Annotated in this window: 49 protein-coding genes and 1 tRNA gene; 14 read left to right on the forward strand and 36 right to left on the reverse strand. The window is 46.1% G+C overall.

The window, feature by feature from the left end; all coding sequences use genetic code 11:
• The 6 genes from IT392_07605 to IT392_07630 all read right to left on the reverse strand — a co-directional run.
• A partial coding sequence (locus tag IT392_07605) for a cbb3-type cytochrome c oxidase subunit II (GenBank protein MCC6544350.1) occupies nt 1-419 on the reverse strand: 419 nt, incomplete at its 3' end.
• Nucleotides 419-1,204, reverse strand: a complete 786-nt coding sequence (locus IT392_07610) for a CBS domain-containing protein (protein MCC6544351.1) — start codon at nt 1,202-1,204, stop codon at nt 419-421. The genes IT392_07610 and IT392_07605, both read right to left, overlap by 1 nt.
• A 52-nt stretch (nt 1,205-1,256) precedes the next feature.
• Nucleotides 1,257-2,513 carry an ATP-dependent Clp protease ATP-binding subunit ClpX gene (gene clpX, locus IT392_07615; protein ID MCC6544352.1) on the reverse strand — a complete coding sequence of 419 codons (1,257 nt, stop codon included), beginning with the start codon at nt 2,511-2,513 and terminating at the stop codon, nt 1,257-1,259.
• Nucleotides 2,514-3,113 carry an ATP-dependent Clp endopeptidase proteolytic subunit ClpP gene (gene clpP / locus IT392_07620; protein ID MCC6544353.1) on the reverse strand — a complete coding sequence of 200 codons (600 nt, stop codon included), beginning with the start codon at nt 3,111-3,113 and terminating at the stop codon, nt 2,514-2,516. It lies immediately after the preceding gene.
• A gap of 16 nt (nt 3,114-3,129) precedes the next feature.
• Nucleotides 3,130-4,362, reverse strand: coding sequence for a trigger factor (gene tig / locus IT392_07625; protein MCC6544354.1), 1,233 nt, complete (start codon nt 4,360-4,362; stop codon nt 3,130-3,132).
• 81 nt (nt 4,363-4,443) lie between these two features.
• Nucleotides 4,444-4,526, reverse strand: a tRNA-Leu gene (locus tag IT392_07630).
• A 434-nt stretch (nt 4,527-4,960) separates the two neighbouring features.
• On the opposite strand from IT392_07630, the gene IT392_07635 reads away from it, so the two are divergent.
• The 10 genes from IT392_07635 (at nt 4,961) to IT392_07680 (ending at nt 17,383) form a co-directional block, all read left to right on the forward strand.
• Nucleotides 4,961-6,760, forward strand: a complete 1,800-nt coding sequence (locus IT392_07635; protein MCC6544355.1) for an SLC13 family permease — start codon at nt 4,961-4,963, stop codon at nt 6,758-6,760.
• A 102-nt stretch (nt 6,761-6,862) separates the two neighbouring features.
• Nucleotides 6,863-7,960 (forward strand): LysM peptidoglycan-binding domain-containing protein, encoded by a 1,098-nt coding sequence (locus IT392_07640; GenBank protein ID MCC6544356.1) that lies wholly within the window; start codon nt 6,863-6,865, stop codon nt 7,958-7,960.
• 73 nt (nt 7,961-8,033) lie between these two features.
• A complete protein-coding gene (gene dprA / locus IT392_07645; GenBank protein MCC6544357.1) occupies nt 8,034-9,251 on the forward strand; it encodes a DNA-protecting protein DprA in 1,218 nt (405 codons plus the stop codon).
• A 181-nt stretch (nt 9,252-9,432) separates the two neighbouring features.
• Nucleotides 9,433-11,673: a type I DNA topoisomerase gene (gene topA, locus IT392_07650; protein MCC6544358.1), complete on the forward strand. Its 2,241-nt coding sequence runs from the start codon at nt 9,433-9,435 to the stop codon at nt 11,671-11,673.
• Between the two features lie 154 nt (nt 11,674-11,827).
• Nucleotides 11,828-13,141, forward strand: a complete 1,314-nt coding sequence (gene trmFO / locus IT392_07655; GenBank protein ID MCC6544359.1) for a methylenetetrahydrofolate--tRNA-(uracil(54)-C(5))-methyltransferase (FADH(2)-oxidizing) TrmFO — start codon at nt 11,828-11,830, stop codon at nt 13,139-13,141.
• Nucleotides 13,117-14,175, forward strand: a complete 1,059-nt coding sequence (locus IT392_07660; protein MCC6544360.1) for a tyrosine recombinase XerC — start codon at nt 13,117-13,119, stop codon at nt 14,173-14,175. The genes trmFO and IT392_07660 overlap by 25 nt, the downstream gene beginning before the upstream one ends.
• Nucleotides 14,176-14,209: 34 nt before the next feature.
• On the forward strand, nt 14,210-14,737 hold the full coding sequence (gene hslV, locus IT392_07665) for an ATP-dependent protease subunit HslV (protein ID MCC6544361.1): 528 nt from the start codon (nt 14,210-14,212) through the stop codon (nt 14,735-14,737).
• Between the two features lie 34 nt (nt 14,738-14,771).
• A complete protein-coding gene (hslU, locus tag IT392_07670; protein MCC6544362.1) occupies nt 14,772-16,109 on the forward strand; it encodes an ATP-dependent protease ATPase subunit HslU in 1,338 nt (445 codons plus the stop codon).
• 22 nt (nt 16,110-16,131) lie between these two features.
• A complete protein-coding gene (gene argB / locus IT392_07675) occupies nt 16,132-16,998 on the forward strand; it encodes an acetylglutamate kinase (GenBank protein ID MCC6544363.1) in 867 nt (288 codons plus the stop codon).
• 97 nt (nt 16,999-17,095) lie between these two features.
• The gene (locus tag IT392_07680) at nt 17,096-17,383 is read left to right on the forward strand and encodes a PilZ domain-containing protein (GenBank protein MCC6544364.1); all 288 of its coding nucleotides are present in this window, start codon (nt 17,096-17,098) and stop codon (nt 17,381-17,383) included.
• Between the two features lie 36 nt (nt 17,384-17,419).
• Here the strand turns inward: IT392_07680 and IT392_07685 are convergent, their stop codons facing one another.
• Nucleotides 17,420-18,217, reverse strand: coding sequence for an undecaprenyl-diphosphate phosphatase (locus tag IT392_07685; protein ID MCC6544365.1), 798 nt, complete (start codon nt 18,215-18,217; stop codon nt 17,420-17,422).
• A gap of 164 nt (nt 18,218-18,381) precedes the next feature.
• On the opposite strand from IT392_07685, the gene IT392_07690 reads away from it, so the two are divergent.
• The gene (locus IT392_07690) at nt 18,382-18,966 is read left to right on the forward strand and encodes a MarC family protein (protein MCC6544366.1); all 585 of its coding nucleotides are present in this window, start codon (nt 18,382-18,384) and stop codon (nt 18,964-18,966) included.
• 23 nt (nt 18,967-18,989) lie between these two features.
• Here IT392_07690 and IT392_07695 read toward each other — a convergent pair whose 3' ends face one another.
• Both IT392_07695 and IT392_07700 read right to left on the reverse strand, forming a co-directional pair.
• Complete coding sequence (locus tag IT392_07695; protein ID MCC6544367.1) at nt 18,990-20,465, reverse strand: B12-binding domain-containing radical SAM protein; 1,476 nt, start codon at nt 20,463-20,465, stop codon at nt 18,990-18,992.
• A gap of 121 nt (nt 20,466-20,586) precedes the next feature.
• Nucleotides 20,587-21,135, reverse strand: coding sequence for a hypothetical protein (locus tag IT392_07700; GenBank protein MCC6544368.1), 549 nt, complete (start codon nt 21,133-21,135; stop codon nt 20,587-20,589).
• 241 nt (nt 21,136-21,376) lie between these two features.
• On the opposite strand from IT392_07700, the gene IT392_07705 reads away from it, so the two are divergent.
• Nucleotides 21,377-22,783 (forward strand): radical SAM protein, encoded by a 1,407-nt coding sequence (locus IT392_07705; GenBank protein MCC6544369.1) that lies wholly within the window; start codon nt 21,377-21,379, stop codon nt 22,781-22,783.
• Here IT392_07705 and IT392_07710 read toward each other — a convergent pair.
• On the reverse strand, nt 22,759-24,465 hold the full coding sequence (locus IT392_07710; GenBank protein ID MCC6544370.1) for a glycosyltransferase family 39 protein: 1,707 nt from the start codon (nt 24,463-24,465) through the stop codon (nt 22,759-22,761). The two genes, IT392_07705 and IT392_07710, sit on opposite strands and share 25 nt — an antisense overlap.
• Before the next feature lie 255 nt (nt 24,466-24,720).
• Here IT392_07710 and IT392_07715 point away from each other — a divergent pair, with 255 nt between their 5' ends.
• Both IT392_07715 and IT392_07720 read left to right on the forward strand, forming a co-directional pair.
• On the forward strand, nt 24,721-26,145 hold the full coding sequence (locus IT392_07715) for a cobalamin-dependent protein (protein MCC6544371.1): 1,425 nt from the start codon (nt 24,721-24,723) through the stop codon (nt 26,143-26,145).
• A gap of 109 nt (nt 26,146-26,254) precedes the next feature.
• On the forward strand, nt 26,255-26,827 hold the full coding sequence (locus tag IT392_07720) for a hypothetical protein (protein ID MCC6544372.1): 573 nt from the start codon (nt 26,255-26,257) through the stop codon (nt 26,825-26,827).
• A gap of 30 nt (nt 26,828-26,857) precedes the next feature.
• Here the strand turns inward: IT392_07720 and IT392_07725 are convergent, their stop codons facing one another.
• From IT392_07725 to IT392_07850, 26 genes are all read right to left on the reverse strand, one after another.
• Entirely contained in the window at nt 26,858-28,327 is a 1,470-nt protein-coding gene (locus tag IT392_07725; GenBank protein MCC6544373.1) for a radical SAM protein, read from the reverse strand.
• Nucleotides 28,328-28,330: 3 nt separating this feature from the next.
• Nucleotides 28,331-29,794 (reverse strand): AMP-binding protein, encoded by a 1,464-nt coding sequence (locus tag IT392_07730; protein MCC6544374.1) that lies wholly within the window; start codon nt 29,792-29,794, stop codon nt 28,331-28,333.
• Complete coding sequence (locus tag IT392_07735; GenBank protein MCC6544375.1) at nt 29,791-31,041, reverse strand: FAD-dependent oxidoreductase; 1,251 nt, start codon at nt 31,039-31,041, stop codon at nt 29,791-29,793. Before IT392_07735 ends, IT392_07730 begins: the two co-directional genes overlap by 4 nt.
• Complete coding sequence (locus tag IT392_07740) at nt 31,041-32,387, reverse strand: hypothetical protein (GenBank protein MCC6544376.1); 1,347 nt, start codon at nt 32,385-32,387, stop codon at nt 31,041-31,043. Before IT392_07740 ends, IT392_07735 begins: the two co-directional genes overlap by 1 nt.
• 22 nt (nt 32,388-32,409) lie before the next feature.
• Nucleotides 32,410-32,664, reverse strand: a complete 255-nt coding sequence (locus IT392_07745) for an acyl carrier protein (GenBank protein MCC6544377.1) — start codon at nt 32,662-32,664, stop codon at nt 32,410-32,412.
• Between the two features lie 58 nt (nt 32,665-32,722).
• Complete coding sequence (locus tag IT392_07750; protein MCC6544378.1) at nt 32,723-35,218, reverse strand: MMPL family transporter; 2,496 nt, start codon at nt 35,216-35,218, stop codon at nt 32,723-32,725.
• A gap of 25 nt (nt 35,219-35,243) precedes the next feature.
• On the reverse strand, nt 35,244-35,957 hold the full coding sequence (locus IT392_07755; protein ID MCC6544379.1) for a hypothetical protein: 714 nt from the start codon (nt 35,955-35,957) through the stop codon (nt 35,244-35,246).
• Nucleotides 35,954-36,733 (reverse strand): outer membrane lipoprotein carrier protein LolA, encoded by a 780-nt coding sequence (locus tag IT392_07760; GenBank protein ID MCC6544380.1) that lies wholly within the window; start codon nt 36,731-36,733, stop codon nt 35,954-35,956. Before IT392_07760 ends, IT392_07755 begins: the two co-directional genes overlap by 4 nt.
• The gene (locus IT392_07765) at nt 36,718-37,065 is read right to left on the reverse strand and encodes a DUF559 domain-containing protein (protein MCC6544381.1); all 348 of its coding nucleotides are present in this window, start codon (nt 37,063-37,065) and stop codon (nt 36,718-36,720) included. Before IT392_07765 ends, IT392_07760 begins: the two co-directional genes overlap by 16 nt.
• A 57-nt stretch (nt 37,066-37,122) precedes the next feature.
• Nucleotides 37,123-38,187, reverse strand: coding sequence for a beta-ketoacyl synthase chain length factor (locus tag IT392_07770; GenBank protein MCC6544382.1), 1,065 nt, complete (start codon nt 38,185-38,187; stop codon nt 37,123-37,125).
• Nucleotides 38,184-39,404, reverse strand: a complete 1,221-nt coding sequence (locus IT392_07775) for a beta-ketoacyl-[acyl-carrier-protein] synthase family protein (GenBank protein ID MCC6544383.1) — start codon at nt 39,402-39,404, stop codon at nt 38,184-38,186. The genes IT392_07770 and IT392_07775 overlap by 4 nt, the downstream gene beginning before the upstream one ends.
• A complete protein-coding gene (locus IT392_07780) occupies nt 39,401-39,658 on the reverse strand; it encodes an acyl carrier protein (GenBank protein MCC6544384.1) in 258 nt (85 codons plus the stop codon). The genes IT392_07775 and IT392_07780 overlap by 4 nt, the downstream gene beginning before the upstream one ends.
• 22 nt (nt 39,659-39,680) lie before the next feature.
• Nucleotides 39,681-40,607 carry a hypothetical protein gene (locus IT392_07785; GenBank protein MCC6544385.1) on the reverse strand — a complete coding sequence of 309 codons (927 nt, stop codon included), beginning with the start codon at nt 40,605-40,607 and terminating at the stop codon, nt 39,681-39,683.
• On the reverse strand, nt 40,591-41,760 hold the full coding sequence (locus tag IT392_07790; GenBank protein MCC6544386.1) for a DUF2062 domain-containing protein: 1,170 nt from the start codon (nt 41,758-41,760) through the stop codon (nt 40,591-40,593). The genes IT392_07785 and IT392_07790 overlap by 17 nt, the downstream gene beginning before the upstream one ends.
• Nucleotides 41,757-43,130, reverse strand: coding sequence for a cobalamin-dependent protein (locus IT392_07795; protein MCC6544387.1), 1,374 nt, complete (start codon nt 43,128-43,130; stop codon nt 41,757-41,759). The genes IT392_07790 and IT392_07795 overlap by 4 nt, the downstream gene beginning before the upstream one ends.
• A 27-nt stretch (nt 43,131-43,157) precedes the next feature.
• Nucleotides 43,158-44,417, reverse strand: coding sequence for a radical SAM protein (locus IT392_07800; GenBank protein MCC6544388.1), 1,260 nt, complete (start codon nt 44,415-44,417; stop codon nt 43,158-43,160).
• A gap of 7 nt (nt 44,418-44,424) precedes the next feature.
• A complete protein-coding gene (locus IT392_07805) occupies nt 44,425-45,126 on the reverse strand; it encodes a hypothetical protein (GenBank protein MCC6544389.1) in 702 nt (233 codons plus the stop codon).
• A 320-nt stretch (nt 45,127-45,446) separates the two neighbouring features.
• On the reverse strand, nt 45,447-46,568 hold the full coding sequence (locus IT392_07810) for a beta-ketoacyl-[acyl-carrier-protein] synthase family protein (GenBank protein ID MCC6544390.1): 1,122 nt from the start codon (nt 46,566-46,568) through the stop codon (nt 45,447-45,449).
• Entirely contained in the window at nt 46,561-47,037 is a 477-nt protein-coding gene (locus tag IT392_07815; GenBank protein MCC6544391.1) for an acyl-CoA thioesterase, read from the reverse strand. Before IT392_07815 ends, IT392_07810 begins: the two co-directional genes overlap by 8 nt.
• A gap of 2 nt (nt 47,038-47,039) precedes the next feature.
• Nucleotides 47,040-47,951 carry a hypothetical protein gene (locus IT392_07820; GenBank protein MCC6544392.1) on the reverse strand — a complete coding sequence of 304 codons (912 nt, stop codon included), beginning with the start codon at nt 47,949-47,951 and terminating at the stop codon, nt 47,040-47,042.
• Nucleotides 47,952-47,970: 19 nt separating this feature from the next.
• On the reverse strand, nt 47,971-48,558 hold the full coding sequence (locus IT392_07825; GenBank protein ID MCC6544393.1) for an acyloxyacyl hydrolase: 588 nt from the start codon (nt 48,556-48,558) through the stop codon (nt 47,971-47,973).
• Nucleotides 48,559-48,570: 12 nt separating this feature from the next.
• Entirely contained in the window at nt 48,571-49,911 is a 1,341-nt protein-coding gene (locus IT392_07830; GenBank protein MCC6544394.1) for an AMP-binding protein, read from the reverse strand.
• A 131-nt stretch (nt 49,912-50,042) separates the two neighbouring features.
• Entirely contained in the window at nt 50,043-50,648 is a 606-nt protein-coding gene (locus IT392_07835; protein ID MCC6544395.1) for a 1-acyl-sn-glycerol-3-phosphate acyltransferase, read from the reverse strand.
• 167 nt (nt 50,649-50,815) lie between these two features.
• Nucleotides 50,816-51,091, reverse strand: a complete 276-nt coding sequence (locus IT392_07840) for an acyl carrier protein (protein MCC6544396.1) — start codon at nt 51,089-51,091, stop codon at nt 50,816-50,818.
• Entirely contained in the window at nt 51,084-52,340 is a 1,257-nt protein-coding gene (locus IT392_07845; GenBank protein MCC6544397.1) for a beta-ketoacyl-[acyl-carrier-protein] synthase family protein, read from the reverse strand. The genes IT392_07840 and IT392_07845 overlap by 8 nt, the downstream gene beginning before the upstream one ends.
• Nucleotides 52,331-52,897 (reverse strand): hypothetical protein, encoded by a 567-nt coding sequence (locus IT392_07850; GenBank protein MCC6544398.1) that lies wholly within the window; start codon nt 52,895-52,897, stop codon nt 52,331-52,333. Before IT392_07850 ends, IT392_07845 begins: the two co-directional genes overlap by 10 nt.
• Nucleotides 52,898-52,912: the final 15 nt, after the last annotated feature.

Here is a 52,912-nt window from a genome sequence, read left to right on the forward strand (position 1 = left end):
GCCTCATCAAGCCTTTCATGAGCAGTCTTAATTGAAAGCTCGATATCCTTTGGTAAATCTGTACTCTTCAGGCTCATCATGTATGCTGCCAATGCCCCTGACTCCGGCTCAAGGAGGTCAATCTTAGGCATTATAGAGCCTGGTACAACCGATGATGGGTCATTAAAATGACTTAGATGCCATTTAACATCATGAGAGATTACATTTCCTTCGTTTGTCAGATCAGGGCCAAGTTCTCCACCAGCGCCATCTATCTTGTGACAATTGGCACAACCTTTTCTTTCATATACCTCTTTTCCGATTGATATCAGCTCATCCAAATTCAAGGTTTTTGTATATGCTGTATCACTGAATATGATAAACAGAGAAATGAAGACAAATAGAAAGCGGAGAATACCTGTAAATTTACAGGCATCCATTATGAAATATGTCCCCATACAGTAAACAGGATGAATATCAATGTGCAGCATATCCCAAGCGCTATTGCCACAGGCCTTTTCCTGTAAGCCCTCTCAGGATTCCTGTCTATAAAAGGGATAGCATAAAGAAGGAACACAAAGGCTATCTCAAGAACCACTCCTATTGCCTTTGGCGCCCAGTCGCCTAAGAACCTCAGTATATCCGCAACCTTCAGGAGCTGGTAAGCGGCAAGAAAGAACCATTCCGGTTTAATATGTTCCGGGGTAGCAAGCGGATCAGCCTTTGGAAACATTGGTGCGGGTGACAACAGTGTAAGAAAAGCGAGCAGGCCAATCATAAGAAACGCCCCTGCTATTTCCTTAAGGGCATGATTAGGCCAGAAGGGTATACTTCCCCCCTCTTCTTCATACACCGGCTCTAAAATATCCCGCGCAGAAATGACTCCTGCAGGCAAACCATCTTCAATGACTACCAAATGCCTGATGTTGTATTGTGTCATCATCTCATTTGCTGTAGCTACCGAGGAATCTGAACTGATGGTGTAGAATGGCGCACTCATCACACTTTCTGCAGGTGTTGTATACGGGTCAAGATCACCTGCCAGAACCTTCCTGGTCATATCCACATCGGTAACTATACCTACGAGATCATTATTTTTTCTGACGAGGACGCTCCCGGTCTTTAACTCCCGCATGATTTTCGTGGCGGCAATTATAGGCTCGTGAGCCTCTACCGCAACTATCTCCCTGCTCATGATCTTTTTTACCGGGATAAGAGGAATCATGGAATTATATCCTTCTGCAAGGCATCACCAACTGCATATTGGAAAAGAACGTCTATGCAGATTTTATATTCTGCTCAGTTGAATATATAAGGATTGGTTTCGCGCGTCCGGTAATGACATCCTCATTTACTATGCATTCCTGGATGTCTGTCTGCGATGGTATATCATACATCAGCTCAAGCATGACTTCTTCCAGAATTGCCCGTAATCCGCGCGCCCCGGTCTTTCGTGCAACGGCCTTTTTGGCAATAGCATTCACTGCGCTGTCTGTGAACCGCAAAGTTACCCTTTCTATGGCAAACAATTTCTGATACTGCCGTATAATCGCATTGCGCGGTTCTGTCAGGACTCTGACTAATGCATTCAGATCTAAATCTTCCAGTGTTGCTATAATAGGAAGACGGCCTATGAACTCCGGGATCAGGCCAATCTTGAGCAAGTCCTCTGTCTGTACATGTGGAAGTATTTCTCCTGCCCTCATTTCCAGTTTGCTTTTTACATCAGCGCCAAATCCCAATGCAGACTTTCCAAGCCTGTTCTGTATCGTGCTCTCAAGTCCTACGAATGTGCCGCCGCATATAAATAGAATATTTGTAGTATCAACCTGAACAAACTCCTGCTGAGGGTGTTTACGTCCTCCCTGCGGCGGAACACTTGCAACAGTACCCTCAATTATCTTGAGCAATGCCTGCTGAACGCCTTCGCCTGATACATCCCTTGTGATAGAAGGATTTTCACTCTTTCTGCTGATCTTGTCTATCTCATCTATGTAGACGATACCCCTTTCTGCCCTTTCGACATCATAGTCCGATGCCTGAAGCAGCCGAAGGATTATGTTCTCTACATCTTCTCCCACATACCCGGCCTCTGTAAGTGTAGTTGCATCAGCGATTGTGAAAGGAACATCAAGTATCCTTGCAAGAGTCTGAGCCAGCAGTGTCTTGCCTGTACCGGAAGGCCCGATAAGAAGGATGTTCCCCTTGTGAAGCTCGACATCGCTCATGATACGCACATCAGCGAAAAGCCTCTTATAATGATTATGAACTGCAACTGAAAGGATTTTCTTTGCCCGGTCCTGGCCTACAACATAATTATCAAGTATGTCTTTAATCTCTGATGGCTTGGGTAACTTTACCGGTTTCTGTCCCTTATCCTCTTCCCACTCCTCCGAGATAATATCATTGCACAGATCAACACACTCATTACAGATAAATACTGTCGGGCCTGCTATAATCTTTTTTACCTCATTCCTGCTCTTTCCGCAGAAAGAACAACGCGCCTCACCTTCTTTTGTCTTGGACTGACTCATTTATTTATTTGCTCCTTTTGGTGCTCTCTCTTTTAAGACCTCATTGATTATACCATAGCTCTTTGCCTCTTCACCAGACATGAAAAAATCCCTTTCCGTATCCTGTCTTATGCGGTCTATAGGCTGACCTGTGTGAAACGAAAGTATATCATTAAGTGATGCCTTCATCCTCAATATCTCTTTTGCATGGATTTCAATATCTGTAGCCTGCCCCTGAAATCCACCCATAGGCTGATGTATCATAATACGTGCATTCGGCAATGCATATTTTTTGCCGTTTGCCCCGGCCGCCAGCAGGAGGGCCCCCATGCTTGATGCCTGCCCTATGCATATCGTTGACACATCAGGTTTTATATATTGCATTGTATCATAGATTGCCAAACCGGCTGTAACAACACCGCCCGGGCTGTTTATATACAGATGAATATCCTTATCAGGATCATCTGCCTCCAGGAATAAAAGCTGGGCAATAATTACATTGGAAACATGATCGTCTATGGCTGATCCGACAAATATGATCCTGTCCTTGAGAAGTCTTGAATAGATATCATAAGACCGCTCTCCCCTGCTCGTCTGCTCTACAACAATTGGAACTAACATATAGATTTACCCTCCATTAAACCCATTTGACTTTACTAAGAATTAAGGCAATTACCTTGTCCTCCCGAATCTTGTCCTTTATATTGTCAATACCGCCTTCTACGGATGTAATATAACGCTTGATTAATGCCTCATCCTGCTGACTTCTTGCGGCCATCCTCTTTATCTCTGCCTCTACATCCTCTTCAGCGGCATTAATACCCTCAATATCTGCTATCGCAGTAATCAATATATCACTCTTTACAAGCTCTTCTGCATGCGAGGTATATTTCTCTCTGAGGGCCTTTTCCTCATCAGCTTCAAAAGCATCCTTCTTTCCCATGAATTTCTTAGTCCGAGCGAGAAAATTCTTCATCTCCTTCTCAATTAGAGATGGTGGTATTTCCACAGGATTTAACTCAATAAGCTTTTTAATAATGCTCCCCTTGTAACTGGCCTTAAGTTCATCTTCCTTCCGCTCCTTCACCCTTTCTTTCACCTTTTCCATCAGTCCGGCAAGAGTCTCCCCCTCACCGGTATCCCTGGCAAGGTCATCATTTATCTCAGGCAGTATCTTCTTCTTTACCTCTGTAATCTTAACCTTAAAAATTACATCCCCTTCCGGTATTCTAATCTCTTGTTCTTCGCCCAGGTGTGCCCCCAAAAGACCGCTGTCTATCTCAGGCGCCACCATTTCTGCCCCTGTTTGAAACTCAACACCTTCTTTCTTGAGTTCTTTAACCTGCTTTCCTCCGGCAAACCCTTCATAATCTACCCGGAGATAATCCCCTTTAACAATGGCATGCGTCTCATCGCAGACCTCTAACTGGGCATTCTTCTCCCTTATTTCCTCAATCCCCGCCGCAATTTCTTCATCAGATACTGTTACGTCTTCTTTTTTCAGTTCTACACCAGCGTAATCAACGCTCTCTATCTTCGGACTGATCTCGACCGTTGCAGTAAAACTAAGCGGACTTCCTTTACTTACTTCAACATTCTCTATTTGCGGCATATCAACCGGTGTAAGCCCGCTGTCTTTAATCGCCTTATAATAGTATTCAGGGACAAGCTTTTTTATTATATCTGACTCTATGTCATCTTTATATCTGCGCTCTATAACATTCAGCGGCAACTTACCCTTTCTGAACCCGGGCACCTTTGCATTCTTACGCACATTCTCATATGCCTCTGAATACTCTTTTGACACTATATCTGACGGCACTTCAATCTTAATTATCCGTTTAACTTTTGAGACTTCTTCTATATCCATCTTCATCTCCGATTCTTTCCTCTCTATTTTAATGTTTTTTGCCTATTAAGCCTGTTTAATAAATCAGTCCATTCTTTCTTATGGTGCGAGAGGGGGGAGTTGAACCCCCATGGTTGCCCGCTGGATCCTAAGTCCAGTGCGTCTGCCAGTTCCGCCACTCTCGCGCGATTGTGTTGAAAAACGCCGGGTACCCATTGCTGCTAAGCAAATGCAATGGGTGGTGCGGCGTCAGGAGTAATAATTTGAGCTTCAACGTACAACCCAGTACGCCCTCAGCTCAAATTATTACTCCTTCCTTGCACCTGGTCATTTTTGAACACAATCGCGATGCAGGTCAATTTTGAGTTTCAACGTACAACACAGTACGCCTCGGCTCAAATTTACTTCCCTTCCTTGCATCTGGTCATTTTTGAGCACAATAGCAATTCCTGACTCTCTTTGAGCAAAATCGCGGTACATAAGTTGCGTCTGAACCTCTTTAACACAATCGCGGTGATAGAGAATTTTTTGCAACATTCTAATTCTTGCTTGAGAAAATCGTTATACAGGGACTGCGTCTGAGTAACAGTTTCCAAGCTAATTTACTTGATAATAGCTGATGTTGTCAAGTATAATGCCTTCCATGCCTGATGTGAATATTATAATCACCCTCTTGATAATACTCTTTGCCATAGTTCTGTTTGCAATCGAAATTGTGCCTGTAGATGTCATTTCTGTAATTGTGGTACTTGCACTCATTTATTTCAAATTACTGTCGCCTGATCAGGCATTTACTGGATTCAGCAATTCAGCCCTCGTTATGATAGGAAGCGTCCTCATCATGACGACCGCTCTGGTTAAAAGTGGTGTTGCGGACAAGATAGCTCATTTCATTTTAAAGTGGTCGGGACAGAGTTCAATACGTCTTTTCTGCACATTTCTCATAACTGTCGGGATTATATCATCATTTATTAATAATGTGGCAGCAGTCGCCATACTGTTGCCTTCTACGGTCAGTATAGCAAAGGCAGCCAAGATCAATTCATCAAAGCTTCTCATGCCATTGGCCTTCGGGTCAATGATGGGAGGGATGTGCACACTTATAGGTACATCTACAAATATTGCAGTTTCCGGGGCATTGCCTAACTACGATATGTCCTCTTTTTCAATGTTTGAGATAACCCCTATCGGTCTGATTGTATTCTTTGGTGGATTACTCTTTTTTATGACTCTTGGATACTTTCTTTTGCCTGCCAAAGACAAAGATGAAGTAATTGAAGACTATGGAATTCGTGAATACCTTTCAGAACTCAAGATATTGCCATCTTCTCCTCTTGTAGGTGAAAAGGTATCTGAACGTGTCTTTGGAAACATGCAGGACCTGTCAATAGTAGGCATCTACCGTAAGGGGAATAATATCTATATCCCGGGAGATCATTTTACTATAGAATCCGGCGATTCATTTCTCGTAGTAGGTGGTATTGAAAACCTGGCGAGGGCGGGCCAGACAGATGGGATAGAAATAAAGTCAGGGTATAAACACATTGACAAAGACCTGGAACCAGGTGATGTGCGTATGGCTGAAGCAGTAATTGCCCCTGATTCAATCCTTGAGGGTAAGACATTGAAAGATGTTAATTTCAGGCACACCTATGGCCTGTCTGCGATAGCACTTTACCGGCACAGTATATGCCTTCGAGAAAAAGTCGGCCGTATCCCCCTTCGTGTGGGGGATGTCCTCTTACTTCAGGGGGAAATAGACCGTATAGATGCACTGGGTGAGATATTAAAGCTGATCATAATGGGGGACGTAACACCTGAACGGTTCAGGACAAAGAAGGCAGGAATAGCAACCATCATCTTTCTTGCGAGCATTATTGCAGGCGTAACCGGTTTAGTTCCAATAGCGGTTTCCTTTCTGACCGGTGCAGCGCTGATGGTCCTGAGCAAGTGCCTTTATGCAGAGGAGGTATACAAATCAGTAAACTGGCACATCCTCATTTTAATAGGAGGGATGATATCCCTTGGACTTGCAGTTGAACAGACCGGCACAGCACAATTTCTTGCAAACCTTATAACAGATGCAACAGCAAGTTATGGTATTCATGCATTGCTTGGCAGTTTCTTTATCCTCACAGTATTACTGACACAGCCAATGTCTAACGTAGCTGCGGCACTCCTTATCCTGCCTATCGCCATTCATACTGCGCAGGGTCTCGGGGTTAATCCAAGGACTTTTGTGATGACGATCACAATTGCTGCATCTTGCTCTTTTATGACCCCCTTTGAACCGGCGGCTGTCCTTGTCTATGGCACTGGCAGGTACCGTTTTATTGATTTTATCCGGGTTGGTCTTCCCCTGACAATAGTGGTATTTATTATATCAATGCTCATAATACCAGTCTTATGGCCGCTGTAGCAGAAACAAAAATGACGAATGTATTAAGGTGTTTAATTTAAAATGTTATTGACAAACGTGGTTCTCTTTGATACACCCTTTACTTAAAGGTAAAGGAGATATATGCAAATAAAAAAATCGCTAAGCATTATCATGCTGACAGGTATTCTGATTTTAAACGCATCACCCTACAGCTTCAGCCAGTATTCAGATGCAGCCGGTAAAAAACAATTACAAGATGGAAATACGACCGATTATACGATAAAAAAAGGCGATACACTCTGGGACATATCAGAGGAATTTCTTAAGGACCCGTTCCTTTGGCCTGATATTTGGGAGAACAATAAATATATCAGGAACCCTGATCTTATTTTCCCCGGCGATAAGTTGTCCATACCATCTGATATCCTTTCCAAACCAGAAAGAGGACCAGAAGCTGCTCCTGTTCCGGCATCTGAAGCTACCACCCCCGAACAGGAGGCAATTCCGGCCGCTGAAGAGCCTTCTCATGTCTCAACACCTTCGGTGGAATCACAACCCAAAAGGTCTCCTGCCCCTGCATCACCACCTGTTGTAAAGCCGGCAATATCAACCGATACAATTGAGTCCGGCGGGTATATCATAAACAAGATTGACAGCTATGGAGTATTGACAGGATCAAGAGAAGGCAGGACTATCTTTGCCGATGGCGACAGCGTTAACATCTCACTGGCAAAAGGTTTTGCTAACAAGGTATCTGTTGGAGAAAAACTTACGATCTTCAGGACATCCGGACCTGTTATCCATCCAGCTACGAAGAAAAAGGCAGGTTTTCTTTTTATTCCCATAGGAGTGATTGAGATTAACAGGGTGCAGGGCAACGATGCCTCAGGAGAGATTATCAGAACGTACAACTATGCCTCGACTGGTGACCAGATACAACCGTACATTCCCGCTCATCCGGTTCAGGAAATAAGAAGGTCTGCAACACAGATTCAAGGATATATCATAGAAACACGGGAAGGATTAACATTAAATGCCAAGTACAGTATCGTATACATAGACAAAGGCGCTGCAGATGGTATTACTCCGGGAACGATTATATATGTAATCAAAGAAAGAAATGATGTTATTGGTGAACTGCAGGTAGTTTCTGTACAGGATAAAACATCCACCGCCATGGTCACAAGAAGCTCTGAAACTTTTGGAACCGGAAGCAAGGTTACTACAATCATAAAATAAATGCCTCTGTATATTTGATTCACATGATTGCCTGATCATGTGAATCCCTGGTCCCTTGAACCCTCTATAATTTATGAACAAAACACGCATGCGCGATAAGCTTACAAAGGATAATGAAAGACCGGATTGTCATCCTGAATATATTTCGGGATTTCAATCTAAGTCAGGTTCGGTAATTTCGAGCAGACATTATCCCTGGTTGGCGCTTGCACATATATTAAAAAACAGATACGCACTCTCGAAAAATCTTATAGAGAGATTTTCTTCTCCGGAACAGGTATTCTCATCTTCATTCGAAGAGCTGTGCAGAGCGGAAGGTATAACTCCTGCGATAGCATGGGAAATAAAATCGTTCAGACATCCATCAGCAGATATTGAGAATGAGTTAAAAAAGATAGATGATGCCGGCATCAAGTTGATTCATTTTAATCACCCGGATTATCCTGCAGGGTTAAGAAACATCTATGACCCACCGCTCTATTTCTATATGAATGGAACCATTACTCCTGAAGATACCAATGCACTGGCTGTAGTCGGATCGAGGAGTCCCTCACCCTATGGTATAAAGGTCACAGAGATGCTTACCGAAAGATTGTCGTCTGCCGGGTTCACTGTAGTCAGCGGAATGGCCAGGGGGATAGACAGCGCCGCTCACAGGACTGCACTAAAAACAGGAGGAAGAAGTATCGCAGTACTTGGCTGCGGAGCAGACATAGCCTATCCTCGTGAAAACGCAGGCCTCATGCGTGAGATCATCGGAAATGGGGCAATAATCTCAGAGTTTCCGCTGGGAACCAGGCCTGACAAGAAACACTTCCCTCAGAGAAACAGGATCATAAGCGGTCTTTCACGTGGAGTTATTGTCGTAGAGGCGGCAGAGAAAAGCGGTTCACTTATAACTGCAAGGTTTGCAATGGAACAGGGACGGGAAATATTTGCTGTACCCGGGAACATTAATTCACCTCTAAGTAAAGGGGCAAATAATCTTATTAAGCAGGGGGCAAAGGCCGTCACAAGTGTTAATGATGTACTGGAGGAATTTGAACAGTTGTTGACGCTCCGGCAAAAACATGGTATCAACATATTGCCTGACGAACCTGATTCTATGTCAGATGAAGAAAAGAATATATACAGGACATTAACACTTGAACCTAAACATATTAATCAGGTTATTACAGAGAGCGGGATTGAGACACGCAGGGTTATTCAACTATTACTTAACCTTGAGCTAAACGGCCGGATAGAACAGTTGCCAGGCAGCTGTTATGTGAGGTCGGCCCTGAACAGCTGAAATTAATCCAGGCGTATTAACCAGGGTGACACTATACGAACGTCAGAAATGGCTTTCCGCAAGGCAGGCGACGAAGGAAACCGGAGGCGTACTTAAGTACGTACGTTGAGGATTTCCTGAGGAGTCTAACGCCGCAGAAAGACATTTATGGCGTTCGTATTCCATAAAAGGAGAAGACAGAATGGCAAAACCGCTAATCATCGTGGAGTCCCCGGCAAAGGCAAAGACAATTACGAAGTATCTTGGCAAATCGTATAATGTTATGGCCTCAGTCGGTCACGTCAGGGACCTCCCGACCAGTAAACTGGGGGTTGACATAGAAAATGATTTTACTCCCCAGTATACAACCATAAAAGGAAAGGGCAAGATCCTCACAGAGATCAAAAAGGCAGCAGGTGCAGCTTCAAAGGTATTCCTCGGTCCTGACCCGGACAGAGAGGGTGAGGCCATAGCATGGCACATTGCAGAAGAGCTGACTGATAAAGACGGTAACATCTACCGTGTACTATTTCATGAAATAACAGAAAAGGCGATTAAGGAAGCGCTGCATAATCCAGGCAGGATTGACACAAATAAGGTAAATGCCCAGCAGGCACGCCGTATCCTTGATCGAATCGTCGGTTACAAGCTAAGCCCCCTGTTATGGGAAAAGGTACGCCGCGGACTCAGCGCCGGTAGGGTCCAGTCAGTAGCTGTACGGCTCATATGCGACCTTGAGAAAGAGATAAGCCAATTTGTATCTGAAGAATACTGGTCTCTTACAGCAACAGTTGAGGGGAAAATCCCTCCGCCATTTAAAATAAAGCTTATAAAGTACCGCGGCGAAGATATTAAAATAGCTGACCAGCAGGAGGCTGAACGAATAAAGGGAGTCCTGTCAGGCAGCGAATATATAGTAAAGACGATTGAAAAAAAGGAACGGAAGAAGAATCCTCAGCCGCCATTCACGACAAGCAAGCTCCAGCAGGAGGCTGCCAGAAAGTTGAGATTTACAGCTAAAAAGACAATGATGATTGCCCAGAAATTATATGAGGGGATAGAGATAGGTTCAGAAGGCCCTGTCGGGCTTATAACATACATGAGAACGGACTCTGTACGTGTATCAGATGATGCCCGGAGCGAGGCAAGAAATTATATAAAAACAAACTTTGGCAGTGAGTATATCCCTTCTAAGGGTATAGAATTTAAGAATAAGAAGGGGATCCAGGATGCCCACGAGGCAGTCAGGCCGACATCAGTGCTTCGTTCACCGGAAGAGATAAAGGAATATGTTGATAAAGACAGTTATAACCTCTACAAGCTCATATGGAACAGATTCGTGGCATGCCAGATGAGCCCGGCGCTACTTGACACGACGACCATAGACATTACGGCAGGCGAATATCTCCTTCGTGCAACAGGGGCCATCATCAAATTCCCGGGATTCATGAAACTCTACGAAGAAGGGCTTGACGATGCTGCTAAGGCCGTAGAAGGAGAGGAGGAGGACGTCCTTCCCTCAGTTACGAAGGGGGAGCTGTTGCACTTTCTTGGCATTGAACCAAAACAGCATTTTACTCAGCCTCCTTCACGCTATACAGAGGCAACCCTTATAAAAGAGCTTGAAGAAAAAGGGATAGGCAGGCCAAGCACATATGCGGCTATCCTCTCTACAATACAGGACCGCAAATATGTAGAGAAAAAAGAAGGCAAATTTCACCCTACTGAACTCGGGGTCCTGGTCAATGACATGCTGGTGGAACATTTCCCTGAGCTAATAGACGTTATGTTCACGGCTAAGATGGAGGACGAACTTGATGAGATAGAAGAAGGCCGGTATGAATGGCGTCAGGCAGTTGGAGACTTTTATCGTCCCTTTGACCAGCATCTTGAAAAGGCAAGAAAAGAGATGCGCAATGTAAAGGGAGAAGAGACTCCTACTGATATGAAGTGCGAAAAGTGCGGAAAAGAGATGGTTATTAAATGGGGCAAACTGGGATACTTCCTCGCCTGCTCCGGTTATCCGGAGTGCAAAAACACAATGAATTTTAAACGGAGCGAAGATGGCACTATTGAGGCCATGAAGGAAGAGACAACAGGTGAAAATTGTCCGCAATGCGGATCCCCTATGGTTATTAAGAGCGGACGATTCGGAAGATTTTTTGCCTGCTCAAAATATCCTGAATGTAAAACAACCAAACCTATAACAACCGGTATTGCATGTCCTCAGGAAGGATGCGGGGGTGAGTTAACGGAAAAGCGCAGCAAGCGTGGGAAGGTCTTCTACTCATGCACAAAATACCCGACCTGCACATTTGCCATGTGGGACAAACCTGTTACTAAGCCATGCCCGCAGTGCGGAGCGCCATTTATGGCCGAGAAGTTTGCCCGCGGCAGCAGCAGCATAAGTTGTATAAAAAAAGAGTGCGGATACAAGGAATAATGAACAATCATGAGTCCTGGCTTACAAAGGACAATAAAAATCCCCCTTAATCCCCCTTTTTCAAAGGGGGAAATCAGGTACCCCCCTTTAGAAAAGGGGGGTAAAGCTTGTCCTGAGCTTGTCGAAGGAGGGGGATTTGAACGGGGATTTTCAGATGAAACCAGAACTCGTTATAATCGGCGGCGGACTCGCCGGCTCTGAAGCAGCCTGGCAGGCTGCAGAACGAGGTATTAAGGTCCTTCTTTACGAGATGCGTCCGGGTAAAATGACCGAAGCCCACAAAACCGGAGACCTTGCAGAACTTGTCTGCAGCAACTCGCTTAAATCCAGTGATGTATCCAACTCCCATGGCCTGCTCAAGGAAGAGCTTCGGATGCTCAACTCCATTATCCTGGTCATTGCAGAAAAAAACAGGGTGCCTGCCGGCTCTGCACTTGCCGTAGACCGCTCAGCCTTTTCAAAGATGGTGACTGAACACATAGCAACTCATCCCAACATAAAGATTATCAGGGAAGAGGTCTCAATGCCATCATTTGAAATCCCTGCAATAATTGCAACCGGGCCGCTTACTTCCGAGAAAATGACAAGTGCGCTGGCAGGGATCATTGAAGAGGCTTTCATATATTTTCATGACGCCATCTCACCGATTATAAGCAGTGACAGCATAAACAACGAGATTGCATTCAGGGCTTCAAGATATAACAGGAGCGGCAATGATTACATCAATTGCCCTTTGAACATAGAAGAGTATGAACAGTTTTATCAGGCCCTTATTTCAGCAGATAAGACCACAGCAAGGCCATTTGAAAAGACGCCTTATTTTGAGGCATGCATGCCTGTAGAGGCAATCGCAGAACGTGGAAGGGAGACCCTTCTGTTCGGCCCTATGAAACCTGTCGGTCTTAAAGACCCAAGGAACGATAAAGAGCCTTATGCAGTAGTCCAGCTTCGTCAGGAGGACAAATACGGACAGGCATATAACATGGTTGGTTTTCAGACAAGACTCAAGTGGCCTGAGCAGAAAAAGGTTATCAGGATGATACCTGGCCTTGAAAACGCCGAGTTCCTTCGTTATGGCAGTCTGCACAGAAATACCTATATTAATTCTCCCCGCCTTCTCGATACATCACTAAGACTTAAGAAGAGAGAAAATATTTATCTAACGGGACAATTAATCGGTGTGGAGGGTTATACTGAGGCAACGGCCATGGGTCTACTTGCAGGGTTATCTTCCGTCATGCATCTCAGGGGAGAGGAGTTCATCCCTCCTCCGGCAACTACAGGAATTGGAGCCCTGCTTCAACATGTAACAGTAGAAGGTCCATCAGCATTTCAACCAATGAATATAAACTGGGGACTAATTCCACCATTGCAAAAGAAGTTTAGAGACAAGGTGCAAAACAGGATTAAAATGGGCGAGAGGTCACTCAAAGACATTGAGAAATGGAAAAAGCAGTTAAAATTTTGAGATCCGACATTCTGATAATAGATGGATTTATCCGCCACATTTCCTTAGAGAGGAATCTGTCATCACATACAATCAGAAACTACTACTCAGACCTGTCTCAGTTTTTTGAATATTTAACAACTAAATTAAAAAAAGATTCACTGATAATTGAGGACCTCCGTAAGATTGATCATATAACAATCAGGGGATTTCTCTCCTCTCTTTATGATAAGGGACTATCTAAATCGTCTGTTGCAAGAAAGATCTCAGCCATAAGGACCTTTCTTAATTACATGTGCAGGGAAGGGAATCTGGTTAATAATCCCGGGAAGATAGTATCAACTCCCAAGCGAGGCACAACACTGCCAAGGTTTTTATCAGTAGATGAGGCAGTGAGATTGCTCGGTTCACCTTCCGGAAACGACCGCATGTCAGTAAGAGACAGGGCTATACTCGAGACATTTTACTCAGCAGGGCTCAGGATCGGAGAGATTGTGGCCATAAACCTCGATGACCTGAATTTATCTGATGGACTGATAAAGGTCCGAGGTAAGGGGAGGAAGGAGCGGATTGTGCCTGTCGGGAATAAGGCGGTTGAGTCAATTAAGGAATACCTCGCAGACTCTCGGTTGACAATTAAGGCAACTTCAAATGAAACGTCCATGAGCCACTGCTTCACAAAGGACAATGTTAATAGTCGGGACAGGAATGTCCCGCCTATCGGCGATAGACGGGGTTTTCTAACCCCGTCGGAGAGTTTTTCCAGTGAAAAAGGCTACCCCCTGTTTCTGAATAAATATGGCCACAGAATAACAACAAGAAGTGTCCACAGGATCGTGGAGAAATACAAGAAACTCAGCGGGCTTTGGGATATAACGCCTCATTCCCTGCGGCATTCATTTGCAACTCACCTGCTTGAAGGCGGCGCAGACCTCCGCTCTGTTCAGGAGATGCTGGGTCATGCTAATCTATCAACGACTCAAAGATATACTCATATAAGCATGGATAAGCTGATGGAGGTATATGATAATGCCCACCCACGGGGGAAGAAATAAGAGGCATTGAGCAATGAGTTAAAAGGAGGTTTTGATGTTCAAGAGCACTACGATTTTATGCGTACGACGTAATAATCAGGTTGCAATTGCAGGTGATGGGCAGGTAACCTTAGGCAACACAGTCATGAAACATAATGCAAAAAAAATAAGAAGGATGTATAATGGCACAATTTTATCAGGCTTTGCCGGAGGGGCAGCAGATGCCCTTACCCTGTTTGAAAAATTTGAAGCAAAACTTGAACAGTATCATGGTAATCTTACGCGGGCAGCAGTTGAACTTGCCAAGGACTGGAGGACTGACCGGATATTGAGAAAACTTGAAGCCCTTATAGCAGTGGCTGACAGAAGCGCCTCTTTAATTATCTCCGGTACCGGTGATATAATCGAACCGGAAGACGGCCTTGTGGCCATAGGTTCCGGCGGGCCCTATGCAATATCAGCTGCAAGGGCATTGATCAAACACACAGATATGAGTGCCAGAGAAATTGCCGAAGAGGCAATGAAGATAACTGCAGGTATATGTATCTATACAAATAGTGAGATATTAATAGAAGAACTTTGAAAATATAAAAGAGAAAATAAGCAGGGGATTCTGAATGAACAATTTTACTCCAAAAGAAGTAGTAGCAGAACTTGATAAATATGTAATAGGTCAGACAGCGGCCAAACATGCGGTTGCCATTGCCCTAAGGACACGGTGGAGAAGGCAGCAGCTCTCCGAAGACCTTCGCGATGAGGTCTCGCCAAAGAATATAATAATGATCGGTCCTACAGGGGTAGGCAAGACCGAGATATCGCGGCGGCTTGCAAAGTTGTCACAGGCGCCATTCATAAAGGTTGAGGCATCCAAATTTACAGAAGTTGGCTATATTGGACGGGACGTCGAGTCTATAGTACGTGACCTGACCCAGTTATCCATCAACATGTTAAAAGAAGAACGTACGCATATAGTCAGGGAAAAGGGGATGCACCAGGCAGAAGAGCGCCTCCTTGATCTGCTCCTGCCAGCCCCTCCTCCACGGCCTTCGCATGATACGGCGGCCACAGAGCCAAGACCTACTGAAACAAGGGAAAAGCTTCGAGCTCAATTAAAAGAGGGGAAGCTTGATGACCGGCAGGTCGAGCTTGATGTCAAGGAGAAGGTAATGCCTGTAGGCGTCATATCCAATATAGGAATGGAAGACCTTGAGATGAACCTGAAGGATATGCTTAGCGGAATCTTTCCCGGGAAAAATAAAAAAAGGAAGGTCAAGGTTAAGGATGCAATTAATATACTTGCGGATGAAGAGGTCCAGAAGCTCATTGATATGGACGATGTCTATAAAGAGTCTATTACAAGGGTTGAACAATCAGGCATTGTATTCCTGGACGAGATTGACAAGATTGCGAGCAGGGAGAAGAGCCATGGGCCTGATGTGTCCCGTGAAGGAGTTCAGAGAGACCTCCTGCCAATAGTTGAGGGTACTACTGTTACTACAAAGTACGGGCCTGTAAGGACTGACCATATCCTGTTTATCGCAGCCGGCGCATTTCATGTTTCAAAACCTTCTGATCTCATCCCTGAACTACAGGGACGCTTCCCTATCAGGGTTGAACTCGATTCACTTAAAGAAGGAGATTTTATCAGGATACTGACAGAACCCAGGAATGCATTGTTAAAGCAATACACTGCGATGCTTGAGACCGAGGGAATTGATATAAAATTCACAGAAGATGCAATCATGGAAATAGCCTCTACAGCTGTGTCCGTAAATGAACGGATGGAGAACATAGGGGCAAGGAGACTGTTTACAATTATGGAAAAACTGCTTGACGACATATCATTTAATGCACCGGAACTAAGCGGGAAAAGTTATAACATTGATTCAGCATATGTTAAGGAACGACTGACAGAAATTATAAAGGACCAGGATTTAAGCAAATACATATTGTAATCAACATTGAGGTCACACTGAATTGCAGCGAAATATAGAAAAAGCCCAATTACTCGTAGAAGCACTTCCATATATCCGTAATCTGTCAGGCAAGACAATAGTCTTTAAATTTGGCGGTAATGCCATGATTGACGAAAAACTCAAGGAGATGTTCGCCGAAGACGTGGTGCTTACAAAATACATCGGGATGAGTCCCGTGGTTGTCCATGGCGGAGGGCCTCAAATAAGTGAGGTCATGGATAAGATGGGGAAAAAACCGGTATTCATTGAGGGAATCAGGATAACAGACGGTGAAACCATGGACATTGTCGAAATGGTCCTTGGCGGAAAGATCAATAAGGAACTGGTTAACAGGATAAATCAGCATGGAGGAAATGCCGTCGGACTTACCGGAATAGACGCAGGATTGATACGTGCAAGAAAACTGAGAAGACCAAGAAAAGGTGCCGGTATTGATCGTGGACTTGTCGGGGAGGTTGAATCAATCTCTCCCAATATTATACGCTCTCTCGAACAGAACAGGTTCATACCGGTTATTGCCCCGATAGGTGTGGACCATAAAGGCAAGACCTATAATATTAATGCAGACACAGCGGCAGGCGCTATAGCGGCGACCTTGAAGGCTGAAAAACTCATCTTCTTGACCGATGTTAAAGGGATACTTGGCAAGGACGGCAGGCTTATCTCAACACTTACCCGAAAACAGGTCCTCAGCCTGATAAAAAGCGGCGTAATTACATCCGGTATGCTTCCAAAGGTGAGGGCCTGTTTAGAGGCGCTTGATGGCGGAGTCAAAAAGACACACATAATAGACGGGAGGATAAATCATTCGATCCTCCTTGAGATATTCACTAAAAAAGGGATAGGAACAGAGATTGTATCCGGGTAAATAAAAATCCCCCTATATCCCCCTTTGATAAAGGGGGACTCAGAATTCCCCACTTTAGTAAAGGGGGGATGGGGGGGATTTGAAAGGGGAGCTTCGGATGAAAAGCAGAAGAAAAAACAGACGGCTGACAATCATGGGTATGGGCTGCCTCAAGGTTGAGGGTGACAGAAAGTCACATGAGGTCTATATTGCCAATATCAGTAAAGGCGGAGTTGGTATATATATACACAAACCGCTCAAGGTTGGGATAGGTGCGTATATCACTTTTACTCAGAGAGATATTGAGGGTGATACAACTTTTGATGAACAACCAGCTACGGTTGCCTGGTGCTCCAGGTGCGGCTCAGTTTACGCGGCCGGTCTCAGATTTCCCGGCACCAGGTAACGCCCTGCCTTAATGACCGGTTTTTCAAACAAGAACTTACAGGATTAATAATATCAGTATGCCCAGGACAATCCTGTAATAAACGAATATATTCACCTTCTGCCTGCTCAGAAACACAAGCATATATTTTATAGCCAGAAAACCAGATATGGCAGAGGCAGCAAATCCTGCTGCGAACGTCATGTACATCTCCTGCGGTAACCCTTCCTTATATACATCCATAGAACTCAGCAAGCCGCCTGCCATAATAATGGGTGTACTCAGCAAAAAGGCAAACCTCGCTGCAGCTGCCCTTTCCAGGTTTCTGAAAAGTCCTGCTGTTATAGTTATGCCTGAACGGGATACTCCCGGAATCAGCGCTATGGCCTGAGCGCAACCTATAACAATGGCATCAACGATATTCAGATGATCCATCCTCCGCTTCTTCCTTCCGACCACCTCTGCCCACAAGAGTATTAAACCGAACAGGATAAGAGAGATGCCGATAACACGGGGATTTCTTAAAACCGTCTCTATCTTGTCCTTGTATAAAAGGCCTGCCACTCCTGCCGGGATGGTGCCTATGATAATATACCACCCTAACCTGCCATCTGTTCCGGAATACGACTTCCTAAATACAATACCGGACATCATCCCCAGTAATATATTGTAGAAATCCTTCCAGAAGAATGCAATTATGCCCGTCAGGGTCCCAAGGTGCAGCACAACATCAAATGCAAGTCCGGGATCATCCCAACCAAGAATCCAGGGTGCTAATATAAGGTGGGCAGTACTGCTGACAGGAAGGAACTCCGTAAGCCCCTGAATTAATCCAAGTATAATGGCTTGAAACATTTCAGGTCGGTATCATAGCAATAACTTACTTCATTGTCCAATTGATTTTCTCAATAAGAATATCCCTTTTTTTTTATTCCTGTTTTTTTAGCTTGAATAGCTTAGTGCACTGTTGTAACATTGGACAGGAGTTTATTTCACATTTACCGGGGTTGTTATATTCCATGTTTTCCAATTTCGTTATGACCTTCATCCCATTGTTTGTAGCCTTTGATGCAATAGGTGTACTGCCCATATATATGTCCCTGACCGAAGAAATGGAGGCTTCAGCAAGGAGCAGAATATTGCGTGAATCCATAATTACGGCATCGGTATTAACAATATTATTTTTACTAATTGGTAAGGGTGTCTTCATAATACTTGGAATAACTATCTCAGACTTTCAAATAGCCGGAGGTCTCATACTGTTGATTATTGCCATAACAGACATCGTCTTTTCCGAACAAAGGAGCCGGCGGCCGCAGCTATCTGTCGGCACAGTCCCTATAGGGACACCGCTTATCGCCGGGCCGGCCTCACTCACAACAATTATAATGTTGAGCGACATATTCGGCATACCGATGACGTTGTTTTCACTAATCGTAAATATAGTAATTATATGGCTTATTTTCTCTTTCTCCGGAAGGATCATATCATTTCTCGGCGAGGGAGGCGCAAGGGCGGCATCAAAGGTGGTATCTCTCTTCCTGGCTGCAATTGCCGTAATGATCATACGCAAAGGATTAGAGGGGACACTGAAAGTATATTAAATCACTCTGTATATACAACGCCGCTAAACCGAATAAGCGAAATCGTTGTACGCCATTAAGGTAAGTACGGTTGATATTCGCACATGCTGGTCAAACAATCTGGGTAATATCTTTATTATGAATTTAGTTCTATCACGATTTTTATAGCCAAGCAGGGTAAATAATCTTAACGCAAAAAGCATACGGAATTTGAGTCTGATAGGATCCACCTCATTGGAATGCCTCCAGAAATCTATCCCCCAGTAATATTGAAGGTTGCGGTAAATACTTTCAAATGAGTAGACCTCCCTGATGACTCTCTTATAACCTTCTTCCAGCTCTTCCGGGCTCATCAGGGCAGGTTTAAAAACAACATGTCTGGCGTCGTATTTGCTCCAGTCTTTGTGTAATATTCGTCCTTCTTCATCCATTCGCTTGTGGAGCTCTGTCCCGGGGAATGGAGTGAGGATATTGATAAGGGGCATTAGAAGCTTTGCCTCTTTGATAAAATAGATGAGTTCATCAAATGCTGATAGATCATCAAAGTCGCTACCCAATATAAAAGAAGCATGAACGAGTATGCCATAGGATTGTATCTTCTGAATCGCCTCAAGGTAGTTGTAGCGCAGGTTCAGCCTCTTGTTCATACGTGTAAGATTTTGTTCTGATACCGACTCCAGACCAACCAGGATTGAACCGCACCCGCTGTCTTTCATTAATCTCAGGATATCGTCTTCTTTAGATATATTGATTGATGCCTGGCATGACCAGTTTAGCCTGTATGGTTTAAGCGCCTTGAATAATTCAACTGCATATTTCTTATTGGCAATGATATTGTCGTCAGCAAAGAAGATTGATCTTTTCTTTGATTGTGACTCCGGACACTGAATATCCCGAATCTCCTTTATAACTACGTCAATTGGTCTGTTTCTGATAGTCTGGCCGTCAAAGGCATAGACTGAACAGAATTCACAGGTGAATGGGCACCCCTTTGTGGTTTGCACGATATCCGCCAGATAACGTGTTTGAGACATCGGAGATCTTACAGCGCCTGAAGAAGATTTCATACTGGCATATCCTTCTGCCTTATATATCTTCCTGAGTCTACGGTTCCGGACATCTTCCAGGAGTACCGTCCAGATATCCTCAGCCTCCCCAACCACAACTGAGTCAGAATGTTCCAATGCCTCATCAGGACAAAAGGATGGATGGATCCCGCCAAGCACTGTCTTCACACCCCTTTTCCTGAAATTATCAGCTATGTCATACGCCCTCATCGCGAACATAGTCCGAACACTAATCCCTACCAGATCCGCATCCCAGTTAAAGTCAATATCTTCGATATTCTCATCAAATACTCGGATCTCATGTCCGCGCGGGGTAAGAGATACAAGTGTTGGTATTGCCAACAGATAGGAAAAATATTTCCTCGAAAACAGAAAAGAAGATACAAACTTCAAGTCGTAAAAACTTGGTTCATTTTCCAATCCGTTCCTCGGAATAATAAGTGCAATCTTCATTATAGTAACTTCAATATTATTTCATATTTAAGGCGGAGTCTTTGCTGAGTCATGTCATTTCCATGTCCAGACTTCAAGGGCAATCGTAAACAGATAATCGCTTACTATCGTCTGCAGCGCCTTAATTGCCGGTAGTGTGACCACTTTTATCAAAATTGACGGCTGTCTTTTTAAACCTGTTGCTCCAGTATGTCCATAAATTCATATCTAATGAACCGGTAACATGTTCCGGTGGATATCCATATGCAACTAAAACGGCTTTCTTGCTCATTCCAGGCACGATTTGACCACTCCTGATACCCTCGATTTCTTTTTTTGAAAAACCGCGAACAAGCTGATCAAATGTCTTGTTTGTAAAGAGCCTGTCCCTGAACTGTTCAAGGGTAATACCGGGATGGTATTTTGGAGTAAAGTTAATAACATATTCAGTAGAATTATCAGATGTCGTAAAGACAACTTTGTTTCTCTTCAAGTTCACTGAGTTAATCTTCGTGCCTGCAGGGATTATTTCACCCTTTTGGTAATTAATGCTCCACAATGAATCAGGTTTTTCAAACCACAGGTTATATGAGGTAAATAATTCCTGTGATGGAGACTCTGCAAATGAATCAGTTGATAAGACTATGCAAAACAATGATAATAAAAAGAGAACTATTAAATTTTTTTTCATTTTTTAAACTCCCTTTTTGAAGACTACATTGAGTTGTAAAGACAGCCATCATAGCCCGGATGCTCAGATGATCCCAATAGAACAACTATATATCATCTCTCACCTCCTTTACTTGACGCTATTATAGATGTTAGCAAATCATGCAGCTGCATTGCAACTTATTTTAATAATTCAACAAAGAACTGATTGACTTTATGTCTTCTTTTTGTTTATATAACCTGAATTATCTACTTGAAATTATTTGAAGATCCTTATTGTATCAACAAACCGTGAAAAGTCCCCCTTCCCTGTAGCGCCTGTAGGCGCACTCTGCGTCTGCTCTGCAGCAGAACGGGCAGGCCATCAAGTTGACTTTCTCGACATGATGTTTGTCAAAGATCCTGTCAGCTCGCTTAAAGATCTAATAAAGTCCTGTGATTACAAAGCCATTGGTTTCAGCATCCGCAACCTGGACGATTGCATTTCCTCAACCCGGAAGAGTTATTTTACGATTGCAAGAGAGATGGTGGAGTGTGCACTGAAACAGACGGATGCACCTGTAATACTTGGCGGTAGCGGTTTCTCTATCATGCCTGACGGCTGGTTAAAAAGACTAAAGGTTCACTACGGAGTTGTGGGTGATGGAGAGATTGCCTTTGTCAGTCTTTTAAATGCCATTGAATCTAATGAATCAACATCGGGGATTGCCGGCGTCCTGACCAACAATGACAATCATAATGACGCAATGAGGAAGATGATGCCCTCTTCCGTTTCTGACCTGGACGGTATATATTCCGCCAGCCACGACAAATGCTCCTACATGCAATATCTCCGAAGGGGTGGATTTGTCAGCGTACAGACTAAACGGGGCTGTGCATTTAAATGTATTTATTGTGTATATCCAGTTCTTGAAGGGACAGCGTACCGGCTTCGGTCGCCTGAAAATATAGCTAACGAAATTGCGGCCATGTCGCGTGTAAAAACTGCAACAAACTTCTACTTTACAGACAGTGTATTCAACACGCCGAGGGAACATGCCCTTTCTATTTGTAAAGAACTGGCGAAACGGAAGCTATCAATAAAATGGATGGCTTACTGCAATCCGGTCGGCTTTGACTCTGAATTGGCACGTGCAATGACAGAGGCCGGATGCGTGGGTATCGAGTTTGGTCTTGATGTCGCAACCGGTAAGATGCTGAAGAAAATGGGCAAACCCTTTACCCAGCCGGACATCAGAAATAGCCTTAAGTCAGCCTCGGATGCCGGTCTCCCCTTTGCCCTGCACCTCCTCTTCGGCGGCCCGGGGGAGTGTATTGATGATATCCGGGAGACGCAAAGTTTTATAGATTCCTGTGCAGCGCCAAATGCTGTGTTCGCCCTGATGGGTATCAGAATTTATGAAAATACCCCGATAGAAAAAACTGCGTTGGCTGAAGGGGTCATAACTGAACAAACCGACCTCTTCGATCCTGCCTTCTATATATCCCGGGAGCTTGGGAAGAACCCGATGACGGTGCTTGATGAGATTGCAAGAGAGCGCCACACATGGTCAACCCCGACGGACTGGTCCAAAATAAGCCTGCGGATTATACAAAAATTCATTAACCGTGCAGGAGATCATCCGCAGTGGCGGAACATTGAAAACTATGGCAAATTTCTCAGACGGTAATCATTAACCGGATTTATTCCAGCCCTTTTCCTTGCCTCCTGTGCCTTCTCATCATTGCCAAGATAGTTATACATAAAAGCAAGCCTGTGCCATAAAAGCGGCTGGGAAGGGTTCAGTGAAAGTGACTGTTGTGCTATTTCAATTGCTGATTCAAACTCTGCTTGCCTGTACTTGACCTCGGCCAAATCTGCCAGCATGCGACTCTTCTCTTCTTCGGATGCGTCATGTCTTGACGATATCTCATCAAGGATCGCTTTTTCCCTCTCTACAATCTTCACTCGCTCCTCAGTCTTTTTTATATCTTCGTTTAGATATTTTTTCTTAACAGATGGTTCCTGTGCGATAAAAATAAATAATATAAACAGAACTATTCCTGAGATTAAATATGACAGCCTTCTGTTTCTTATCCACGCTGCCATTTTGATGACAAAAAATCCTGCAAAGGGGAATAGGACAATAGTCAGGGGCAGCCGGTAACGCCCGTTGATAAATGCAAGGACAATCGCTACAGCATTTGTGATGAAGAAAAGATACAGGGGAAATAATCTCCGATAATCCATGAAGGCTAAAAACATTCCGCATAATCCAAGAGGAAGGAGTAATCCATAGCCCGGGAAAAAAGAAAGGAATGACGATCGCTTCACCAGGTACTGGTAGTTAAGATTATTTGGACTTTCATAAGTGTTCAGAAGAAAAACGGTCTTCTTCCAGAGGAGCCCGATGAACGCCCCCGGATTTTTCTTTATGAAATCGAGGGCCTTTGACTTCCAGTAGGATGATACCTGCGAAGCAGAAAGAGATTTACCGGTTTCGCGCTCTGCAACAGTCCTGGCGTCATAGAAGTGCCCAACCGGGGTGCTTCTCACGCCCCTGACCCCGCTGTACCTTCCGCTTGCTCCTTCATGATTACCGATATATAAATGTATCCCGCTTACGCTTGACGTCAGAACGAAATCATTTGCCACAAAATAATTTCTGGCTGCAAAAGGTGCGATTGAAATTACAAAACCCGATACAAGAAAAATGACCCTGCTGAAACGACTCAACGGGTACCATTTAGCCTGAGATGAATCAATCAACAGCAACCACGCGCATATGCCGGCAAAAAACAGAAAGATCTGTCCCCTGATGCTGAATACAAGACCAAGTATGACGCCCGGCAGAAGGAAATAGACATTACGTTTTACGCGCTCAAGGTCTGCCAGTAAAAGTAGTAACAGGGCGCTCAAAAAAAGATTAAGTGAGGTCTTGAGCCCGCTTGTATTATATACTAGGAAAGGTCCATAGATGGCAACGCCCAGTGCGGCCGTTAAAGCTATAGCATTGGAGAGAAAGAACCGGTATGTCGAGATGTAGATAAGAGCGATGGTAGCCGTACCCAAAATGACATTGGCTATTCTCGCAACCCAGAAGCTGTCCCCGAACAGGAAATAAAGCCCGCCGAGAAAATACGCATAGAGGGGAGAAAAGAAATATACGTCTTTTCCCAGCAGCAGGTTTCCAGCCGCAACCTGTTTGGCAAGATTGTGATACATGCCTGCATCGAGTCCGGCAGCTGGCAACTGAAAGTCGGAATATCCGGATACCTCCCACAAATAATAAATGCGAAATAACAGCCCGAGAAGTGTTACGGCGGCAAGTAACAGGTAAATTTTTTTCCTGTCCCGATTATCCTGGGGCACAAACAAAGCCTCTTGTGTTTGAGAGTTTAATGTCATTGAAGACCAATGAGAATATATAAATAATAATAACCCTGATTTAGTTTAACAGGTAAACCGAAAAACTGAGACTAACAGTACTCTCCAAAATATTTGGTGTCAATTCTATTTGTTGGCAACAGGGAAATTATATAATTGACATGTTGTTGACATTGACAGTAGAAAGCGGCAATAATATCGTGACCCGCATAAATATAATGTGGATCGAGGGTATTCTATATGAGAATATTACTGGTCAAACCTAAAGCCGCATTAAATACGATTAACAGACTGAGGTCATTCATATTTCTTGAGCCGTTAGAACTTGGATACCTCGCGGCGGCAGTGCCTGAAGGACACACTACACGCGTTCTGGATCTGCGGCTGACTGAAAAACCGGATCAAGTCTTCAGGAAAGAGTTGACGGATTTCAAGCCGGATATCTTAGGGATATCCGGCTATACCCATGAGGTGTCAAAGGTATTAGACCTTGCAAAGGTTGTGCGCAATGTATTAAACAAGGCGCTGGTCGTTGTGGGGGGACATCATGCAACGGTATTACCCGATGATTATAACAAAGATTATATTGATGCCATCGTCCGAGGAGAGGGGTGCGCACCATTTCGTACCATAGTTGAACATGCCGCTGCAGGCAAAGATTTTCATGGCATTCAGAACGTGATGGTGCCGGGAGAGAAATTAGAGTATGCAGGGGCTTCAAAGATGCCGGCATTTCCTGACCCTTCAGACATACCCCTCCCTCGCCGGGATCTCTGGGACATGGACAAATACAGGTCTATATGGGTAAAGGAAGGCCACACTAACTGGGAAACGATATTTCCTCCTGTTGCACTTGTCCGAACGTCCTATGGATGTGTCATGACCTGCACCTTCTGTGTGGTCCCAACCCTGTACGGAAAACGCCACATGACAAGGCCTCCTGAAAAGGTGGCTGAAGAGATAGAAAATATCAACGCAGACCATATTTATTTCTGTGATGATGAGACCTTCATGAATACAACTCACATCCGTAAGGTGGCAGAGGCTATTGAGGCGCGCGGCATAAAAAAGCGTTATTTCGCCTGGGCCCGTTCAACGACTGTTAATAATAAACCGGAACTGTTCCGGCTGTGGCGGCGAATCGGCCTGGACGGGGTATTCCTCGGTTTCGAGGCTACGTCGGATCAGGAGCTCAAAGACCTGTCAAAGCGCGCCACTGTGTCTGATAATGAACGAGCGCATAAGTTGCTGAGGGAAATGGGTATTGCTGTCCATGCCGGATTCATGGTGAATCCTGCATTTTCAGAACAGGATTTTGATCGCCTTCAAAACTATGTCAGGGGTATGCCGCCGGCCCAGGTTACCTTTACCGTGTTTACTCCTTCACCTGGAAGCCCTGCATGGTTTGAAGAAAAAGACAAGTTCGTGGGAAATCCCTTCTCATTACACGATTGCATGCATCCGTTAAGCCAGACAACGATGCCCCTGCGCCAGTTCTACAAACACTTTTCCAGTCTGGTTTCAGAAGGGGGAAATAAAAATCCACTTCGTTCGACTGGAAATAGAATACCTCTTCTGGACATAGTCCGCGTACTTTATGCCTCATATGCATATTCGAGATGCTTACGTAAGGCATATCGCGATTATCCGAGGGAACTCTGGTAGGATAAGATGAAGAAGGAAATGGAGGATATAAATGAAAAGCTTCTTTGTCATTGTTTTTTTATCTCTGGTTTTGGTTTTTACGGGCACAACACAAGTATACGCAGTCGGTTTGGGTCCATACATCGAGTTAGGAGGAGGGAGCGGAGATTGGGAGTACGAGGGTTCGCAGTACAATAATTGGAACGATTCAACATTTAATGTCGACACGCGAAACGCCGGTATTGGTTTCGTTTTAGACACTTCTCCCATGGATTCAAGTGTCTTTAATTACCGGCTAAACGTAGGTTTAGAAAGGCACGATATCGAATTTCCTTCAGGAGGTACCATTGAATTTAACGGTATCTCCGTGGACAACACCTTCGGAATAAGTGTTGTCCGGAATCCAAATATCCGCTTCTGGCTCGGTCCTCAGGTCAGACTGGCGTATTATGAAGGAGATCGTAATGACGTGGACTTAAAACTTGTCGCATTCGGGATAGGACCGGCTGCGGGTGTCAATTTTGCCATGGGTCCGAAGACGACTATTTCCCTTTCTGGAGGTATTAGAATATCAGGGTATGCAGGACAGGAAGAGTTCCTTCATTACAATGCATATTACAAGTCAAACGAAGTTACTACTTCTGATATCAATTTCTCAGGTGGCATGGTTTTTTTCAACATGTCAGTTCTCTTTGGCAGATAAGGTCCCTCCGTTGACAGGGAATCGGGTTCATCACTCAACCTTGCCGGCATGTCTTTTTTCTCCCTTATAAGAATTCTTTATCTTCAGAAAGTCTTTCAAGTTCCACATGAAACGCATCCAGCTTTCCGGGGAACGCCATAGCATCGTCACATAATCTAAGAGGATGTGAGTACGTTCAAAGTGCCTCCTGTAAAACTCCCTGTATCTTTCTTCGAGCCGGTCTTCTGTAAAACCTGTCGGGATAAAAACAAAATTGGCACAATTCATCATCTCCCAGTTTTCTTCAAAACTGCCATAGCTTCGGATGTCTTTATAAAGGGGTGAGCCTGGGAAAGGGGTGAATTTAGCGAGGTTCATATCGTTTAGCGGAAGACTGAGGGCATAATGGATGCTCTTATTGATGCTCTCTTCGGTCTCACCCGGGAGTCCCATCATAAAGAGCCCTTTTGTGCGGATGCCGGCCTTTCTGATCAGCGCCACCTTCTCCCGAATCATGTCGAGATTAGAGTTTGATCTGTGCTGCTTCAGCAGTTCGGGGTCGCCTGTTTCGATGCCAAGACTGATCATCCAGCAACCGGCCTTTTTCATCAATTGCAGAAGGTCAAGATCAACATGCTCGGCCCTCGCTGCGCAATTAAATGTGACTCCCAGCCCTCCCCTGGTCATGAGATTGCAGAATTCTTCAACCCTCTTGCGGTGGAATGTAAACAGGTCATCGTAAAAGTTTATGTGCCTCACACCATAATCCTTGTTAAGATATTTGACCAGGCTGAACATATAATCTGCAGAGTTATATCTGAAAGACTGTTGAAATACAGTCCTGTCGCAGTAGCTGCACTTATAAGGACAGCCGCGGCTGGACACTATCGTAGTGTTGGGGGCCTTCGGATAATTAAAGATCGGCAGCTTATACGCCCCGGGAAAGCCTTTTAACTTTCCATACGCCGGGAACGGCAGGTTGTCCATCTCCATCAGTTGTTTCCTCTTCCCATAACCCGTAAATACGACCTCCGGGCCTTTCCTGTACATAAGTGCGGGTATTTCGTCCAGTGAACTGTACTCCTCTTCCATGAGGGACAACAGGGGCATCTCACCTTCACCGACCACTCCGTAGTCTATGACCGGATAGTCCTTCATGAGGGTCTCACGGAGGGCAGTAATATGAACCCCGCCGAAGATGATGGTGATGCGAGGGTTCAGATTCTTTATCTTCTCAGCAATCCGTACCGCGTCCAGGAAGCTGGAAGTAGTTGCTGTAAACCCGACGAATTCAGGGGGCTCCCGCCTGATGCTGTCCATGATCATGTCATCCTGTGCCGGGAATGCGTAGCAGTCGTGAATGGACGCCTCGTGGCCATGCTTTTCAACCCATGCAGCAAGACTGCAAAGTCCTATGGGGGGCATGATGTTGGCAATCCTGGCCATGTCCGACTCACCAGGCCTCCAGTTTACGCCCAGAGGATGGATGAAGAGGATTTTCTTTCTTTCTTTATTTCCCATTTGTTATACCCCTGCCCGACTTATCTTTCCGCTTAATGTCTCGTTTATCTCCCTTACGACTGTAATAGATTGCGGCACTTTGTAACTTGTCAAATGTTCTCTGCAGAATCTCACAAGCCCTTCTGTGTCAATCTCCGCGGAGGGGTCTTTTACAACGATGTCGACATGCACCACCTCACCCAGATAAAGATGCGGACTACTATAGGCCCTGGATACTTGAACATCAGGGTGGCGGTTTACAACCGCCTCCACCTCCTCCGGGAAAACCTTGTTCCCTGCCACATTGATCATGGATTTGGTTCGGCCTGCAATGGTTACGTCCCCGTCATCGTCCTTTAATGCCTGGTCCCCGCTCAAAAACCACCCTTCTCTGAGGATGTTCCTTGCGTGTCCAGGAGGTTTGAGGTAACCTGAAAACAACCCCGGTCCCCTGAAGGCAAGTTGACCCACCGCCCCATTCTGCACTTCCTGAAGTCTATCGTCCAGTATGGAAACCTCGTAACCCGGTAGTGGACGACCAACGGAAGCGGGTTTCTCTAAAGGATTTTTAAGGTTCATCAGAGGGATGCCGCACTCAATGATTCCATATGCCTGGTTGACTGGAACACCATACTTGTCATAGAAATTCAGGGAGATATCAGAAGGCAGGGAGGAAGATGTAGATACTGCCTGCCTGATGGTCCTGAATCCGAGGTCTGATGCGTCAGAAGTGAGAAGTCTGTAATGCATTGGCGAGCCATAAAGGAAGGTAGCTGAATGCTGGTTTGCCTGGTTGATTATAGAATGCGCCAGGAGGTCTGGACAGATGATTATGGTCGCCCCTGCCTCGAGATACAGTACCGTTGAGACCAGGAAGTGGAAGGCCATAGGAAGCACACACAGGACAACGTCCTCATGAGACAACGCAAACCCCCTGTTGGCTGCTGCAGTCCTCTCTATAATACCTCGATGAGAGACTACAACTCCCTTGGACCTCCCGGTTGTACCCGAGGTGAAACGGACAAAGGCCGCATCTTCAAAAGTTTCAGTTATAGGTTTCCTTTCACAAGGGCCTGCTGAACAGCCTGTATCTGTTCGGGTAAATCTGAGGGGATCGGCTCCCTCGATTTGCAGGTCTGAAGAGGGACCGTCAACAGGTTTTATCCCGCTCATATCGTCTATGACCGCGTGGATACTGCATGTCTCAAGGAGTTCGTTTAGTTCACTACGCCTTATCTGATAATGTATGGGGAGGATGACGGCCCCGGTTTGGAGGCTGGCGAATGCTGTAATAATGAATTCACGACCGTTCCTTGCCATAATTCCAATCCCATGCCCCGGTTCCACACCCAACTCTCTTAGCTTTCTACTCATGGACTCCATTTCTCTGTACATGGAGCTATAGGTAACAGCGCCATACCTGTCAATCACCGCTGTCTTTTCAGGCCACATCTCTGCTGACTTCGCGAGTATCTCACATACATTCATGGATCATGCCCCCGCCCCCTTACCTGTTCATCCCTTAACTCTTTCACAGCTACCGAGAGGGGTTTGTTCATTGCCTGGAAGGCCGCTGCCTTGCCTGCTGCCCATCCGGTGCAGAGAGTAACACCTATTACTCGTGCAGATGCAATGGCCTTAGCCGACGTCGAGATACACCTGCCTGCAACAAAAACATTATCAAGGGACTCCGGAATAAGACATCCTATAGGAATCTCGTAATATCCTTTTTCTGGCGGATAAGTCATTCGAGGCCGGATATCCAGCCCCCATTCTTCCATAGGCCATGCCCCGCAGGCAACCCCATCCGGGAATTTACGACACTCCAGGATGTCCTCTTCTGTTAATGTCTCCCTGCCGCGGGCCCTCCTGCCGTTTCGGACACCGACCTCTACAGGCAGGCGTGATAGTCCGGCTTTAAAGAAAAAGCTTAATTCTTCCATGACATCCCTCGACCTTAATTCCAACTCAGTTAACTTATTCCAGTCATTTGAAGAATCATAAGGGAGATTCACCTTAAGCCTGAGATTGTTCAAACTGTCTGACGGGATTAATGATACCGCCTCGCAGGCTGTTGAAAGCTGTTTATCCCTGACAGCCCTCTGGATGTCACGAAGCACGTCTAACCTGGATTCCCTGTCTTTAGCCCGCTTAAAGGTATCCAGCGAAAAGACTACTGCAGCCGCCTGCACCCCTGTCTCTTCATCTACCGGTGCCCCCGCCATGTACAAAACCGACGCATCACCAGTGCAGTCCACCACACAGGATGGCCTGAATGAAACATACCTGTTCCGTATCAGGGCCCTTACCTCCCTAACATTGCACCCTTCGATATCTACTGAGATCACGGTGCTGTGAAGGGCCATTGTGACCCCCGCTGCCCTGCGAATAAGCCTGTCTGCCGTCCTCTGAAAATCCCAGGGGTCATATGGCAACACATAAAGCCCTTCAGCCATATGCACAGGTTTAATGTCTGAGCGTTTAGATATCTCATCCGCCCATTCCCTTGCAAACCCGCCGCAGACTTGCTCAACATTATGGTTTGTGTCACGAAGATAAAGTCCGCACATAGTGCCTGCCATTCCGGCTGTAGCAATACCACCAAGGAAACCGTATTTTTCCAGCAAAAGAACCCGGCAGCCTGCCCTTTCTGCAGAGATTGATGCAGCGATCCCTGCAGTACCTCCTCCTATTACAAGTACGTCGCATTTTATGGATGGATCTTTTCCGTACATCAGTCTAACAGGTCAGACTCGTGAAACAGTTCTTTGCGAATGGAACTATCAAGCAAATCTATTTCATCAGGGTCAAACCATCCTTCGACAAAAGAAAGTACTACTGACAGCTTACCTCGGTATTTATTAAAGATGATAGACAGCCCCGGGGGGACTGAAACAGGAGGGAGATGAAGTACCTCGACCACAGGTACCTCAAGGAAACTGTCAAGACCCGGGCATGTATCCCCGGGAAAGGAGAAGAAGAAACTGGCAATCTGCCCCTTGGTCGGACCGGCAGCCTGTAGTGCAAGAATTCCTGCCGGGAGGTTCCGGAAAAGTTCCATAGTAGTAGTAAATGACTCCGGTATCATACCCCGTATCTGTTCCGTCATCTGTCTACTAAGTTCTGTGACGAGTCTGTTCATTGATGAGATATCCTCCTGCTCTGCCCTGAAAAACAGGAAGGTGATATGGTTACCAAATACAGGCCCCAAAGAACCACGTTTCCTTGTATCAATCGGTACGGGAACAACATATGCAGACGGTTTGCAGCCTCTTGAGGTTATAACCTTGTCAAAGGCCCTTATAGCAGCTGCCAGGAAGTAGATGCTGATTTTGAAGCCTGCACCAGCGCTGATGCAGGCCCTGTCAATGCTTGAGGTATCTTCTACATCAAAAGAAATAATCTTGTATACCTGATCCTTTCCTTCTCCGGATTTTGACTTTGCTGATGTCCCAATGGCGGCTATTGGGGACCGGGAGTAACTTGCGGCAGTATGAATGGCCTTTCTCGCAAAGCACGATCTCGCAGGCAGCCTGAGCCATGAGGAGACATCTTCTTTCATCGTCGCGGGCCTTTCAAAGAAAAAGGGTTTAGCGGGGCCTTTGCCTTTCACTGTCACTCCTATATATGCAGAGAGCATCTCGGCCCCGCGTGCATCCATCAGGGCATGATGCCACGTAATTACAAGACTGCTCTTTCGTGATGGGTAATGGAGCAGGTCGAATGCAAAGGCAGGCGGGTTAAAAGGACTGACCTTTCTGGACAGGACAGTATGAGGCAGTTTTCCGCGGTCGTCTTCTGCCATTTCGTTTTCATGAATAAAAAAGTCGTTCCCGTTCCCATTCCCGTTAGCTTTCCATCTTGGGATAAAAAAGGGTATGGGTCTTGACCAACGTGCACTTGCCAGCCAGTTCTCTATTCCTGTCTTGCGTATTGCTTCCAGAAGCGACCCGGAGCTGAGGTAACCATCCAGGTGCAGAACGAGCCGGCATATATTCGCAGGGGGCCCGGGTCTTACCGTCCCCAGTTCCATGGCCAGATTGAAAAAATCACCCCCGGTCAGGCGGACGTGACCGGGCATGTTATTGTCATGCGCTTTGATATTAATCTCCCAGGGATTTGCTGTGTATACAGCGTGTCAGTGAAGCCACTGACCTCAGGTTATCAGGGGTCAGATCGCTCTCCGGTACAACAATATTATAGCGCCGCTCGATGAACAAAAGTATCTCTATTATTGAGAAAGAGTCTATCCCCAGCGAACTCAGGGAGCTGTTCTCATCGAAAGAAACACCTTCAGCAATAATATTCTTACGCAGGAAGCAGCAGACTTCCTCAGAAATGGTTTCAATACCTGGCATTTTTCTAATGATTCAAACCTTGTTTACTGCCGGACCGGCCGGCAGCGCCTATTATACTTCAAAGCCGCGTAAAATCAACATGACCCGTTTTATGTCCCCGTAAGGGTACAGTCAGGAAGACCGATGCAAGCCCGAAGGTTATACCAAGAATGGCAGTAGCGCCTATACTATGCAGGGCCGGATGTCTGGCAAATACAAGTGAGCCTAATCCCAGGAAAGTCGTGATCGCAGACAACGTAATAGCGCCGCTTGTGTGGGAAAGGTGAGTATCGTTTCCAGAAGCTGAATGGTTCCACGCCTCATGTAAAAAAACTGAGTAGTCGTCAACTATTCCGAAGATAAAGATTACTATCATGGCATTCATAATGTTGATCTTAATTCCAAGCCATCCCATAATTCCGAATGTCCAGAAGAGACTCAGGAATAAAGGAAGCATGAGACTGACGAATGAACTGAGCCTCCTCGAATAAAAGACCATGGCTGCTGCTACAAAAAAGAGGGTTACACCACCGAGCCTCATCATCTCCCTGTGGATCAGGCCGACTATGTGCTGGACGAAATGCCTCCCGTTTGTCATTATGGCACCGGGTACAGAATCCTCGATCACGGATGCAATGTTTGCGTATTCACTAACATTAATACTTTGAAGGTTAGTCATTATCATGACACCGTCTGCGTTAAAGGAAATCTGGTTTGCGGCAACTGTCCTTAGTATCCCTGAATTAAAACCTTCAAGCTCCAGAGGCGGCATTGGCCCGGGAAGCCTTGACAATTCTTCCCTGACACTCTCAGGCCGGATCCTGAGTTCCATGCTGATTTTCTCGACTTCGTTCATAACCCGGTCAAGCCTCTCCCTGCTCCAGAAATCCTTCCATCTCTGCCTGTTTTCCTCCTGTCTGGACCTGCTTGGGAAAAGTGGCGCAATGGAGTTACTTCCCTGCACCTTGCCCTGTTCGCGCATATCACGAAGCCGCGAGTAAAGCATCTCGTTGCGCTGAAGGGCCTCTTCAAGGTCTTTTCCTTTTACAACTACCGATGTGGAGTCGAGCATGCCTCCGAATGACCCTATGACAGTGTCCCAGTCCTTTTTTGTGTCGGGATAGACCGCATTCAGCTTCTGAATATCTCCTTCAAACTCCAGACGATAAATACCGACAGCAGACGTAATAGAAAGGGCCGCTACAATTATAATCAACACCTTTCTATGCCCCTTTACCCATCTGAAAAACATTGGATAAATGACTGTCAGGTTGATCACTGGGTGTCTCAACGTAGATTTTGCCCTGGGTATCAGAAGAGGCAGGGCGATAAGTGCAAATATAAATGCCCCTGCTATTCCGAATACAGCAAACAGACCAAGCTGCCGGTAACCCGGGAGTACCGAAAGTTCCAGTGTCAAAAATGCTATCAGGGTCGTTGCACCAGTAAGCATAAGCGGTTTAGTCAACTTGTCCAGGATATGAATTATGTCAGACCGGCTGGTGTCTCCTGCAGATACCTGATCTGCATGGTAAAGGAAATGTATCCCGAAATCGACTGCAATTCCCAGCAGCATTGCCCCGCAGCCAATGGCTATGGCAGAAACGCCCGGATATACCAGCATAATCATGCACGATGCGAATACCCCTCCGAAAAAGGCCGGAAGCATGGTCAGCAGCGACATTACAAACGGACGGCGGAAGGCAAGAAGCGCCAGTATGGCAATGGAACCAGCAGATAGAGACAATGTCATCCTGATGTCTCTCTTGATCATGTCCGCATTGTCAAGTCCAAACCTGTGACTTCCCATGTAGGCAATATTTATCAAACCTGGAGAGACCGTTTTAGTCTCCAGTATTGTCCTGTCCATAAAGTCTATCAATTCCCTGGCATGTCTGCTGTCAGTCCCCGGGTAAACCGGCTGGGCAATGATAAAGATGTGCTTCATGTCCTTGCTGAAGATCCTCCCATCATCCATTTTAACCTCTCCACCCATGGACTTGAAGTCATCCAGCTTTTTCAGAAGGATGGTGTCTATTGCAAGAGGATCGTTATTGAACGAATCGGCAAGAAAGGGCGCAGGGGATTCTGTAAGGAGTCTTTTCCAACCCCGGAACGTTTCCCGGATAGACTCTGTCCTGAGCCTCTCCTCCAGCGCTCTTTTGTCTTCTTCTGTAAACAGACTGGCCCTGTGCAACTTAAGTACACCGAAAGAAGACATCATGTCGTCTGCAACTAATCTGTATTGGATATCATTGAAATAGCTTGAAGCCGACATCTTTTCCACAAGCGTGTCAGCGGCCCTGACCAGCTCATCCCTGGGTGGTACACTGCCCTCAACTTCCGGTCCCACATCAATGAGCATGTAATCGAAGCTGTGAAAGCTGGTAAGGACTGTCTTGTATTTTTTCACCACAGGGTCATGGCTTGGCAGGAGGTCCATGATATCCTCCTTCAGGTTCATCCCGGCTGCGACGAAAATAAACAAACCTGTCGCTATAACAAAACCGGAAAGCACAAGTGCTTTATGCCTGAATATGCTGAGGAAGAATCTCGTCCTGAAATTGTCCGGCAATCGCTGTCCCTGCATTTTCAATTATTCATTCTTCGTTCTTATTGTCAAACAGCATTTGTTCGTCTACTGGTCCGGCATCAATCTTTAATAGATCTACCCTGAGTTCATAATGCCATCTGTAGTTAACAAGGGTTATCATGGAAGGTAGTGGTCTTTCCCATCCATCGTATAATCTGTAGCCGGAATAACTGACGCTCCTTACCAGCCTCCCGTCAACTGCCTCCAATGAGGCAATCAGATCACCGCCGGCTGAGAATAGATACTCGAAGACGCTGTCTTCCCCTTTTCTCACGACAAGGCTGGGGGTGTTTTTCTCATTCCTGGATAGATAGGCATCTTCGGATTCCCGTATATCGTACAGGTGCCTTATATCTCCCATGACCCCGTTTAATAACGGGTTTGAAGGCATGGCCCCCGGTTTGACCGCGATCTTCCTTTTTCCGTCACGTTCGATGAGGTCAAATATCCTTCCGCCCATCTCCCCAAAGGCAATGGCACGGAAACCTTTCTTTCTCTTCACAAGCAAGTAACCGGGAAAATCATTCTCCTTATCCCTGACCTTCATGATGATATGCTGAGACAGTCTGAACTCTCCCGGGTAAGGGTCTATACGTTCCAGCATCCGTTCCATTTGCCCTTCGGCATGATCGGCCGGGACAGGCACTGAGTATTTCATTCCCGCGCAGCCGGCAACTGCATAAGAAAAAAAGCAGAGTATAAAGAATAATCTCTTTCTCATTTACCTTTATTTGAAGTGGAGACAGGAAGGTTCGGCGTAAGCGGATTTTTCAGATCGAAGAGACGCTGGTCAAGGGAGCTATTCTCTTCCTGATCTGAAAATCTGATTTCTATGGAGTCTCCCCTGGGTTCACGGATAATTATCTTTGTCACGAAGTTTGTTTTCCGGTCTATGGAGAGATCGAGGGACTTGATGACCTTTGCCATACCGGCGGAAACCGGCCTCATAACAAGGAGGTAGTCCTTTCCAAGGGCCATGGAGATTTTGTAGTCCTTCTGAACCTTTTTGAAATCCCCGCGTATGATGGAAATAATCTGTCTCAGCGATTCCCGGAAGATATCCTCCATTCCAAGATTCATCCTGACAAATTTCCCTTTATCGAGGTTAAATTTGGCTACGTTGCCGTTGTTGAATATCAGGATTGAGGCATAAGGTTCAGTAAGTTCCCACCGCAGTTTATCAGGCATCTCAAAGTAAAGAACCCCTTTGGAGCTCAGGACGTCGAGGAACATTAACATGTGACGTTCCTGAATAAATTCTGCTTTCAGGTTTTTCACAGATTGTATATTATCTGTCATCTGCGTTAAGATGACTTCCATTTCGGATGCGGCTAATTCCCTGTATGGTTCAATAGACCTATCCGCGCCGTGGAGAAAGGAGGCGCTGCTTATGAAAATTATGATGACACCAAGAATCAAAATACGACAACTTCTGTTTCTTATACTTCCCCTCTTTGAAAAAGAGGGGTCAGGGGAGATTTTTATAAATTGTCCCATATTTTTTCAAGAACTCCTTCAATATCCTCAAAAACATCTCTATCAGAAAACCTGAGAACTTTGACACCTAAACTTTCCATATACTTATCTCTTATAATATCTCTTATAGTGCCTTCTTCAGTGTAATGCTGGCCTCCATCAAGCTCTATAATAAGTCTGGCCTTTGGACAATAGAAATCTACGATATAATTGCCTATTATCTTTTGCCTGTAAAACTGACATTCTTTAAGTTGCCTTCCTCTTACTTTATCCCAAAGAAATTTCTCTGCATCAGTCATATTCTTTCTATGTTCCCTTGAGTATTGTTTCAGAGCCCTGTTGTATTTCAGCATCGCATACCCCCCTTTACTAAAGGGGGGTATTTGCAACAATAACCTGAAGATCCCTATTTATTTCGCAAGGGTGAATAGGCTGCAGGTTCCGTTTCTGTCAAAGCCTATGCAGCTTATTTCTGAAGTATTTGCATTATTATCTGTATTATCAGTATTGTTCTCATCTGACTTGTCAGGCGAGGGATAAACAACCCCCTCTTTCAATGAAAGGGCTGCTATAGCAATATCAAAGCCATTTCCTGCCGGCATGCCTCCATAGAGTGGTGAGTATGCCTGAACCCTCCTGTTGTCTGCCAACGGTTTATAAAACCGTCCTGTATCCCTATCACCATTTGCGGCAAGAAACAGTGTTTCGTGATCGCAGGAAAGTTCCCTTCGTCCGGTTTCACATCTGCTCAGGCTGCAGTATGCCCTGTCACCGGATTCTTTCCCCAGCAGGAAGGCTGCAAAACCCTCACCAGGCATATATGTACATTCATCAAAAGACAAAGGCCTGATAGCAGAAGACCCGCGGCTGCCCGACATCAGCGTTGCGTAGCCCCTTACATCACAATACTCATCTCCTACCCCTGCCAGCACATAGTCTGCGGTCCCGTCTCTCAGCCAGTTAATAGCAGTTGACATCACTGAAAACGTTGTCTGTTCAAAGCAGGTAACCGTCAGACATGGTCCCTGGAGCTTGAGTAATATAGAGACATGGGAGGCAAGGGAGTTGTGCACCGAATTGGCGAAAAGGGTGGGAGAGGCGCATTTGTCACCGAAATCTATCAGGCTGTCGAGGAAGCTGAATGTGGTTTGCAGTGGACCGTAGCCGCTGCCGAAAATTATCCCAACCCGTGTCCTGTCATCGAGGATTATGCCGCTGTCCTCTATCGCAAGATACGATGATAATAGGGCCATCTGGATGAAACGATCCATCCGGCGCATGGCCGGTCGCGAGACAAAGCGGTCAAGACCGCGTACCGCTGCCGTATATACTTTTAAAGATGCCTCTCCATCCGCTGTTTCAATCGTGTGTTCCTCAATCGCCGGACTGACCTTTCCTTCAAGGCCAGACTTGACTGTTTCTATTCCGCACCCGAGGGCCGAAACAGTGCCGATCCCCAAAACCCGGGTGCTCATGCCTGTTCCGTACCTATAACCAAGACGGAGTTGTTACCTCCGAAGGCAAGTGAGTTAGATATGGCTGTTGTGCCATTTATCGGTCTGTTTTTTGTAGTCGGAGTAATAGCGCATTCCGGGTCAAATATCTCAAAACCAGCGGTTGCAGGTAGCTGCTTGTCTATTAGCGCCTTAATCGTAAAGACTGCCTCAATACCTCCGGCCGCCCCGAGGGTGTGTCCGGTGTATGCCTTGGTGGAAACGACCGGGACTGAGTCCGGAAACATCTCCGCGATAACTTTCCCTTCCACCTTATCATTGTCCGGAGTGGAGGTGCCATGGGCATTAATAAATGCAATATCATTTACCGAAACACCGGCAGCTTTTAATGCGATGTCTATTGCACGGCGAAGACCCGATCCTTCAGGATGGGGGGCTGTGGGGTGGTGCGCATCCCCGCTGCTTCCATATCCCTTCACATAACCGAGGACAGGAATGCCCCGCTCTTCAGCAGAGACATTACTTTCAACTATAACTATACCGGCGCCCTCTCCCAGATTCAGTCCTTTCCTATTAAGGTCGAATGGTCTGCAAGGTTCCGGAGAAGTAATCAGCAGGGATGTAAAACCAAGATAGGTCGTTCGGCACAACTCATCCGCCCCGCCGGCGAGAACAATATCACAGATATCGTTCTCTATCCAGGACTTGGCTAATCCAATAGCGTCAGTACCGGATGAGCAGGCGTTGGCAATGGTGACTGCAGGACCGCTGCAGTTGAATAACCCGGCGATGTACAGGGCCGGGTTGTTGGCAAGAAAATTGTTTATCGGATTTATTTCCGGGTTCTTCTTATTTTTGTAAGACCTGTAAAAAGGTTCATTGTTCAAAGTGCATCCTACAGTAGTCCCGATGGCCACCCCGACCCGTATTCCCTGCAGGGCCTTGTTATCAAGGCAGGCATGTTCCAAAGCCTCCATGACAGCGGTCTGTGCCAGAAGGGATGTCCTGGATGGTGTGGCTTTCATGGCGGCCTTGGATGAATCGTTCCGGGTAGGAATGCAGGCCAGTGTCCATGGGACCTCAAATACCGGACTTATCTTGTCAATTTCTGTACTGAAAATAGCAGGGGCAGAAGGGCTTCTCTTACCCGAATAAAGCGCCGGTATTATTGTTTTAAGAGAATCCCCGGCTGAGCAGACAGCCCCGAGCCCGGTAATACCTGCAATGAACGGTTTCATCCCTTACTCTGGCTGGCCCTTATATAATCTGCAAGGGTTTTTACAGAGGCGAATGCCTCCCTTGAGTGTTCAAGATCCTTTGTTTCAATCTGGTAGTGTTTTTGCAGCAGAACAACCAGTTCAACAGCGTCCAGAGAATCAAGCCCCAGGCCTTCGCCAAACAGAGGATCATCGTCCTTCAGCTCCTCCGGTGTCACATCCACAAGTTTCAACTCGGAGATGATTAAAGATTTTAGTTCGTTCTCGAGTGACAATTCTTAAACCTCCTCTTGGTATTTACGCCATTTCCTTTTTGTTTGTACCCCAGAAATCAAAGAAATTAAACCACATATATGGGTTCTTTTCAAGGTATTCTTCCAGACATGATACATACCTTTGCAAGAGGGTTTTTACTGCCTCTTCCCTCGGCATCTGTGTCCAGTCCCGGTCGCTGCTGATCTGTTCAGCCCCAATAGTGAAGGTCATGCTGCCGGTCCTTACAGTTAACGAAACCACCAGGTCAGCGCCTGTGGCTGCAACAAGATAATAGGGGGTTACAGGAAATAAAGCCTTTTCCCCCAGAAATTCCATCTCCATTGTCTTTGCCCCCCATGCCCGGTCTCCCATTATGGCTACCACCTCCCCGGCCCTGAGGGCATTAGTCGCCTCAACCATTCCACCCAGGAAGCCGGTCGGCGGGATAAAGTGGAACTTGTCGCGCTGCCCGGCAAGGTCGAAAAAATGCCGCCCTTCATCGTTCGAAATATTAAACAACAGGTTCACTCTGGTCCCTATGTGATCCATCGTCGCCATAGCCGTCTGCCAGTTGCCGGCATGGGTAGTCAGCAGGACCATCCCCTTCCTCTTCTGTGCAAGATTGTATAAGTTCTCCTGTCCGGGAAAATCAACCTGAAAGCAGTCCTTGTCAAGGATACCGATAGCCGCCTGGTCTATTAGAACCTTGCCGAACTGATAAAGATAGTATGTCGCGGCCAAAAACCGCCTTATCCTCCCCTGATCAGGAAACCTGTGTCTCAGATAGTAATATACAGACTTTCTCGCACTGGTCCTTATCAGGAGGTAATACGGGAGAATGAATGCGAGCAGGAGGTACGCTGGTATCGGACCTGTCACCCTTATCAGGATGTGGAATATCCCGTAACCAATCCTGCTGCCATAGGTCTGTTGATTATGAGCCTTGCCTGAATTACCCCCTTTGACCATCTGTACCTTTGGAAACTCTGAGGTTCTGGTAGAAAATGCCGGTTAGAAAGGCAATAGCTCCAACTAATACGGCCAGAACCGGTCCTATTATCAATGAACCTATCAGGTATTCCAATAATCTCTGGGGCGCTTCATAGCCGAGTGTCTGCATATTGAATTCCGTCAGGTAACTGCCGTGCCTCATGTAATAACCAACTGCTACGGCCAGGCCTGGGACAAAAGGCGGCATGCAGATATTGCTGACACTCAGCGCCACCAGTCTGTTCAACCTGAGCCGGGTGGCTACAAAAAAGATCATTATGGAATGACACGCAATCAGCGGGAGTGCACCAAGGAAGACCCCGAGCATTGACGATAAGGCCATGTCCTTAGGAGAAAGGCTTTCCCGGAGAAGAAGCTTGAATGACCTGATCGGATGGAGGATAGAAAGTTTCTCTTCACTGTCTGTATTAAATATCACCTTATGCGGCCATGGAAGAAAGTTCCTAAGTACCAGCCGCGTGTAGGTCCATGATATCCTCGCATTGTCCCGTAGAGGATCGAAATGGGACGCCTTTATTGTTTCATCAGAGTAGTGAACGGAAATGTCCTTATGAACGATGGACAGTCCAGCCCAAATACCCCTTACAAGAATCTCAACCTCAAAGTTGTACTTCCGGCCCTGGCATTTAACCTGCCGAAGCGCTGCTACAGGATAAGCCCTGAATCCGCTCTGACTGTCCGGGACTCTCCATCCTGTCGTAATCCAGACCCACATGTTGGAAAATTTCCTGCCGAAACGGCTTGAGAATGGAACCATCTCTCCAAATTGTCTGGTCCCGACGATAATCGTCCACGGATTTTCCCTTATCAGATCGGGAAACAGGGCCGCATCCCCCGGATCGTGCTGACCATCTGCGTCAATTGTAATTATGTGGGTATATCCATTGGTTTCTGCCCATTCTGCAGCAGAGAGGATGGCGCTCCCTTTGCCCCTGTTATCTGTAAAGTCGAGCAGCGTGACTGACAGTCCTGCCAGAGTCTCCGGACCGCCATCTGTGCTTCCGTCATTTACCACGAGGACCTTAAGGCCTGTACTCACGGCCTTCTCAGTCACAGTCCGCAGGGTCTTCAGGTTATTGAATGTTGGTATGACGATCAGGATGTTTATCATTGTACACGTTTACGTCTTCTTTCCAGGTTGATACCTTTTCCCAGAAGCATGTCCCAGATAGGTCCCTTATAACCAAGATTATGAAATGCCCTTACCTTGTCTGCATCTTTTTCAAATGGATAGACCCTGTCTATTCTGCTGCCGAAAGACCTTCTGATGGCCTGGTCGAGAAAGGAGGCGGCGACATCCCTGGAGAAGTAAAAAAAAGGCTCGATAAGGTCATCTGCTGAAGTGACCATTCCTTCCATGACCGCCCGCCTGTGAATCGGTGTACCAGGTATTACCCGGACCCCGGTTGAGGCGAAGACGACGCAGTCGTTAAGACGGTCAATGTTTGAAAGTCCCTCTTCAACTGTCTGTTCAGTCTCCTCTGGTCCGCCGAATATGATAAAATGGGCACAGCTTATACCTGCAGAGCTGAACAGCCTGTTGCTCTCTTCTACATCCGACCATGAAAAATGTTTACCCATCCCCTTCAGTGTTATGTCCGTAGAACAATCAGTTCCCCATTCTACAGCCTTCAGACCTGAACGTTTCATCAGTTCGATATCCTGCAGGCGAAACCGGTCAGGTTTAAAATAGGCCATCCAGGGGATTTGTATCCCGCGGCGGACTATTTCTTCTATTATCTCAAGATAGTGTCCTGACGGATCATTGAAAACAGAATCTGCAATGAAATAATAATCTGCATGGTACTTATCAATGAGCAATTGAATCTCGTCAGCCACAACTGAGGCCGGACGGTACCTGTAAACTCTGCCCTCCAGCGCCGGGTAAGAACAGTAAGCGCATCTTAGCGGACAACCCCGCTTGGTCTGGATGTTCATCATGCCACCATGCCTGATGTAATACTCCGCGTATCCAGGGTTTCTTCCTGCAGCTGCAGTTTCCCCCCCTGTCAAAGGGGTCTCGTTTCTTAATATCCTTGTGACCGGTCTCCTTCCGGCAGCAAGTTCCTCGGCAAGGTGCGAGAAAACCACCTCACCCTCCCCCGCTATCCCGTAATCTCCCCCCAATTTTTCCAGAAGGATCTCGGGAAACAATGAGTACCCTGCACCCCCCAGGACAATAGGACTTTCAGTACAGAGCCGCAATACCCTGATAATATCCTGATAGAACGGTGCATAGGAGACTGTATTATTGTAACTGCAGTTATCTATGTTGCGAATAGAGATGCCAATGACATCAGGCTCCTGTGCCCTTACAAGATCCGTCAGACCCTGTAGTGATTCACCCTCAGCAAGGTAATCCCACTCAATTACTTCATGCCCGCGGGAAAGTAAATCATGGGCTATCATGGCCATTCCAAGGGGGTAAACAGGATAAGGGTCCCGCGTTATATTGGATGAAAGAAGAAGTATCTTGGCCATTGGTAAATGGTTATACAGGAAAAGGGTTCAACACTGCCTGGTGTGTCGAGCATAATCTTTAGGTTTGGGCGGTGATTGATAAGTGCCATCTGCTATCTCCCTTTGTATTACCTTCATAAACAGGTCACCCATCTTCAATTCCTGCGGTCTTTCTTTATAGAAGGTATCCCATGCATATTCATATATATCCTGCAATTCAGTGCATGTCATCTTTTTGGGCTGGAAGACGACCCTGTCGCATGTGTAATCCGCCCAGTTATTGCTGAGGATTCTCCCCTCTTTTTCAAGCTGCGCCCTGATGGGGGTATGCATGAATGGTGTCATGATGGTGAACTCGGCAAGATCCAGCCCGATCTCCAGCAGGAAGTCTACCAGCCTCTTTATATAATCAATGTCCTGGTCATCTGTGCCGAGGATAATAGTCCCTTCAACACCAATACCATGATCTTTGTACTTTTTGATCCGGTTTCGAATGACATCGGATGTATCGAAGACCGCCTGGTAAACATACCAGGCGCCGGCCTGATACGCCAGATCGAGAAGCTTGTCGTCATCCTCGATTGGATGGCTTACCCACTTCTTTTTCAACGGGATAAGCGCCTTAAAGAGCTCTTCCTCCCATTGGTAATTCTGGGCCAGAGAATTGTCAACTAAAAAGAGTCTGTTATTGTCAATTGAATTAATCTCTTCAACTACCTTTGAGATGGGGCGGGGTCTGAATAACTGCCCTCCAAGGAACGGCGTGCAGCAGGGGAAGCACTTGAAACGGCAGCCCCTGGATGCGTGTACCAGATCCAGCATCTTAATCCCCCGATAAGTATAGCGTTCACGGTTCAGGATGCCGCGCCTTGCCGGTCCTACCAATTCAACCGGAGGAAGGTCTCCTCTCTCATCGTAAACCGCAGCAAGTCTGTTATTCATGAAGTCTTCAAGCACCTTTTCTATACGACCCTCGGACTCCCCCATGAAGACGCTGTCTACATGCTGCTGAAACTCATCGCTGTGGAGGGATGCGGATATTCCTCCTGCTATCACGGGTATCCCGCGTCTGCGATAGTGGTCAGCGATCTCAAATCCCCGGGGAACCTGTGCAGCAAGCATGACTGAGAGAGCTACAATGTCCGGACTGTCTTCCAGATCCAGCGGGTCTACATTTTCATCTATAAATTCAACATCCGCATAAGGAGGAAGTGATGCTGCAAAGACCACCGGACCGTGGGGAGGGAGGTGAAATTGCGTCTGCCTTTCGATTTTTCTCCACTTCGGGTAAATAATTTTTATTCTCATAGCTCTATTATTCTTTGGGATCAAATAGGTCTGTAAGTGAGGTCACATCCCTGCCGCTGCTTTGCACCATCCTGCCCTTATCATACATCAGTTTAGTTCGAAAAGATAACACGTTAGCAGGCTTAGCGTCAAGGATTACGAATACCGCTCCTGCCAGCGGCCGGTCTCCTGTAGCCATCATATTTACTGGCGGACTGTCTATCCAGCCTGCCAGCATCCTGCTGGTCTTCCCGGAGGCAATCATTGATGCTGCGTTTTCAAGGGCGCTAATTCCAGGCCCGGAGCTCTCACCAACGCAATATGTCGGGCCTGTTAGATTAAACAGTACAGCGCATTCACCCAGGACAATGACAGGAAGTGTATAGGAAAAGAGGTTGGGGCTTGAAAGAACCCCTCCCTGTTCCAGTGTAGTTTGATAATATGCCAGGTCTGTTTCCATTACTTCACAGAGGCTTGACACTACCATCCCAATCGGTTCAGATGCCTCGCCTTCGCTAATGCCGGCATCTTTCAGCGTCATGGCAACGGCCAGGCACCCAAACTTCGTATAAGCATCGAAACGGCCGAACCTCGGATGGGGACGTGGAAACAACCCTTTTTCGGAAGGTAGTACTGGAGTACCTGTACCCAACACAGGGCGTTTCCCATCCGCCATAACGCCGTGTCCATTAGGAGTTATCCACGCACCACCAGTTATCCAGATATCCATCTATTTATCAGGTCCCTTCACTCGAAAATAGCCTTTCAAATCACCCCCTGACCCCCCTTTTCTAAAGTGGGGTAACTAATTTCCCCCTTTGAAAAAGGGGGAGTAAGGGGGATTATTTTCATGCCAATTTGTAAGCACTGGCTCATGATGGCTCACTCGAAAATAGCGCCTCCCTATCATTGCCGCCTTTCATTCTGAACTCGTTTCAGAATCTCCTGACCCTGCACCGTTTGAGATCCTGAAACAATCCTACACCAAGTTCAGGACAGGGTTCAGAATGACAGACTACGCCAGGATGTCAGACCGGGTGGCATGAGCGTTTACATCCTCTCAAATATAAGTGCCGCATTGCATCCTCCGAATCCGGAGTTTGATGTCAGTATATTGTTGCCTGGAAAGGGCTGTTCTTTATCAGATGCCCTTCCCTCTGCCCTGTCTTCCGGCCTGACTAATCCTGATGTAGGAACCACCATTTTTTCAGTCATAGAACGTATGGAGATAGCAGCCTCAATTGCCCCGGCAGCCCCGAGGGTGTGTCCTATGGCCCCTTTTACGGAGAACAGAGGGAAACGTCTTGACCCGAAGACCGACTCAATAGCTGTAAGTTCCATAGCGTCATTGTAAGGTGTCCCTGTACCGTGGGCACAGTATGCCTCTACATTATCATGAGAAAGACCTGCCTGGGCAAGGGCCGGTCTTATGGAGTTTATCAGGCCGCGGCCATCTTTAGCAGGTCCTGTAATATGATTGGCGTCATTGGCTATACCCCAGCCTGTGAGTCTTGCCAGAGGTGTATAACCCATCCTTTCTATAGATTCTTTGTCAGTGAGGAGAATAGCTGCAGCCCCTTCACCCAGATGCAAGCCATCCCTATCCAGGTCATAAGGACGGCACTTTGTTGCCGAAAGACCGCGCAGAGATGCAAAGCCTGTAAAGATAAAACGGCTCACCATGTCCGCAGCACAAACAAGGACGGATGAGCACCTTCCTTCGGAGATCATCTGCGCCCCGATGGCGAGTCCTACTGTGGAAGAGGCACATGCAGCATTGACTTCAAGTCCGGTGTCTGGAATCCCAAGATAATTGCAGACCCATTCCCGGTAGTGTCTGGACAGATAAGGAGGCATCCCTTTCCTTCCTTCTGCCGTATCTTCAATGAACGGTACATCCCCTTTAATTCCGGTCCATATGGTGAAGATATCCTTCGGAAGGGACCTGAGATTATTCAGCGCTGCGGACATCAATTTACATATGAAATTTTCTCCTTTATCAGTTTCCAGACCTTCTACACAGGCCGCGTCATGATACGCAAGCCTGTCCGTATTAAAGCGTTGGACTGGCCTTATCGCTGAACCGCCTGCACTGAGCACAGGCCACATCTCATCTATCGAATTGCCCATTGCGGTCACAATAGAGGTGTCTGCCACAAATACCTCATTCATGAAAGAGATTTTCCTTCCAGCGTCTGCAGAACTCTTCCACAAATTCAGGACGGGCAAGCAGTACCTCCATCTTCATGTTAGTCAGAAGCTGAACCGTATACCCTGTAGCCGCAACACCGCCATCCTGTCCGGAGATCATATACTGAAAATTCAAACGAACGGCATCTGTCCAATGCAGTGAAGCAGTAATTATACATTCTTCACGAAACCGGAGGGGGATATGATAATCAATATGCATCCGGACGATAGGGGCCATGAAATTTTCCCTGTACATGTCCATATAACCTATACCGTATTTTTCACCAAACGCCGACCGCCCATCCTCAATGTAGCTCGGATAACGTCCGTGCCATACGATCCCCAGCGTATCAACCTCCTCAAAGCGCACCTTTCTTTTCACCTGCGCCACAAGTGGCGGAGGCGCATCAGGAATTTCGGGAAAATATAGCGGATTATTGCGTCTTCGCATGTTTATTGGTCATTACCGTCTCTTTTTACCAAAAATAAAAGGGTTGCAGCAACCTTGCTCCCTGTTGTCAATCTTGCGCGTACTCTATAGGTTTCGTTGTTTTCAACTACATTTACTTCGGCCTCGATCAGATCCCCTGGTAAAATGGAATTTGTAAACTTTGCCGTCTCTATTTCCGCAAGTATAAGCTGACATTGAAGTAATTCCTCGCAAAGTAAAAGGGAGATATCAATCATGACGACACCCGGCAATATGGCAAATCCTGGAAAATGACCATCAAAACCGGGAAATGCATTATCGAAACATAATTCTCCGTATGCCCTTCCGGTTCCAGCAGATGTTTCCTGTTTGTTCAGGTACTTCCTGATACCACTGAAAATGATGCTTCTATTGACTGGACTGAGCTGTTCGCAACCCCCCCCGGTCATTCCTTTATCCGGATGTAACGCAGGTTCTGTCTGTGCTTCACCTGACAAATGGATGTTGAGCCTTCCAGATGCCAGACATTCATTATGAAGAAATATTCCGCCTTCGATTACAATGACGTTATCCATTTCTAATGTCTTATTAAACCGGATATCAAGCGAATCTCCAAGAGAGGCCTGCTTGTTTATAATGAAATTTTTTATGCCGGTCAGGAATCCATTTTTTACTGTGCCTGACGTCTTTAAGATGTCATGTCCCCTTGCAGAGGCTGCGAGCTGGGCTAATAACTCTACAAAACAGACACCTTCAAGCCTCCCGCTTGCATCTACAAATGGGTTCTTCGACGTAATCGCAGCCCTGCCAACTGCGTGTTCAGATGAACACTCACAAAGTTCATCAATAAGAAGCATGGTTCCCCTGTGGGGAACCAGTTCCAGGACTTTGACAGGCAGAGACGGCCCCGACACGATGTTATTTAAGTCAGCCATAGTTGACCATGTTTCCTGATCAGAAAAATGTTATCCCCAATAAAAACTTACTTGAGTTCAAAGGTACATTAGGGTCCCTGGTTCCAGCATTTGATATGTGATGGAACCTATACTCCGCATTTAGTTTATGACCTTTTTTTGTCTTGAATAGAAAACCTATTCCAGCCTGATAATTGCCGTTCAGACCTTCGTTGGTGATACTGCTCGATTCAATGTATACAGGCCCCCCCCCGGCAAAAACATACGGTGATCCCTGCCTGTATGTTGTAAAAAAATAGCTGGCCAGGAAATTCATGCCGAACATAGGGGAGACAACAGGTCTCAGGACTAAGTATACCGGTAACTCTATCAGGAGGTCATGATGTCCCCTGAACCAGGAACGGCCAACATCACTCCTAAGCACAAGTCCATATCTTAATACAAGATCTGCCGTCTCTACATGCTCACTGGTCTTGCCCAAACCCACATGAGTGGCTCCATAGCCTCCAAGAACCGTCCAGTATGAATCTGCCTGCGCGGTCTCTGCGACACCTGAATTCAGAGAATATGCAGGTGCAGCGGATATCAGATTTAACAAACAGAAAGTCACGACCAGTATAAGGCGCATGGTCAAAGCCTGTTACCTGAAATCAATAAATAATTGTTTCTTGCGTTTTTCCGGATAATGTGTCTTATTGCCAAACTCCTTCTCTGATATAAATATTATTTCAGGAACGACTCGGATGCAGGCCCTGATCTTATCCACAATTACCCCCTCTAAGACCAAAGGGTTAGTTGAGACTACGTATAATAATATATTGTCAGTGCCGTCGTCATTCTTCCTGGCTTCTATACAGACACCTTCCACCCCTTCTATTCCTTCTACAGCCGAAAGTATGGCGGAGGGAAAAACAGTAGTGCCTTTGAACTTAAGCATCTGATTCTTTCTGCCAATTACCGGACCAAGGCGCGGGGTTTTGCGTCCGCAACCGCATGGCTCTGTCATCAGAAAAGAGATATCACCTGTACTGTACCTGATAAGCGGCATTCCGGTAACTCCGAGTGGAGTAATCACCACCTCGCCGGTGCATCCAGAAGGGACTGGATTTCCATTTTCATCAACAATCTCTATGATAATTAACTCGGGACGTAGGTGCCCTCCCTTCCTCTCCCTGCATTCGCAAAAGGCCGTGGCCATCTCGGTTGAGGCATAGGTTGAATACAGTGGGGCACCCCACATCTCTTCTATCTGATGTGCAAAAGGAAGGAGGTTTAATTTGTCATCCCGAATACCCTCCCCGATTGCTATTAGAAGTCGGATACCGGTTTTTGAAGGGATATCACCACATTCCAGTCCATACTGTCCGATCTTCCGTATGAGAGACGGCACCCCGGCAATGACCGTTGCACCTGTTGTCTTTATCATATGCCAGTGTTGGGCCGCACTCCCGGCACCTGCCCTTACCATCCTTGCACCGACCTTCAAGCCGCCGAAATAATAAGCCAGTCCTGCCATAAAACATCTGTCTATTGCTGCACATACAATCACGGTATCTCCAGCATCTATGCCGATCATCCTGAATGACGCTTCTTCATTATACGCAAGACGGGCGAGGTCTGATGAACTCTGGAGAAGCATATTAGGCGCAACACCTGTCGTGGCCGACGTCTGGCAGACATCAACGACATCCCTCGGATCGCAGGCAAGAAACTTATCATTGTGACCATCTAAGTCTTTCTTGGTAGTAAGCGGAATCTGAACAAGATCTTTCACACCTTTGATTAAATTGGCGTTAAGCGCATGTCTGTCGAATAACTCCCGGTAATAACGGGAGTTATTAACAGTGTAATGAAGGTGCTCTATAAGCAGCCTGTCCTGTATCTTAAGAATATCTTCGCAAGATTCAAAATCCAGTGCGTTATAGTCTTTCGCCGGGTGGTCTTTTAATACAGATGTCTGGTAATTTGTGTTGCTATTCACTTGAAAACACCTTTTCAAATCCCCCCTTCCCCCCTTTTCTAAAGGGAGGAATTATTTTTATGTTCCTCAGTTAGCCAGCGCTAACGTGTATTCACCCTCATTGCTCATTGCTTCTTAAAAGCCCCGTTTCTTTACGGTTCATGCAAATGTTCCCTGACCAGAGATTCAACATGTTTCTTCAGTTTTAATGCGCGTTTTTCTTCCGGAAATGATGACGGATGAACTGCCGGCAGTATATCTATGTTTATTCCGGCAGGCCTTATTAAATGGTCATTCATAGGCAGGAATTTTTCTGTTCCAGTCATGCATACCGGCACGACCGGCAAATTAAATTCAACTGCCGTCATGAATGCCCCTGAACGAAAGGGCTGAAGTCTACCATCTCGGGAGCGGTGTCCTTCCGGGAAGAACAGAAAAGATACCCCCCGATTAAATAATTCGCGGCCTTCCTCTTTAAAAAAAGTATTTGGGTTCATCTTTTCTACATCAATGTATCCTGCACGCCGCATGAACCAGCCTATAAGCCATAACTTAAAAGGCCACGAGCGGACAAAAACCACGGTATTTCCGGGAGTAAAGAAGGCGCTTAAAAATATGTCAGCCGTTGAACGATGATTTACTATGACCACACATGGCAGGTTACTGGTAATATTTTCTTTTCCCTCACACTTAATCCTGATCAGGGGCCATGATATCCTTACAAGGAGGCTGCCGAAAAGCCGGTTCGAACATCTCATGGCGTTATCCAGACGTCTGTCTTGAAACACCATTAGCGTAAGAATTACGAGTGGGAAAATAAATAAATAATAAAAACCAGTAGCCAGAACTATATATGAAAGGTAGACAACATTAAGGACGTATACTGCAACTCTAAAAATGCCTTCCGCTATTAATCCGGAAACTTTCACTGACTGGTTTGGGAAAGCGCTCTCTGCTTTTCAATAATAAAACGATGAATATCACTGAGAGTACGTATAGAACGAATCTTTTCTTCGTCCAGATTTCTCACGACCTTAAATTTGAACTCATGTTCCAGAGCAACAACCAGATCAACACTGTCCAGACTATCAAGCCCCAGTTCATCGTATAATGTCGCCTCCGGGGTCAGATCCTCTTCTTTAAGTTCAAACTCCTCTATCAGGATCTTCTTTACTCGTTCCGCAATATCTTGTTCAGTCATTTCTGTTAATATACCTCCTTATAACCAGTATGGAGTTGATGCCTCCAAAAGCAAAGCTATTTTTTAAAAAAGTCGTTATCTGAACCCTTTTTAATTCCATGAGATGATTAACACCGTCATTACATCCCTCCCCGGGATTTTTCAGATTCAGTGTGGGAATCAGGACCCCATCATTTAACATCCTTACAGAGGCTGCCAGCTCCAATGCGCCGCTGGCACCCAGCGTATGTCCCATATGTCCCTTAAGACTGCTGACAGGCACTCCCCTGCCTCCAAATACTTTACGGATCGCCCCTGCCTCTGATATATCCCCCTGGATTGTGCCGGTCGCATGGGCATTGATGTAGTCAATATCCTTCGGCGTCAAATTTGAATTGTCAAGGGCATTTTCCATGCACCTTACAATTGAATCGCTGTGGGACTGAGCCAGATGAGTGCCATCTGATAATGTTGAAAAACCAATAATCTCCGCCAGGATGACGGCCCCGCGTCTTATTGCAGACTCTTCAGACTCAAGTATTATACAACCGGCCCCTTCACCGCATACAGTTCCATCCCTGTCACGGTCAAATGGCCGGGGGGTCTCTGTAGGTCTGTCATTAAAGCGGCATGACGTGGCATTGAGCAGATCAAATGAACCGCATACGATTGCGTCCAGTTCGTCCGATCCTCCGCACAACATGAAATCCTGGAGTCCGTATTTAATGGCCTCATACCCCAGGCCAATTGCCTGAGTCGAAGACGAACAGGCAGCGTCAGGTGATATCACCCTGCCTTTAATATTCAGGGCATGGGCTATATTAGCTGCGCATGTATGGCTCATGACCTGGAAAAATGAACCGGAAGATATGTTCTTTAAGGAAGCACTGCTGAAATATTCCTTAAAATATTGGGTTAACGACTCAGCGCTTCCTGTTGAGGAAGAAAAACTGACACCTGTCCTTCCTGATGTGAGAACGGTTTCAGAGATTCCGGCTTCTCCTGTTGCCTCATTGGCAGCAAGCAGCGACATGATGGCAGTCGGTCCCATAGTCCGTCTGTACTGTCTCGAAATTGATTTTGACGGAAGAGATTCTTTAATGGGTGCACCTACCCAGCAATTCAAGTCCTTAACCTGTTCTTCCCACTCTGACTTAAGAGAGACAACAGCAGACTGCCCCGCATATAGACCTTCCATAAGGGGTTTAACCCCTATTCCAAAAGGCGAGATTGCCCCCATACCGGTGATAACAACTTTTCTTAACGACATTCTCTAACCTTATTCCAAATAGTTTCCAGCCCTAAGATATTTGATACACTCAGAAATCCCGAAATAACTCCGCCCATAATTCCTGGGAGATGTATACTCTGTCCGCCGAGGTAAAATCCTCTTATCGCAGTAACAGAACTGAGTTTTATCTGGTCTACAGATTGTTTCACCCCATACATGGAACCACGAGGAGTGCCGGTATATCTTTCATATGTAGATGGCGTTGCACTGTCAACTACTTTAATACTCCCGTTCACCTCTGGAAGTAATTCTTTAAACTGACTGACGAGACATTCCGTTTCTCTTTGTTTGTATTCAAGGTAGGCGGGAGTCCGCTTATTTGATTCGTACAGTTCTTCAGGCAGTCTGTTCACGGGAGACTCCTTCAGAATGCAAAGACCTTTTTTTTTATTGTCATATACTGTTGGATCACATGCCATTATAGCAAAAGATTCGTCCCTTGTCCGGCCCAGTCTGTACAGATTGGAACAGGCTATCTTGTCAGGGAGATGATCAACCTCCAGATATACTGCAAACGGGGCATTGGTGTTTTCCAACCCTTTTAGCCTGGA

The sequence above is a fragment of the Nitrospirota bacterium genome (assembly GCA_020846775.1).
In the GTDB taxonomy this organism is placed as follows: domain Bacteria; phylum Nitrospirota; class 9FT-COMBO-42-15; order HDB-SIOI813; family HDB-SIOI813; genus RBG-16-43-11.

Excerpts from the sequence above, each read along its gene's own strand:
- IT392_07610 (MCC6544351.1), bottom strand. The coding sequence starts at position 1,204 with ATGATTCCTCTTATCCCGGTAAAAAAGATCATGAGCAGGGAGATAGTT.
- clpX (MCC6544352.1), bottom strand. The coding sequence starts at position 2,513 with ATGAGTCAGTCCAAGACAAAAGAAGGTGAGGCGCGTTGTTCTTTCTGC.
- clpP (MCC6544353.1), bottom strand. The coding sequence starts at position 3,113 with ATGTTAGTTCCAATTGTTGTAGAGCAGACGAGCAGGGGAGAGCGGTCT.
- tig (MCC6544354.1), bottom strand. The coding sequence starts at position 4,362 with ATGGATATAGAAGAAGTCTCAAAAGTTAAACGGATAATTAAGATTGAA.
- IT392_07635 (MCC6544355.1), top strand. The coding sequence starts at position 4,961 with ATGTTGTCAAGTATAATGCCTTCCATGCCTGATGTGAATATTATAATC.
- IT392_07640 (MCC6544356.1), top strand. The coding sequence starts at position 6,863 with ATGCAAATAAAAAAATCGCTAAGCATTATCATGCTGACAGGTATTCTG.
- dprA (MCC6544357.1), top strand. The coding sequence starts at position 8,034 with ATGAACAAAACACGCATGCGCGATAAGCTTACAAAGGATAATGAAAGA.
- topA (MCC6544358.1), top strand. The coding sequence starts at position 9,433 with ATGGCAAAACCGCTAATCATCGTGGAGTCCCCGGCAAAGGCAAAGACA.
- trmFO (MCC6544359.1), top strand. The coding sequence starts at position 11,828 with ATGAAACCAGAACTCGTTATAATCGGCGGCGGACTCGCCGGCTCTGAA.
- IT392_07660 (MCC6544360.1), top strand. The coding sequence starts at position 13,117 with ATGGAAAAAGCAGTTAAAATTTTGAGATCCGACATTCTGATAATAGAT.
- hslV (MCC6544361.1), top strand. The coding sequence starts at position 14,210 with ATGTTCAAGAGCACTACGATTTTATGCGTACGACGTAATAATCAGGTT.
- hslU (MCC6544362.1), top strand. The coding sequence starts at position 14,772 with ATGAACAATTTTACTCCAAAAGAAGTAGTAGCAGAACTTGATAAATAT.
- IT392_07680 (MCC6544364.1), top strand. The coding sequence starts at position 17,096 with ATGAAAAGCAGAAGAAAAAACAGACGGCTGACAATCATGGGTATGGGC.
- IT392_07685 (MCC6544365.1), bottom strand. The coding sequence starts at position 18,217 with ATGTTTCAAGCCATTATACTTGGATTAATTCAGGGGCTTACGGAGTTC.
- IT392_07690 (MCC6544366.1), top strand. The coding sequence starts at position 18,382 with ATGTTTTCCAATTTCGTTATGACCTTCATCCCATTGTTTGTAGCCTTT.
- IT392_07695 (MCC6544367.1), bottom strand. The coding sequence starts at position 20,465 with ATGAAGATTGCACTTATTATTCCGAGGAACGGATTGGAAAATGAACCA.
- IT392_07700 (MCC6544368.1), bottom strand. The coding sequence starts at position 21,135 with ATGAAAAAAAATTTAATAGTTCTCTTTTTATTATCATTGTTTTGCATA.
- IT392_07715 (MCC6544371.1), top strand. The coding sequence starts at position 24,721 with ATGAGAATATTACTGGTCAAACCTAAAGCCGCATTAAATACGATTAAC.
- IT392_07725 (MCC6544373.1), bottom strand. The coding sequence starts at position 28,327 with ATGGGAAATAAAGAAAGAAAGAAAATCCTCTTCATCCATCCTCTGGGC.
- IT392_07730 (MCC6544374.1), bottom strand. The coding sequence starts at position 29,794 with ATGAATGTATGTGAGATACTCGCGAAGTCAGCAGAGATGTGGCCTGAA.
- IT392_07735 (MCC6544375.1), bottom strand. The coding sequence starts at position 31,041 with ATGTACGGAAAAGATCCATCCATAAAATGCGACGTACTTGTAATAGGA.
- IT392_07740 (MCC6544376.1), bottom strand. The coding sequence starts at position 32,387 with ATGCCCGGTCACGTCCGCCTGACCGGGGGTGATTTTTTCAATCTGGCC.
- IT392_07745 (MCC6544377.1), bottom strand. The coding sequence starts at position 32,664 with ATGCCAGGTATTGAAACCATTTCTGAGGAAGTCTGCTGCTTCCTGCGT.
- IT392_07755 (MCC6544379.1), bottom strand. The coding sequence starts at position 35,957 with ATGAGAAAGAGATTATTCTTTATACTCTGCTTTTTTTCTTATGCAGTT.
- IT392_07760 (MCC6544380.1), bottom strand. The coding sequence starts at position 36,733 with ATGGGACAATTTATAAAAATCTCCCCTGACCCCTCTTTTTCAAAGAGG.
- IT392_07765 (MCC6544381.1), bottom strand. The coding sequence starts at position 37,065 with ATGCTGAAATACAACAGGGCTCTGAAACAATACTCAAGGGAACATAGA.
- IT392_07770 (MCC6544382.1), bottom strand. The coding sequence starts at position 38,187 with ATGAGCACCCGGGTTTTGGGGATCGGCACTGTTTCGGCCCTCGGGTGC.
- IT392_07775 (MCC6544383.1), bottom strand. The coding sequence starts at position 39,404 with ATGAAACCGTTCATTGCAGGTATTACCGGGCTCGGGGCTGTCTGCTCA.
- IT392_07785 (MCC6544385.1), bottom strand. The coding sequence starts at position 40,607 with ATGGTCAAAGGGGGTAATTCAGGCAAGGCTCATAATCAACAGACCTAT.
- IT392_07790 (MCC6544386.1), bottom strand. The coding sequence starts at position 41,760 with ATGATAAACATCCTGATCGTCATACCAACATTCAATAACCTGAAGACC.
- IT392_07795 (MCC6544387.1), bottom strand. The coding sequence starts at position 43,130 with ATGGCCAAGATACTTCTTCTTTCATCCAATATAACGCGGGACCCTTAT.
- IT392_07800 (MCC6544388.1), bottom strand. The coding sequence starts at position 44,417 with ATGAGAATAAAAATTATTTACCCGAAGTGGAGAAAAATCGAAAGGCAG.
- IT392_07805 (MCC6544389.1), bottom strand. The coding sequence starts at position 45,126 with ATGGATATCTGGATAACTGGTGGTGCGTGGATAACTCCTAATGGACAC.
- IT392_07810 (MCC6544390.1), bottom strand. The coding sequence starts at position 46,568 with ATGAATGAGGTATTTGTGGCAGACACCTCTATTGTGACCGCAATGGGC.
- IT392_07815 (MCC6544391.1), bottom strand. The coding sequence starts at position 47,037 with ATGCGAAGACGCAATAATCCGCTATATTTTCCCGAAATTCCTGATGCG.
- IT392_07820 (MCC6544392.1), bottom strand. The coding sequence starts at position 47,951 with ATGGCTGACTTAAATAACATCGTGTCGGGGCCGTCTCTGCCTGTCAAA.
- IT392_07825 (MCC6544393.1), bottom strand. The coding sequence starts at position 48,558 with ATGCGCCTTATACTGGTCGTGACTTTCTGTTTGTTAAATCTGATATCC.
- IT392_07835 (MCC6544395.1), bottom strand. The coding sequence starts at position 50,648 with ATGAGATGTTCGAACCGGCTTTTCGGCAGCCTCCTTGTAAGGATATCA.
- IT392_07840 (MCC6544396.1), bottom strand. The coding sequence starts at position 51,091 with ATGACTGAACAAGATATTGCGGAACGAGTAAAGAAGATCCTGATAGAG.
- IT392_07845 (MCC6544397.1), bottom strand. The coding sequence starts at position 52,340 with ATGTCGTTAAGAAAAGTTGTTATCACCGGTATGGGGGCAATCTCGCCT.